52 protein-coding genes and 1 pseudogene (2 of these 53 cut by a window edge) are annotated in these 55,913 nt (G+C 70.4%); 33 read left to right on the top strand and 20 right to left on the bottom strand.

Annotated elements, in window-relative coordinates; all coding sequences use genetic code 11:
- Nucleotides 1–1,541, bottom strand: the 5' portion of a protein-coding gene (locus tag H0E82_RS02730) for a tetratricopeptide repeat protein (RefSeq protein ID WP_180543489.1). 157 nt of this gene lie to the left of the window's left edge; 1,541 of the gene's 1,698 nt are visible here — the first part of the coding sequence; it begins with the start codon at nt 1,539–1,541; the stop codon falls past the left edge of the window.
- Nucleotides 1,542–1,639: 98 nt separating this feature from the next.
- Between H0E82_RS02730 and hemA the strand changes: the two genes are divergently transcribed.
- The 4 genes from hemA (at nt 1,640) to ppk2 (ending at nt 5,723) form a co-directional block, all read left to right on the top strand.
- Nucleotides 1,640–2,944, top strand: coding sequence for a glutamyl-tRNA reductase (gene hemA / locus H0E82_RS02725; protein WP_180543487.1), 1,305 nt, complete (start codon nt 1,640–1,642; stop codon nt 2,942–2,944).
- Nucleotides 2,922–4,007, top strand: coding sequence for a peptide chain release factor 1 (gene prfA / locus H0E82_RS02720; protein WP_180543485.1), 1,086 nt, complete (start codon nt 2,922–2,924; stop codon nt 4,005–4,007). Before hemA ends, prfA begins: the two co-directional genes overlap by 23 nt.
- A 41-nt stretch (nt 4,008–4,048) precedes the next feature.
- Nucleotides 4,049–4,567 carry a molybdenum cofactor biosynthesis protein B gene (gene moaB / locus H0E82_RS02715; RefSeq protein WP_180543482.1) on the top strand — a complete coding sequence of 173 codons (519 nt, stop codon included), beginning with the start codon at nt 4,049–4,051 and terminating at the stop codon, nt 4,565–4,567.
- 355 nt (nt 4,568–4,922) lie between these two features.
- Entirely contained in the window at nt 4,923–5,723 is an 801-nt protein-coding gene (gene ppk2, locus H0E82_RS02710; RefSeq protein ID WP_180543480.1) for a polyphosphate kinase 2, read from the top strand.
- A gap of 288 nt (nt 5,724–6,011) precedes the next feature.
- On the opposite strand, the gene H0E82_RS02705 is transcribed toward ppk2, so the two are convergent.
- Together H0E82_RS02705 and H0E82_RS02700 are read right to left on the bottom strand one after the other, a co-directional pair.
- Nucleotides 6,012–6,566 carry a TlpA family protein disulfide reductase gene (locus tag H0E82_RS02705; RefSeq protein WP_180543478.1) on the bottom strand — a complete coding sequence of 185 codons (555 nt, stop codon included), beginning with the start codon at nt 6,564–6,566 and terminating at the stop codon, nt 6,012–6,014.
- Nucleotides 6,563–7,837: a YihY family inner membrane protein gene (locus H0E82_RS02700; protein WP_180543476.1), complete on the bottom strand. Its 1,275-nt coding sequence runs from the start codon at nt 7,835–7,837 to the stop codon at nt 6,563–6,565. Before H0E82_RS02700 ends, H0E82_RS02705 begins: the two co-directional genes overlap by 4 nt.
- Nucleotides 7,838–8,262: 425 nt before the next feature.
- Here H0E82_RS02700 and wrbA point away from each other — a divergent pair, with 425 nt between their 5' ends.
- The 3 genes from wrbA to H0E82_RS02685 all read left to right on the top strand — a co-directional run bounded on the left by wrbA (nt 8,263) and on the right by H0E82_RS02685 (nt 9,756).
- The gene (wrbA, locus tag H0E82_RS02695) at nt 8,263–8,856 is read left to right on the top strand and encodes an NAD(P)H:quinone oxidoreductase (protein ID WP_180543474.1); all 594 of its coding nucleotides are present in this window, start codon (nt 8,263–8,265) and stop codon (nt 8,854–8,856) included.
- The gene (locus H0E82_RS02690) at nt 8,853–9,200 is read left to right on the top strand and encodes a DUF2069 domain-containing protein (protein ID WP_180543472.1); all 348 of its coding nucleotides are present in this window, start codon (nt 8,853–8,855) and stop codon (nt 9,198–9,200) included. Before wrbA ends, H0E82_RS02690 begins: the two co-directional genes overlap by 4 nt.
- 67 nt (nt 9,201–9,267) lie before the next feature.
- On the top strand, nt 9,268–9,756 hold the full coding sequence (locus H0E82_RS02685; RefSeq protein WP_180543470.1) for an asparaginase domain-containing protein: 489 nt from the start codon (nt 9,268–9,270) through the stop codon (nt 9,754–9,756).
- Nucleotides 9,757–9,807: 51 nt separating this feature from the next.
- Here H0E82_RS02685 and H0E82_RS02680 read toward each other — a convergent pair whose 3' ends face one another.
- The 4 genes from H0E82_RS02680 to sufT all read right to left on the bottom strand — a co-directional run bounded on the left by H0E82_RS02680 (nt 9,808) and on the right by sufT (nt 15,593).
- The gene (locus tag H0E82_RS02680; RefSeq protein WP_180543468.1) at nt 9,808–11,871 is read right to left on the bottom strand and encodes a S8 family peptidase; all 2,064 of its coding nucleotides are present in this window, start codon (nt 11,869–11,871) and stop codon (nt 9,808–9,810) included.
- 281 nt (nt 11,872–12,152) lie between these two features.
- Nucleotides 12,153–12,575, bottom strand: a complete 423-nt coding sequence (locus H0E82_RS02675) for a hypothetical protein (protein ID WP_180543466.1) — start codon at nt 12,573–12,575, stop codon at nt 12,153–12,155.
- A 113-nt stretch (nt 12,576–12,688) separates the two neighbouring features.
- The gene (locus H0E82_RS02670) at nt 12,689–14,677 is read right to left on the bottom strand and encodes a PKD domain-containing protein (protein ID WP_180543465.1); all 1,989 of its coding nucleotides are present in this window, start codon (nt 14,675–14,677) and stop codon (nt 12,689–12,691) included.
- 364 nt (nt 14,678–15,041) lie between these two features.
- Nucleotides 15,042–15,593, bottom strand: a complete 552-nt coding sequence (gene sufT, locus H0E82_RS02665) for a putative Fe-S cluster assembly protein SufT (protein ID WP_180543453.1) — start codon at nt 15,591–15,593, stop codon at nt 15,042–15,044.
- Between the two features lie 98 nt (nt 15,594–15,691).
- Between sufT and H0E82_RS02660 the strand changes: the two genes are divergently transcribed.
- Nucleotides 15,692–16,105: a hypothetical protein gene (locus H0E82_RS02660; RefSeq protein WP_180543444.1), complete on the top strand. Its 414-nt coding sequence runs from the start codon at nt 15,692–15,694 to the stop codon at nt 16,103–16,105.
- A gap of 4 nt (nt 16,106–16,109) precedes the next feature.
- Here H0E82_RS02660 and H0E82_RS02655 read toward each other — a convergent pair whose 3' ends face one another.
- Nucleotides 16,110–17,522 (bottom strand): NAD(P)(+) transhydrogenase (Re/Si-specific) subunit beta, encoded by a 1,413-nt coding sequence (locus tag H0E82_RS02655; RefSeq protein WP_180543443.1) that lies wholly within the window; start codon nt 17,520–17,522, stop codon nt 16,110–16,112.
- On the bottom strand, nt 17,519–17,824 hold the full coding sequence (locus H0E82_RS02650) for an NAD(P) transhydrogenase subunit alpha part 2 (RefSeq protein ID WP_180543442.1): 306 nt from the start codon (nt 17,822–17,824) through the stop codon (nt 17,519–17,521). Before H0E82_RS02650 ends, H0E82_RS02655 begins: the two co-directional genes overlap by 4 nt.
- A 145-nt stretch (nt 17,825–17,969) precedes the next feature.
- Here H0E82_RS02650 and H0E82_RS02645 point away from each other — a divergent pair, with 145 nt between their 5' ends.
- From H0E82_RS02645 to H0E82_RS02635, 3 genes are read left to right on the top strand one after another with little or no spacing between them, the layout of a single operon-like run.
- Nucleotides 17,970–18,578 carry an RNA polymerase sigma factor gene (locus H0E82_RS02645; RefSeq protein WP_180543440.1) on the top strand — a complete coding sequence of 203 codons (609 nt, stop codon included), beginning with the start codon at nt 17,970–17,972 and terminating at the stop codon, nt 18,576–18,578.
- Nucleotides 18,579–18,616: 38 nt separating this feature from the next.
- The gene (locus tag H0E82_RS02640) at nt 18,617–18,961 is read left to right on the top strand and encodes a hypothetical protein (protein ID WP_180543438.1); all 345 of its coding nucleotides are present in this window, start codon (nt 18,617–18,619) and stop codon (nt 18,959–18,961) included.
- 2 nt (nt 18,962–18,963) lie between these two features.
- Complete coding sequence (locus H0E82_RS02635) at nt 18,964–19,398, top strand: DUF3106 domain-containing protein (RefSeq protein ID WP_180543436.1); 435 nt, start codon at nt 18,964–18,966, stop codon at nt 19,396–19,398.
- 5 nt (nt 19,399–19,403) lie between these two features.
- On the opposite strand, the gene H0E82_RS02630 is transcribed toward H0E82_RS02635, so the two are convergent.
- The 3 genes from H0E82_RS02630 to H0E82_RS02620 all read right to left on the bottom strand — a co-directional run bounded on the left by H0E82_RS02630 (nt 19,404) and on the right by H0E82_RS02620 (nt 25,152).
- Nucleotides 19,404–20,510 carry an NAD(P) transhydrogenase subunit alpha gene (locus H0E82_RS02630; protein WP_180543434.1) on the bottom strand — a complete coding sequence of 369 codons (1,107 nt, stop codon included), beginning with the start codon at nt 20,508–20,510 and terminating at the stop codon, nt 19,404–19,406.
- Nucleotides 20,511–20,571: 61 nt separating this feature from the next.
- A complete protein-coding gene (locus H0E82_RS02625; protein ID WP_180543433.1) occupies nt 20,572–22,725 on the bottom strand; it encodes a DUF1631 family protein in 2,154 nt (717 codons plus the stop codon).
- An 81-nt stretch (nt 22,726–22,806) separates the two neighbouring features.
- Nucleotides 22,807–25,152, bottom strand: coding sequence for a DUF1631 family protein (locus tag H0E82_RS02620; protein WP_180543431.1), 2,346 nt, complete (start codon nt 25,150–25,152; stop codon nt 22,807–22,809).
- A 74-nt stretch (nt 25,153–25,226) separates the two neighbouring features.
- Between H0E82_RS02620 and H0E82_RS02615 the strand changes: the two genes are divergently transcribed.
- The 3 genes from H0E82_RS02615 to H0E82_RS02605 are packed head-to-tail and all read left to right on the top strand — an operon-like array spanning nt 25,227 to nt 27,382.
- The gene (locus H0E82_RS02615) at nt 25,227–25,823 is read left to right on the top strand and encodes a nitroreductase family protein (protein ID WP_180543523.1); all 597 of its coding nucleotides are present in this window, start codon (nt 25,227–25,229) and stop codon (nt 25,821–25,823) included.
- Between the two features lie 37 nt (nt 25,824–25,860).
- Entirely contained in the window at nt 25,861–26,772 is a 912-nt protein-coding gene (locus tag H0E82_RS02610; protein WP_180543429.1) for a 5'-3' exonuclease, read from the top strand.
- Nucleotides 26,773–26,800: 28 nt separating this feature from the next.
- Entirely contained in the window at nt 26,801–27,382 is a 582-nt protein-coding gene (locus H0E82_RS02605; RefSeq protein ID WP_180543427.1) for an NUDIX hydrolase, read from the top strand.
- Between the two features lie 787 nt (nt 27,383–28,169).
- Here H0E82_RS02605 and H0E82_RS02600 read toward each other — a convergent pair.
- The 3 genes and pseudogenes from H0E82_RS02600 to prmC all read right to left on the bottom strand — a co-directional run.
- Nucleotides 28,170–28,379, bottom strand: a pseudogene (locus H0E82_RS02600) (alkylphosphonate utilization protein); the annotation flags it as partial.
- Nucleotides 28,380–28,487: 108 nt separating this feature from the next.
- Nucleotides 28,488–29,429, bottom strand: coding sequence for a prolyl aminopeptidase (pip, locus tag H0E82_RS02595; protein WP_180543423.1), 942 nt, complete (start codon nt 29,427–29,429; stop codon nt 28,488–28,490).
- Between the two features lie 46 nt (nt 29,430–29,475).
- Nucleotides 29,476–30,330, bottom strand: coding sequence for a peptide chain release factor N(5)-glutamine methyltransferase (prmC, locus tag H0E82_RS02590; protein ID WP_180543421.1), 855 nt, complete (start codon nt 30,328–30,330; stop codon nt 29,476–29,478).
- A 57-nt stretch (nt 30,331–30,387) separates the two neighbouring features.
- On the opposite strand from prmC, the gene H0E82_RS02585 reads away from it, so the two are divergent.
- From H0E82_RS02585 to H0E82_RS02570, 4 genes are all read left to right on the top strand, one after another.
- Entirely contained in the window at nt 30,388–31,248 is an 861-nt protein-coding gene (locus H0E82_RS02585) for an alpha/beta hydrolase (RefSeq protein ID WP_180543419.1), read from the top strand.
- A gap of 324 nt (nt 31,249–31,572) precedes the next feature.
- Nucleotides 31,573–32,136 carry an alkyl hydroperoxide reductase subunit C gene (gene ahpC, locus H0E82_RS02580; RefSeq protein WP_180543418.1) on the top strand — a complete coding sequence of 188 codons (564 nt, stop codon included), beginning with the start codon at nt 31,573–31,575 and terminating at the stop codon, nt 32,134–32,136.
- A 203-nt stretch (nt 32,137–32,339) separates the two neighbouring features.
- Nucleotides 32,340–33,920: an alkyl hydroperoxide reductase subunit F gene (ahpF, locus tag H0E82_RS02575; protein ID WP_180543417.1), complete on the top strand. Its 1,581-nt coding sequence runs from the start codon at nt 32,340–32,342 to the stop codon at nt 33,918–33,920.
- 85 nt (nt 33,921–34,005) lie between these two features.
- A complete protein-coding gene (locus H0E82_RS02570; RefSeq protein ID WP_180543416.1) occupies nt 34,006–34,923 on the top strand; it encodes a LysR substrate-binding domain-containing protein in 918 nt (305 codons plus the stop codon).
- Nucleotides 34,924–35,478: 555 nt separating this feature from the next.
- Here H0E82_RS02570 and msrA read toward each other — a convergent pair.
- The 3 genes from msrA to H0E82_RS02555 all read right to left on the bottom strand — a co-directional run bounded on the left by msrA (nt 35,479) and on the right by H0E82_RS02555 (nt 39,356).
- Entirely contained in the window at nt 35,479–36,129 is a 651-nt protein-coding gene (gene msrA / locus H0E82_RS02565) for a peptide-methionine (S)-S-oxide reductase MsrA (protein WP_180543415.1), read from the bottom strand.
- 86 nt (nt 36,130–36,215) lie between these two features.
- Nucleotides 36,216–37,136: a DMT family transporter gene (locus H0E82_RS02560; RefSeq protein WP_180543414.1), complete on the bottom strand. Its 921-nt coding sequence runs from the start codon at nt 37,134–37,136 to the stop codon at nt 36,216–36,218.
- A 57-nt stretch (nt 37,137–37,193) separates the two neighbouring features.
- Nucleotides 37,194–39,356 carry a GGDEF domain-containing protein gene (locus tag H0E82_RS02555; RefSeq protein WP_180543413.1) on the bottom strand — a complete coding sequence of 721 codons (2,163 nt, stop codon included), beginning with the start codon at nt 39,354–39,356 and terminating at the stop codon, nt 37,194–37,196.
- 263 nt (nt 39,357–39,619) lie between these two features.
- Between H0E82_RS02555 and H0E82_RS02550 the strand changes: the two genes are divergently transcribed.
- From H0E82_RS02550 to H0E82_RS02525, 6 genes are read left to right on the top strand one after another with little or no spacing between them, the layout of a single operon-like run.
- Entirely contained in the window at nt 39,620–41,383 is a 1,764-nt protein-coding gene (locus H0E82_RS02550; RefSeq protein ID WP_180543412.1) for a glutamine--tRNA ligase/YqeY domain fusion protein, read from the top strand.
- Entirely contained in the window at nt 41,380–41,763 is a 384-nt protein-coding gene (locus H0E82_RS02545) for a hypothetical protein (protein ID WP_180543411.1), read from the top strand. Before H0E82_RS02550 ends, H0E82_RS02545 begins: the two co-directional genes overlap by 4 nt.
- Nucleotides 41,764–41,788: 25 nt before the next feature.
- Nucleotides 41,789–42,349: a nucleoside deaminase gene (locus H0E82_RS02540; RefSeq protein WP_180543410.1), complete on the top strand. Its 561-nt coding sequence runs from the start codon at nt 41,789–41,791 to the stop codon at nt 42,347–42,349.
- A gap of 1 nt (nt 42,350) precedes the next feature.
- Nucleotides 42,351–43,454, top strand: coding sequence for a 23S rRNA (cytidine(2498)-2'-O)-methyltransferase RlmM (gene rlmM / locus H0E82_RS02535; RefSeq protein WP_180543409.1), 1,104 nt, complete (start codon nt 42,351–42,353; stop codon nt 43,452–43,454).
- Nucleotides 43,455–43,469: 15 nt separating this feature from the next.
- A complete protein-coding gene (locus H0E82_RS02530; RefSeq protein WP_180543408.1) occupies nt 43,470–43,811 on the top strand; it encodes a hypothetical protein in 342 nt (113 codons plus the stop codon).
- A 58-nt stretch (nt 43,812–43,869) separates the two neighbouring features.
- Complete coding sequence (locus tag H0E82_RS02525; protein ID WP_180543407.1) at nt 43,870–44,805, top strand: DUF808 domain-containing protein; 936 nt, start codon at nt 43,870–43,872, stop codon at nt 44,803–44,805.
- A gap of 7 nt (nt 44,806–44,812) precedes the next feature.
- Here the strand turns inward: H0E82_RS02525 and H0E82_RS02520 are convergent, their stop codons facing one another.
- Together H0E82_RS02520 and ubiH are read right to left on the bottom strand one after the other, a co-directional pair.
- On the bottom strand, nt 44,813–45,991 hold the full coding sequence (locus H0E82_RS02520; RefSeq protein WP_180543406.1) for an FAD-dependent oxidoreductase: 1,179 nt from the start codon (nt 45,989–45,991) through the stop codon (nt 44,813–44,815).
- Nucleotides 45,988–47,196, bottom strand: coding sequence for a 2-octaprenyl-6-methoxyphenyl hydroxylase (gene ubiH / locus H0E82_RS02515; RefSeq protein ID WP_180543405.1), 1,209 nt, complete (start codon nt 47,194–47,196; stop codon nt 45,988–45,990). Before ubiH ends, H0E82_RS02520 begins: the two co-directional genes overlap by 4 nt.
- Before the next feature lie 86 nt (nt 47,197–47,282).
- Between ubiH and H0E82_RS02510 the strand changes: the two genes are divergently transcribed.
- The 9 genes from H0E82_RS02510 to apaG form a co-directional block, all read left to right on the top strand.
- Nucleotides 47,283–47,870, top strand: coding sequence for a hypothetical protein (locus H0E82_RS02510; protein WP_180543404.1), 588 nt, complete (start codon nt 47,283–47,285; stop codon nt 47,868–47,870).
- A gap of 11 nt (nt 47,871–47,881) precedes the next feature.
- Complete coding sequence (locus H0E82_RS02505; protein WP_180543403.1) at nt 47,882–48,433, top strand: cob(I)yrinic acid a,c-diamide adenosyltransferase; 552 nt, start codon at nt 47,882–47,884, stop codon at nt 48,431–48,433.
- 42 nt (nt 48,434–48,475) lie between these two features.
- On the top strand, nt 48,476–49,387 hold the full coding sequence (locus H0E82_RS02500; protein ID WP_180543521.1) for a histone deacetylase family protein: 912 nt from the start codon (nt 48,476–48,478) through the stop codon (nt 49,385–49,387).
- Between the two features lie 157 nt (nt 49,388–49,544).
- Nucleotides 49,545–52,013, top strand: a complete 2,469-nt coding sequence (gene lptD, locus H0E82_RS02495) for an LPS assembly protein LptD (protein WP_328796941.1) — start codon at nt 49,545–49,547, stop codon at nt 52,011–52,013.
- A complete protein-coding gene (locus H0E82_RS02490) occupies nt 52,010–53,329 on the top strand; it encodes a peptidylprolyl isomerase (RefSeq protein ID WP_180543401.1) in 1,320 nt (439 codons plus the stop codon). Before lptD ends, H0E82_RS02490 begins: the two co-directional genes overlap by 4 nt.
- Before the next feature lie 157 nt (nt 53,330–53,486).
- Entirely contained in the window at nt 53,487–54,467 is a 981-nt protein-coding gene (pdxA, locus tag H0E82_RS02485; RefSeq protein ID WP_180543400.1) for a 4-hydroxythreonine-4-phosphate dehydrogenase PdxA, read from the top strand.
- Complete coding sequence (locus H0E82_RS02480) at nt 54,464–54,808, top strand: tRNA-binding protein (protein WP_328796940.1); 345 nt, start codon at nt 54,464–54,466, stop codon at nt 54,806–54,808. Before pdxA ends, H0E82_RS02480 begins: the two co-directional genes overlap by 4 nt.
- Before the next feature lie 25 nt (nt 54,809–54,833).
- Nucleotides 54,834–55,643, top strand: coding sequence for a 16S rRNA (adenine(1518)-N(6)/adenine(1519)-N(6))-dimethyltransferase RsmA (gene rsmA, locus H0E82_RS02475; RefSeq protein WP_180543399.1), 810 nt, complete (start codon nt 54,834–54,836; stop codon nt 55,641–55,643).
- A gap of 38 nt (nt 55,644–55,681) precedes the next feature.
- A protein-coding gene (apaG, locus tag H0E82_RS02470; protein ID WP_180543398.1) for a Co2+/Mg2+ efflux protein ApaG crosses the window boundary here: on the top strand, nt 55,682–55,913 show its 5' portion. It continues 152 nt past the right edge of the window; the window shows 232 of its 384 coding nt (coding positions 1–232); its start codon is at nt 55,682–55,684; its stop codon lies beyond the right edge, outside the window.

Below are 55,913 nucleotides of genomic sequence, written 5' to 3'. Positions count from 1 at the left end.
TAGGCCCGGCGCAGCTCCACCAGCGCTTCGGCGTGCCGGCCGAGGCGATAGAGCACCCAGCCGTAACTGTCGATGATCGCGGCATTGTCGGGCTCGGCGAGACGCGCACGGTCGATCAGTTCGAGGGCTTCGGTGTAGCGCTGGGTGCGATCGGCCAGGGTGTAGCCCAGCGCATTGAGGGCCGCCACGTTTTCCGGGTCCTGGACCAGGATCCGGCGCAGGTCGGCTTCGGCGCGGGCGATGTCGTCCCTGCGCTCCCACATCAACGCACGTGCATACAGGATGGCGGGATCGTCCGGCATCGCGCCGAGACCCAGGTTGTAGACGTCGAGCTCGGCCGGATCCTCGTCCTCGCGACGCAGTTCCGCCTCCAGCAGATAGGCGTCACGCCGCGTGTCCTCGTCGGCGGCATTGTCCGACTGCAGCGCGCGCAGACGCTGCCAGGCCTCGTCGCGCCGCTCCAGCTTGTGGAGCACGCGCGCGCCGCGCAGACGCGCCTGCAGGCGCTCGCCGCCGCCGGGCACGGTGTCGTACCAGTTCAACGCCTCGTCGAACTGCTCGAGGTACTCGGCCATCTGCCCCAGCAGCAGGCGCTGCGCGGGATTGGGCGCGATCGCCACCGCCCGGACCTCGTCGTACAACGCGGCGAGCGTCGCCTTGTCCTCGGCACGCGCCAGCAGTGAGGCGCGGACCACGTAGGTGCGCCCGTCCTGCGGTCCCTTGGCCAGGATGCGCTCGGCCTGGTGCAGGTCGCCCAGCGCCTCGTATTCGACCGCGATCGCCAGGCGCACGTCCGGACCGATCAGCGCCGCGTCCTCGCCCATCGCCTGCAACGCGGCGCGCGCGTCGTCGGGGCGCCCGGATTCGCGCAGCTGGCTGGCGCGGAGCAGGGCCACGCGCGGCTCGCCGGGAAAGCGGGCCACGATGGTGTCGAGAATGCGTTCGGTCAGATCGCTGCGGTCCAGGCGCTGGGCCAGGCCGCCGAAGGCCATCCACGCCTGCAGTACATCCGGAATGGCCCGGTCGGCGACCAGCCGCTCGAGCATGCGACCCGCCTGCTCCGGATTGCGCCCGCCGCCGGCGAGCACGGTGAAGGCGTGCCGCCAACCGGTCGCATCGGAGCTGCGCAGGAGTGCGTCGAGCTGACGCCGGGCGACGCGGTCGCGACCGCTGCGCAGGCTCAGCGTCGCTTCGGCGGCGCGCATCGGCAGGGATCCGGGCGCGCTGCGGCGCCACAGGTCGAGCGCCTGCGCCGCGCGACGGTCGTCGCCGGCCAACAGGGCGATGCGCGTGGCGCGCTCGGCCAGGCCGGCATCGCCGTCGGAATGCCGGGCCGCTGCCAGATACCAGTCGGCGGCCTCGTCCAGCCGCCCGGCCTGGACCGCGAATTCACCGGCCAGGGTCGCGCCGAGCACGTCCGCCTGCAGGGGATCGCCTGCAGGCGCGGTCCGCTGCGCGTCCGCCGCGCCGGCCACACCGGACAATGCCAGGAACAGCGCCGCGGGCAACGCCGCGGACCTCACCGAGTCGAAAACGGGCATCAGGAGCAACCGGGCCGTAAAATGGGCGCCTTCCCCGGAAAGCTTATCGCAAGCGCCTGAACGTCGATCGCGGGATCGGCCCCCGGCCCGCCAGCCCAATGAGCCTGTTCGCACTCGGCATCAACCACCAGACCGCGCCGGTCGCCCTGCGCGAGCGCGTCGCGTTCGCCGGCGAGGCCGTGGCCGCTGCGCTGGCGGAGCTGCGGAGGTTGCCGGGCGTGCGCGAGGTGGCGCTGTTGTCCACCTGCAACCGCACCGAGGTGTACGCCATCGCTGACGACGACGGCACGGCGCTGGCCGACTGGCTGGCCACCCACCCCGATCGCGACGCCGGCGCCGCCGGCGGCTCGCTGCATGCCTATCTCTACCGGCATCGCGACGAGGCGGCGGCCCGGCACCTGTTCCGCGTGGCGACCGGGCTGGATTCGCTGGTCCTGGGCGAGCCGCAGATCCTCGGCCAGGTGAAGCAGGCCTGGGCGACCGCGCGCGGCGCGGGCACGCTCGGCGGCGAGCTCGACCGCGTATTCCAGCACGCCTTCGTAACGGCCAAGCGGGCGCGCAGCGAGACCCGGATCGGGACCAGCCCGGTTTCGGTGGCCTCGCTCGCAGTGCGCCTGGCCCAGGAGTCGTTCGCCCGGCTGTCGGAATCGGCGGTGCTGCTGATCGGCGCCGGCGAGACCATCGAACTGGCCGCGCGTCACCTGGTCCAGGCCAAGGTCAAGCGCCTGCTCGTGGCCAACCGCACCTATGGCCATGCCCAGGATCTCGCGGCCCGGCACGGCGGCATCGCATTGCCGCTCGACGAACTCGACCGCCATCTCTTCCTCGCCGATGTCGTGCTTTCGGCCACCGCCAGCCGCGAGCCGCTGCTGACCCGCCCCCAGGTCTCGGCGGCGCTGGAAGCGCGCAAGCACCGGCCCATGCTGCTGATGGACCTGGCCGTGCCGCGCGACATCGCGGCGGACGTGGCCGAACTGCGCGACGTGTTTCTGTACACCGTCGACGATCTCGAACGCACGCTCGACGACAACCGGCGCGGGCGGCGCGAAGCGGCGGGCGATGCGGAGGCGATCATCGACCTGCAGGTCACGCGCTACGGCGAGGCGCGCGCCGCCAGCAGCCGCCTGGCGCCGGTGCGGCGCCTGCGCGCGCACGGCGAGGCCATCCGCGGGGACGCACTGGCCCGCGCGCGACAGCAGCTCGCCGCAGGCCGCTCGCCTGACGCCGTGCTCGAACAGCTCGCACACGGGTTGACCAACCGCCTCCTGCACCTGCCCACCGCGGCGCTGCGCGAAGCCGCCCTGCGCGGCGACGACGTCCTGGCGGACCGCCTGGACCAGCTGCTGCCGCCGCTGGACGACACTTCCCCTCTGGATGCCGATGCTGCCGACCCTGCGCCGTAAGCTCGAGGCGCTGGCCGAACGCCGCGAAGAACTCGAACGCCTGCTGTCCGATCCCGCCACCGTCGCCGACCAGGCGCGGTTCCGCGCCTTGTCGCGTGAATTCGCCCAGCTCGAGCCGCTCGCCTCGGCGCTGGCCGAAGAAGCTCGCACCCATGCCGACCTCGCCGCGGCGCGCGCGATGCTCGCCGAACCGGACATGCGTGAACTGGCCCAGGACGAGATCGCCGACGGCGAGGCCCGGCTGCAGGCGCTCGAGGCCAGGCTGCTCGCGCTGCTGGTGCCGCGCGACGCACGCGACGAAGGTGGCCTGTATCTCGAGATCCGCGCCGGCACCGGCGGCGACGAGGCGGCGATCTTCGCCGGCGATCTGTTCCGCATGTACAGCCGCTATGCCGAACGCCAGGGCTGGCGGATCGAGGTGGAGTCGGCGAGCCCGGGCGAGCACGGCGGATTCCGCGAGATCATCGCCGCCGTCGACGGTGCCGGTGCCTATGCGCGGCTGAAGTTCGAATCCGGCACGCACCGCGTACAGCGCGTGCCCGAGACCGAATCCCAGGGCCGCATCCACACGTCGGCGGCGACCGTGGCGATCATTCCGCTCGAGGACGATTCGGTCGAGATCGTGCTCAACCCCGCGGACCTGAAGGTCGACACCTTCCGCTCGTCGGGCGCCGGCGGGCAGCACGTCAACAAGACCGACTCGGCGATCCGCATCACCCACGTGCCCAGCGGCGTGGTCGTCGAATCGCAGACCGAGCGCAGCCAGCACGCCAACCGCGACAAGGCGATGAAGCGCCTGCGCGCGATGCTCGCCGAGGCCGAAGCCGAGCGCCGGGCAGCCGCCACGGCCGAGATCCGCAAGCTGCAGGTGGGCAGTGGCGATCGCAGCCAGCGGATCCGCACCTACAACTATCCGCAGGGGCGGATCACCGACCATCGCGTCGAAGGCCTCACCCTGTACGACCTGCCCAACGTGCTCGAAGGCAACCTCGACCCGCTGGTCGAGCGGCTGTCACTGGAGCACCAGGCCGACGTGCTGGCCGAGCTCACCGCAGGCAGCTGACGCCTACGCGGTCGCGCGGCGCGATGCGCTAGGCTGCGGCCATGACCGCACATCACGACTTCATTCCACTGCGCATCTGCGTGCTGACGGTGTCCGACAGCCGCAGTCCCGAGACCGACAGCTCCGGCGATTATCTCGTCGACGCGCTGGCTCTCGACGGCCATCGCGTCGCCGAGCGTGCCCTGTTGCCCGACGACCGGTATGCGATGCGCGCGCTCGTCTCCAGATGGATCGCCGATCCGGATGTCGACGGCATCCTGGTCACCGGGGGCACCGGCTTCACCGGCCGCGACTCGACCCCCGAGGCCCTCGTGCCGCTGCTGGACAAGCAGATGCCCGGCTTCGGCGAACTGTTCCGGGCGGTTTCCTTCGAGGAGATCGGCACCTCCGCGCTGCAGTCGCGCGCGTTCGCCGGTCTGGCCAATGCGACGTTCGTGTTCGCGTTGCCGGGCTCGACGTCGGCCTGCCGCACCGCATGGGAAAAGATCGTCCGCCAGCAGCTCGACGCGCGCACGAAGCCCTGCAATCTCGCCACCCTGCGTCCGCGGCTGAAAGAATGACGCCGGCTCTTGCGCATGCGCTCGGACGAGACGCAGACGCCTGCGGCCTTACGGGGGCCGCCCTGCCTGCGACGAGGCTCCGGTTCGGTGCGACGCATATGATTGCCCGGATGCGCGGCGGGCCAATCGTCGCGCCACGCGCTGACGCTCCGAGGCGCGCGTCCGACACGTTCGCGCCCCTGCTGCCCGCACGTCCGGCAGGGATCACGGTGCAGGCGCGCCGGGGGACCGGGAACGCGCCGACGGTCGCGTTGCGCGGCCTCGAACGGGGTGACCGCGGATTGCCGGTCCCGGCTGCGCAGAGTCCACGCGTCCTTGTGCGCACGGCCCGTCCCGCGTCGGGACGTCCGCGCTGATGGGCACGCTCGGCCGGAAAGCCTACGAGGCCGCGCTTGAGCCGATGCAGGTCGCGCTCGCCGAACTCGCACACTGGCTGCAGGTGAGCGGGCAACGGGTTCTGGTCATCGTCGAAGGCCGCGACACCGCCGGCAAGGGCGGCACCATCAAGGCCTTGTCGGAACACCTCAATCCGCGCCAGTGCCGGGTGACCGCCTTGCCCAAGCCGTCCGATCGCGAGCAGGGCCAGTGGTATTTCCAGCGTTACGTGGCGCATCTGCCGGCGGCGGGCGAGATCGCGCTGTTCGATCGCAGCTGGTACAACCGGGCCGGCGTCGAGCGGGTGATGGGGTATGCGACCGAACCCCAGGTCGCGGCTTTCCTGCGCGATGCTCCGGTGTTCGAACGGCAACTGGTCGACGACGGGATCCTGCTGTTCAAGTACTGGCTCGGCTGCGACCAGGCGCAGCAGGAGGCGCGGTTCGCCGAGCGGCTCGACGATCCGCTCAAGCGCTGGAAGCTCTCCCCGGTCGACATCGCCGCGCGCGACCGTTACGACGACTACACCCGTGCACGGGAGGCGATGCTCGCCGCCACCCACACCGCGTATGCACCCTGGACGCTTGTGGACTTCAACGACCAGCGACGCGGGCGCCTGACCCTGATCGCCGATCTGCTGCGACGCCTGCCCGATACCCGCATCGACACGCCGGCGCCCGCACTGCCGCCATTGGCCGGCCCGCTCTCGAGCGAATGCTATGCCGTCGTGCCGCCGCTGGCGCCGTTCGGGATCGCGGACGTGGACGATCCGCGACGCTGACGGCGCGCGGGTGGCTGTGCGCTCGCCCGAGAGGGTGACGCCTTCGACGTCGGGTGCGCGATGGGCGGAACCGCGTCCGACCGCGGCCACCCGGGCCCGAGGCAGCCTTCACCCGGTCATTAGTGGAGGCGCGCCCGCACATCCGGGTCGCCACCGACGAGAACCTCGACGCTGGCGTCGACACCGGTGCGCGCAGGCCGGCGAGCCCGGCACGGCCGCCTGCCCACGCGCCCCGCGCGCGATGCGACGCCTAACCGCGACCGGTGACGCGCGTGCCCGCGGCCACCATCACGCCCCGGTGGCCGGGCCGCCGGCGTTCGCGATCATGGCCTCAAGACCCTCGGCGGTCACTGGCCCGAGGATCTGCTCGGCCACGCGCCCGTCGGGCGCGATCAGATAGGTCATCGGCAGACCCTTGGGCGTTTCGAAATCCGCAGGCGGCGTGTAGGGATCGAGGATCGCGATCGGATAGACCACAGGACGCTCGGTGAGGAACGCCTGCATGGCGTCCGGCTCGATCTCCTCGTAGGCCAGGCCGACCACCTGGATGTGCTCGCGCATGGCGTCGAGTGCCGAGAGCTCGGGCATCTCCTTCAGGCACGGCGCGCACCACGTGGCCCAGAAGTTCACCACCACCCAGCGGCCGCGGTGGTCGGCGAGATCGAAGACGCCACCGTCGACGGTGGGCACGCGCAGCGCGGGCAGCGCGCGCGACGACGGCGTCGCGGCGGCGGCAGCCGGCGCCGCCGCGTCGGGCGCGCCCGCCTGCGCGGGCGCATCCTCGCGCTGGCAGGCGACAAGCGTCAGGAGCAGGACGAGGCAGGCGGCGGAACGGTGGATCATGCGGGTGTCTCCGGTGGGTCGTACAGGCTGGCGACGCGGCGCTTGAGCAGGTCGCGCAGCGGGATGCGCAGTTCGTCCACCGCCCCCGCCGCGGCAATTCCCAGGGCATCGTCGCGACACGGCAGGTGGGCTTCGGCGATCGGGATACGCAGGTGGCAGGCTTCGTAGAGCTCGGCCAGAGTCATGCCGTCGAGATCGCGGGCGAGCAGCCAGTCACCGGTCTCGGCGCGCCGCAGCAGCTGGATCTCGGCGAGCTCGGCGAGCATCTGCTGCACCAGGGTGTCGGTGAGCATCGGCTCGAGCGCCTGGATCTCATCGCTGTGCAGACCCTGGCCACGCGTGCGGGCCTCGGCGAAGCGGCCGAGCAGGCGCAGCAGGCCGTAGAGCTCGTAGCCGCGCGGCAGGCGCATGTGCGCCGGCTGGTAGCGGAACGCGGAAATCGACGAGGCGAACGACGCTCCCAGCAGGATCGAGACCCAGCTCAGGTAGACCCACAACAGGAAGATCGGCAGGAAAGCGATCTGTCCGTAAATGCGCTCGTAGGCATCGAAGCTGCCCAGGTACAGGCCGATCGCCCACTTGACCACCTCCGACAGCACCACCGCCAGCGCCGCGCCGGCCAAGGCGTGCCGCCACTGCACCGTGCGATGCGGCACCACGCGGTAGATGGTGGTGAAGGCTCCCAGCTCGATCAGCATCGGCGCCGCCCACAGCATCACCCCGCGCAGGAACTGTCCCGAGTCGGTGCTGAAGATCTCGAGCGCGAAGAAACGCGCCGAGACCGCCAGGCTGGCGGTGGCCACCAGCGCGCCGAGGGTCAGTACGGTCCAGTAGACGAGGAAGCGCGCCACCGTGGGACGCGCCGTCTTCACCCGCCAGATCCGGTTGAACGTGGTCTCCACGCTGAGCAGGGTCACCAGCACCGAGATCACCAGCGCGATCACGCCGATCGTCGTCAACTGGCCGGTGTTGGTCGACAGTTGCAGCAGCACCGCCTCCACCGCGCGCGCCGAGTCGGGCACGAAGTTGGAGAAGATGTAGTCGCTCAGCTGGTCCCGCCATTGCCCGAACGCCGGAAACACCGCGAGCACGCCGAAGACCACCATCGACAGGGGCACCAGCGCGAAGACGGTGGTGAACGCCAGTGCGCCGGCCGCCTCGAACAGGCGGTCGTCGAGGAACCGGCGCCACAGGAACTTCGCGAACGTCAACGCCCGTGCACGGTCCAGCGCGCGTTCGATCCAGCGTCCCATCGTGTCCAGCGGCTCCATCGGCGCAGCGTAGCAAAGCGGCGATGCCGGGCCGGCGCAGCGGCCCGCCTGCGGGTCGTGCGAGGCCGGGCAGACGAACCTCGCCGGCGGGCGCGTGTGCGTGCACCGTCCGCTCCCGTGGCGGGTCCGGCGGCAACCGTGCGCCACGCTTCGACAGGCGGAACACGCGCAGGTCCGCGAGGGCGGCGCGCAGTGCGATCGGTCCGGAACGTGGAGGGCCGGGGAGCGCTCGCCGGGGCGCAGTCCTCGGACCACACCGCGGCGAGATCGATGCGAGACGCAGCCGGACGTCGCCTTCCGCGCCGCGGCGCATGGGAACGCGGTGGATTCTGCAGGCAGACCGTCCGGCGAGCGGGCGTCGGCCCGGCGGACAGCACACGATGTCCCTGTCAGACTGCGGAGCCCCTCCGACGCCGGTGCCTGCCATGTCCGACATCCTGGTCCTGTACTACAGCCGCAACGGCTCGGTCGCGCGGCTGGCGCGGCAGATCGCGCGCGGCATCGGCGAGGTCGACGGGATGAGTGCCCGGCTGCGCACGGTGCCGCCGGTCGCCGCGGTGACGCAGACCGCGGCGCCGCCCGTACCGGAAGACGGCGCCCCCTACGTCGAGCGTGCAGACCTGGCCGAGTGCAGCGGCCTGCTGCTGGGCAGTCCCACGCGCTTCGGCAACATGGCCGCCCCGCTCAAGCACTTCCTCGACAGCCTGGGCGCCGAATGGGCCAGCGGCACCCTGGTCGGCAAGCCGGCCGGCGTGTTCACCTCGACCGCCAGCCAGCACGGCGGTCAGGAAGCGACGCTGCTCACCATGCTGGTGCCACTGCTGCACCACGGTTGCGTGATCGCCGGCATCCCGTATACCGAGCCGGCGCTGAGCACCACCCGCGGCGGTGGCACGCCCTACGGTGCGAGTCATGTCGCCGGACAGCAGGACGATCCCCAGCCCACCGAGGACGAGGCTGTGCTGGCGCGAGCCCTGGGCAAGCGGATCGCACAGCTGGCCGCGCGGCTGCATCCGTGAGGCCGTCCGCATCCCGGCGGGTCCTGGCCGCGTCGCTCGCGTTGATCGCGTTGCTCTATCTCGCATGGCACCGCGGAGACGCACACTTCGGCGCGGCGCTGCTGGTGTTCGTACTGCCGCCGCTGGTACTGCTGGCGGCTGTGCTGCGCGGTCTGCCGAGCGCACCGTTGTGGTCCGGCATCGCCGCGCTGTTCTGGTTCTCGCATGGCGTGATGTACGCCTGGTCGCATCCCGAGCTCGGCCTGTGGCCCTGGGGCGGCATCGCGCTGTCGCTCGCCGTGGTGTTCTCCGCAAGCCTGCCCGGCATGCGCGCGCGTTTCGGCGGCAGGCGCCCGCCGGCCTGATCGCAGCGGCCGCGGGCACGACGGCGCCGGTATCATGTCGACCCCCGCTGCCCCCAGGATCGTTTGCATGGACGAGCTGCTGATCGTCACCACCGGTGGCACGATCGACAAGATCTATTTCGACGACAAGTCGGACTACCAGGTCGGCGAGCCGCAGATCGGCCGCATGCTGGAGGAACTGGGTGTCGCGTTCCGGTTCCGTGTGATCCCGATCATCCGCAAGGATTCACTCCACATCACCGGCGACGATCGCGAGCTGATCCGCGCGACCATCGCCGCGCAGCCGGCGCGCCACGTGCTGCTGACCCACGGCACCGACTCGATGGTCGAGACCGCGCGCGTGCTGGCTTCGATCGGGGACAAGACCATCGTGCTGACCGGTGCGCTGAGCCCGGCCCGGTTTCGCGGTTCGGATGCGGAATTCAACATCGGCACCGCGGTCGGCGCCGTGCAGTCCAAGCCACCGGGGGTCTACGTGGCGATGAACGGACGGATCTGGGACCCACTCAAGGTGCGCAAGAACGTCGAGGCCAACCGCTTCGAGCCGCTGGCGTGACGGCGCGCGAGCGCGCGGGACCTCCCTGTCCCGCGCGAACACCGCTGCGCCTCAGTTGCCGCCGCTGAAGTTCCCGCGCAGGGTCGCCCCCGAATAGGCGCTGTAGCCGCGCACGGTGACGTGCCAGGTGCCCGGCTGCGGCGTGGCGAAACTGCAGGTTTCGTTGCTTCCGCTCAGGTACGGGCGGCAGTCGTAGACCGTCGTCGTCGGTGCCGAGCCCCGGCGGACGTAGAGATCCGCGTCGCCGGTACCACCCGACAGCGCGAACTGCAGGTTGGTGGCGCCGGAGGGCACGTTCATCGTGTATGTCCGCGAACTCCCGGCCGCACCCGACAGGGCACTCACCGGCACCCCGTTCTGCAATGTGGTGCCGCCGCCGCTGGGAGCCACGAAGCTGGCGACCAGCGACATCCCGGAATACGCGGCATAGCCACGCACCATGACGTGATAGGTCCCGGCCTGGGGCGCGGCGAAGCTGCAGGTCTCGGCATTGCCGCTCTGGTAGGGCCGGCAATCATAGGTGGCGGTCGTGGGCTGGGTGCCGAAGCGCACGTACAGGTCCGCATCGCCCGTTCCGCCCGAGGTGGCGATGGACAGGTTGGTGGCGCCCGCCGGTACGGTGACCGTCCACGTGCGTGTGCTGCCGGCAGCACCGGCAAGGCCGCCCACCGGAACGCCGTTCTGCAACTGGCCCGTGCCGGGGTCGGGATCGGGCGGAGTGCCGCCGCCGTTGCCTGCAGCGGCGTCCACCGCCGCCTTGGCGTTGATGATGCCGGCGCCGCAGCCACCCGAACACGCACCGGGCAGCGGCCGCGCCGTGCTCTTGAGGATCGACTCGACCTGGGCCGGGCTGAGCGGGGTCGGCGCCACCGACTGCATGAGTGCCACGACACCGGCCACGTGCGGCGCCGCCATCGAAGTGCCGTTGTACGAGGCGTAGCTCTCGGCGCCGGGCGTGGTGCTGCCGCTGTTGAGCGTCGAGACGATGCCCACGCCGGGCGCGGAGACGTCGATCCCGGTGCCGTAGTTGGAAAAACTCGCCCGCGCGCCGTTCTGGTCGGTCGCGGCGACCGCGATGACGTTGGCGCAGTTGGCCGGGGTGAAGCCCGAGACGTTGGCGTTGCTGTTGCCCGCGGCCACGACGACCGTGGTGCCACGCGACACCGCGCCGTTGATGGCGTTCTGGGTCGTCGCGCCACAACTGCCGCCGCCCCCCAGGCTGAGGTTGATGACCTCGGCGGGATTGGCATTCGCGGGCACCCCGGGCACCGATCCGCCCGAGGCCCAGATGATGCCGTCGGCGATGTCGGAGGTGTAGCCGCCGCCGCGCCCGAGCACGCGCACGTGCGAGACCTTTGCATTGAAGGCCGTGCCCGCCACGCCCGTGCCGTTGTTGGTCAGTGCGGCGACGGTGCCGGCGACGTGGGTGCCGTGCCAGCTGGACGGATCGCCGCCGTAGAAGTCGCCCGGATCGGCCGGGTCGGCATCGCGGCCATTGCCGTCGCCACCGACCGTGGCATCGCTGATCATGTCGTAGCCGGCGATGGTGTTCCCGTCGAGATCGCTGTGACTGGTGCTGCCGGTATCGAGCACGGCGACGACCACGCCTGCGCCGGTGGCCACATCCCAGGCCTGGTCGGCGCGGATGCCGCCGGTGGGATTGAAGAACCCCCATTGCTGGTTGTAGCGCGTGTCGTTGGGGGTCAGCGCGATCTGCAGCAGCCGGTCGACCTCGACGTATTCGACCGCGGGATCCGCGGCCAGCTGGCGCATCAGCGCTTCGGCTTCGACCCGGTCGAGCGGACGGCCACTGGTGACGACCTCGGCGCCGGTGCCGGTGCGACGCAGCGCGCGCAGCGCGAGACGGTCGCCTGAGGCGGCAGGCACCGCGCGGGCCGCTTTCTGCAGCGCCGTCTGCAGCGCCGCGGTATCGGTCCGCGCAGCGGCGCCGTCGCGGTACTTCACGATGAAACGTGCGTGCCGGTCGGCGGACTGCAAGCCGTCCAGATCGATCCGCTCGGCCGCGAACGCCGGTGCGACGGCGGCCGATGCGACGGCGGCAAGGATGGCCGAAGCCAGTGCGCGCCTGCGCGCGCGTGAGGTGAAGCTCGACATGCGGTGACTCCCCGAAGTGATGATGGGCGCGTCGCGCGCCCGCTGGTCCATCGATCGGCACCGCCCCCTCGGTCCCGCACGCCCGCCGCAGATGCGGCAGGCGTGGATCGACGCTAGTGGACGGCCGCGCGCCGCCGCAAGCGCCGCGCGTCGGCGCCGGCCGTCCAAATCACGCTACGGATCACAGATCCGCACATCGGCCGGCGATCCGAATGCGCCGCGCGGATGCGGCCGCCCCGCCCAGCCGATGCAACCGTGCGGGTACGCCGTCGTCGCGCGCCTCACCGGGCCGGCGGCTCGGGCACCGGACCGATGTGCATCATCCCGTCGAGTTCGGCGTACTCCACATCCGGATCGGCCGACAACTGCGCCAGCAGGGCGTCCACCGCCGCCGGATCCACCGGCGCCGAGGCACGCACCACGTCGGCGCCGATTCCCATGCGATGCAGCCACTGCAGCCGCACACCGCGATCGGCGGCGATCGCGTCCATCGCCGCATCGAGACGGGGCTGCACCGCGGCCGGATCCCGCCCTTCGGAGGTGCCCTCGCGGAACTTGACGATGAAGCGTTGCCCGGGGCGATCGCCCTGGTCCACGCCCTGCTGGTTCGCCATCGCACACCCCGCCGTCATCATCACCAGTGCCACTGCCAATACCGCCAGGCGGCATGCCCACTGCACCGGCGCGCCCCGCAATCGTCGCATCGTCGTTCTCCGCAGTCGTCGGCCTGCACTCCGTCAGCAGCGACCGATACCACTCGTCGTCGCCAGAAAGGCGACGCCCCGGCCGGATGGCCAGGACGCCGCTTGCGCTCCGGTCAGTTGTGGCGCGCCTGCACGGTCACGCCCGAAAACGCGGTCTCGCCGACCACCAGGATGTAGTACCGCCCCGCCTGGGGCGTGGCGATCCGGATCGTCTCGTTGTTGCCGGGACGTGCAGAGCGGAAGTCGTAGTCCGTCAATGTCGGCGCCTCGTCGAACGACACGTGCACGGTGACGTTGCCCGTACCGCCCGAGGTGAGGATGGTCAGCGGGCCGCTGCCGGCGCTGCCGATATCGAGCCGGTACAGGGCGGTGCTTCCTGCCGCGCCCGCGACGCCGCCCACGGGGGTCCGGTTGACCAGCTCGATGGCGTCGGGGCCGGTATCGCCCACCTCGACACTGCGGGTGACGGTATGGCTGCGGCCGGCCTCATCGGTCACCGTCAGCGACACCGTGTAGACGCCGGCCTCGGCGTAGGTATGGCTGGGGCTGGACGCGGTGGACGTGGCGCCGTCACCGAAGTCCCACTCGCGGCTCACGATCGGCCCGGCGCCTTCGCTCGAAGTGTCGGTGAAGCTCACCGTCAGCGTGCCGTCGTCGACGACGAAGTCGAAGCCCGCCGTCGGCGCACCCGGCTCGGCGGCGCCGTCCAGCGTGTCGACGAACTGGGCGCCCGTTCCGGCCGGGTCCAGCCAGTCACTCAATCGCGTCCCCGCGCTGCCGCCACCGGTCCACGAGGTGAAGAGCCGGCCGTACCAGTCGACGTGGTTGGCGCCGGTCGTGGTGCACGAGGCGTAACCGCCGTGCAGCTGGCCGACCACGCGCCCCTCGGGACTGTAGATCGGCGAGCCCGACGAGCCGCCCTCGGTGGTGCCGCGCTGGTTCCACTGGACCCACAGGTGGCTCGCGCCGCTGTTGCCGAGATACCCCTCGATGCGCAACGGGTTGTCCGAATGCGTGATGCGCTTTTCGGCCACGCGCGGATGATGGATGCCGGTGGCGCCGCTGGGGGCGATATCGCGACGGTCCCAGCCCGACCAGCTCAGGTTGAACGCCGGATCCGCCGGATCGTCGAGTTCCAGCAGGGTGAAGTCGGACGCGGCGTAGGTCGCGCGGACCACCGCGCCGGTCTGGTTCTGGGCCAGGCTGCCATCGCCGTTGGCCCCGCTCTGCGCGCTGCCGGGCGTGCGGCAGGTGGAGTTCTCGTAGTTCCAGTACACGACGATGCTGGCGGCCGCGTCCGCAGTGCCCATGCCGCAGTGGTGCGCGGTGAGGAAGTACATCCGGCGGTCGTTCGCCGTCGTGTTGAGCAGCGCGCCGCTGCAGTAGAACTGGCCGAATCGCGAGTACGCGCCGACCGACGGGATCTCGGCGCGAAAGTCGTCGCCGTCCGGACAGACCACGTCCACGTTGCAGCTGCCCGACACCCCCTTCGCCTCCATCAGCGCGCCTTCGCGCGCCAGCCGGCCGAAGCCGACGTAGTCGTGGTTGATGCTGGTCAGCCGCAGTTTGAGTTGGGACAGCTTCGCCCTGGGCACGACGGCCTCGATGACCGCACTGTCGCCGGGCACGATCGGCGTCCACAGCACGCCGGTGGCGGCGTTGTCGGCAGCGTCGAAGGCGCGGATCGCATCCGGGTTGGCGCTCTTGCCGAGGCCCGCCGGGTAGACGAGCAGGCGGCCGCCCTCGGGCATCCGGTACTCGGAGAACCCGAAATTCAGCGACAGCGCGTCCTTCGATTCCACCCGCAGGCGCCAGACCAGGTCGCCGGTGGGCAGCTCGTCCCAGTCGCCGGCGGTGTGCGGCGTCAGGTCGACCGCATGCGGTACCGCGAAGCGTACCGGTCGCTGGCCGAGCGCACGCGACTGGCGGGCGTCCTCGGTCCGCAGGCGCGCGGTGTCGACCGCCGGCATGCGCTTGAGATCCACGGTGTGTTCCGCAGGCAGGCGATGGGTGAATGCCGCGGGCCGGGCATCGCGCGGTGCGGCGAGCGCGACCCCCAGTGACAGCGTGCCGGCGGTGAGCCATGCAATCAACGTTCTCATCTGGTCTGACCCCTCTTGAAATGAACCGAAAAAACGGAGCACACCCTCCTGGTGTGCCCCGCCGGCGACGCGCGTGACGATCCGCACATCACCTGCCCCTTCGAACCCGTAAGGCCGCAGGTCCGTCTCCGGGCGGCCCTCTGCCGATCTCCGTCATGGACGCGGTGGCCCTGCCTGCCGGCATTCCGTCGTCCAACCGGATGACTGAATCACGGATTGACAAAACCAGCTGGAAACTGACGCTACGTGACAGCTCACCGACAAATCAATGGCGAATCTGTGAAATTCCCATAAAGAAACACCCCGTACGTCACAGAACGACGTACGGGGTGCATTCAGTTTCAGGCGCGGCGCAGGCTGCGGCTCAGTACATGCCGGTCTCGAGCCGGGCCGCTTCCGACATCATCGTCCGGTTCCAGGGCGGGTCGAACACCAGTTCCACGTCGGCTTCGGACACGGTGGGAATCATCTCGAGCTTGCTGCGCACATCATCGACCAGGATGTCACCCATGCCACAGCCGGGCGCGGTGAGGGTCATCTTGACCTCGAGCTTGCGCTCGCCGTCCTCGGCAGGCAGCACGACGGCCTCGTAGACCAGACCGAGATCGACCACGTTGATCGGAATCTCCGGGTCGAAGCAGGTGCGCAGCTGGTTCCACACCATCCGCTCCACGTCCGCGTCATCGGCACCGTCGGGCAGTTCCAGCGGCACGGGCGGTTCCTTGCCGATGGCATCGGCGTCCCGACCCGCGATGCGGAACAGGTTGCCTTCGACGAATACCGTATAGCTGCCGCCCAAGGCCTGGGTGATGTAACCGGCGCTGCCCGCGGGCAGGGTCACGCTGTCGCCCTGCGGGACGAGGACGGCGGCGCAATCGCGCTCGAATCGGACGGGTTCGCTGCTGCGGGAATACATGGCCTGATCGATGGTGGCGCGAAGCGGCCACGGCAAGGATGTCATTGTATCGCCGGCCGCCGGTATGCTGGCCGCCCGTTCATGCGATGCAGCCTTCCATGCCCCACTCCGCCCGCGCGCGACGCTGGCCGCTGGCGTCCGCCCTGCTGCTGCTCGGCAGCCTCGGCATCGCGGCGGCCTGGATCCTGCTGGCGGACGCTCGCAATGCCCAGAGCAGCTGGATGGCGGTGGTCGCCGCTGTCGATGCAGCCTGGCTGTTGCGCCTGGCGCGCATACGCCCGGGCGCGCTGCGTGCATTGGCCGGTACCGCGGCGACCGCACTTGCGATCCTGATCGCGAGTTTCGGGATCATCGCCGCCCAGCTCGCACGCCCCATGGGCATGCTGCCCTGGGAATCGGCGCTGAAGCTCGGTCCGCATCACGCCTGGACGCTGGCCGGGCTGGCCAACGGGCCCGTCGACATCGCCTGGCTAGTCGCCGGCGTGGTGATCGCGGCGGTGCTGTCGCGCTAGGCGGTCAGTGCGCGCCGTCGAGCGCCTTGAGCTCGGCGACCAGGGCGCCCGCCATCTCCGCGCCGTCACCGTAGAGCATCCGCGTGTTGGGTGCGTAGAAGAGCGCGTTCTCGATGCCGGCAAAGCCGGCGCCGGCGCCCCGCTTGATCACGATGGCGTGTCTGGACTCCACCACATCGAGGATCGGCATGCCGTAGATCGGGCTGGCCGGATCGGTTTTCGCGACCGGATTGACCACGTCGTTGGCGCCGATCACCAGGCTTACATCGGTCGTCGCGAACTCCGGATTGATGTCGTCCATGTCGACGATCAGGTCGTACGGCACCCCGGCCTCGGCGAGCAGCACGTTCATGTGCCCGGGCATGCGTCCGGCGACCGGGTGGATCGCGAAGCGGACCTTGACCCCGCGCTCGATCAACCGCTGACTCAGCTCCCAGATCTTGTGCTGGGCCTGGGCCACGGCCATACCGTAACCCGGCACGATCACGACGCGTTCGGCATAGGCCATCATCGCCGCGACATCGGCGGCCTCGGTCGATGTCTGTGCGCCTTCGATCGCCTGCACCGACCCGCTCGCGCCGAAGCTCGAGAACAGAACGCTGCGGATCGACCGGTTCATGGCCTTGGCCATCAGCCGCGTCAACAGCAGGCCCGCCGCGCCGACCATCGTGCCGGCAATGATCAGGGCCTCGTTGCCCAGCACGTAGCCCTCGAACGCGACCGCGATGCCGGTCAACGCGTTGTAGAGCGAGATCACCACCGGCATGTCCGCGCCCCCGATGGGCAGGGTCATCATCACCCCCACCAGCAGCGCGGCGGCGAAGAACGCGACGATCGCCGGGATGCCGAGCGCGTTCGCCACCCACGCGCCGAGCACGGCGGCGGCGGCGAATACCACGAGGTTCAACGCCTGCTGCCCCGGGAACACGTAACGCTTGTCCATGCGGCCGTCGAGCTTCGCCCACGCGATCACGGAACCCGACAGCGCGATGGCGCCGATCAGGGCACCCGCCACGGCCAGCGTTCGCACCAGGGGCTGAACCGGCATCACGAACGGCATCGTCGCGGCCAACGCGTTCCACCGAAGCAGTTCCACTGCACCGATCGCCGCGGCCGAGCCGCCGCCCAGGCCGTTGTACAGCGCCACCATCTGCGGCATGTCGGTGATCGCGACCCGCTTGCCCGAGATCCAGGCCAGCACCGTGCCCAGCGCGATGGCCAGCAGCATCAGGCCGACGTTGGCGAGGCCGGGCACGAAGAGCGTCGCGAAGGTCGCGATGAGCATGCCGGCGCCGGCCCACTGGATGCCCGAGCGTGCGGTACGCGGGGACGCCATGCGCTGCAACCCGAGCAGGAACAGCGTTGCAGCGACCAGGTAACTGACCTGCACCAGCAGCACCATCGTGTCGCGACTCATTTGCCGGCTCCGCGCGGGTGGGTGCCGCTCGGCCGGAACATCTCCAGCATCCGCTCGGTCACCACGTACCCGCCGGCCGCATTGCCAGCGCCCATCATCACGGCGATGAAGCCGATCGCCTTCTCCAGCGTGGTGTCGGCGTGCCCGAGGACCAGCATCGCGCCGATCAGGACGATCCCGTGGATGAAGTTCGAGCCGGACATCAACGGCGTATGCAGGATCACCGGCACCCTCGAGATGATCACGTGGCCGGCGATCGCCGCGAGCATGAAGATGTACAGCGCCACGACTCCATCGATCATCGCGATTCCCCGGCCGGCGTTCGCCGCATCATACCCCTGGCTGAACGGTGCGCCAGACGAGGATCGCCTTGCGGCGACCGCGTCAACCCCGCTGCAGCCCGGACGTTCTCCCGTGTGACCCGGCCGATGGCGCGACACCCCGTAGATGGATGGCAGTCTTCCCGTTCCTCAACCCCCGCTGCGCACCGGGCGCGATAGGGTTGTGCCCGTGACCGACCCGCCCTCCGAACCAGGCCGTCCGGCGCCGCCCGCGACCCTCGAAGCGTTCCTGGGCAGTGTCCAGCGACGCGCCTTCCGCTTCGCCGAACTCGGGCTGCACCATCGCGACGACGCGCTGGACGCCGTGCAGGACGCGATGACGCGGATGCTGGGCTATCGTGATCGGCCGCCGGCGGAATGGACGCCGCTGTTCTGGACGGTGCTGCGCAGTCGCATCATCGACGTGCAGCGACGGCGCACATTCCGCCTGAGCTGGCTGAGCGAGACACGCGCGCCCGATGGCGATGCGATCGACTGGGCCGACGACGGCCCCGATCCGGCACGCGAACACGATGGCCGCGAAGCCTGGCAGATGCTCGGCGATGCGGTGCGCGGCCTGCCGCGTCGCCAGCGCGAAGCGTTCACGTTGCGGGTGCTCGAGGAGTTCGATGTCGAGACCACCGCACGCATCATGGGCTGCAGCGCCGGCTCGGTGAAGACCCATCTGTTTCGCGCCCGTGAAGCGCTGCAGTTGCAACTCGAGGATTTCCGATGACCGCCCCTCACGACCGATCCCAGGCTTCTGGCGATGACGTGATCCGCGCCCTGTATACGCAGGCGCAGGATCACGTGTCGTCCGCGACCATCGCGCGCCTGCACCGTGCCCGCCATGCGGCGCTGTCCATGGCGCCGCGGCCACGCAGGTCCTGGGGTGTGCCGGCCGCCGCCGGCTTCGCCGCCCTGCTCGTTCTTGCGGCAGGGATGCAGCTGATGCAGGCCCCGCCCCGCGTGGCGCCGGATCCGGCTCCGTTGGCGGCCGGGCCGGCGCCTGCAGCCGTCGACGAGGCGGCGCTCGACGCGCTCGCCACCTACGACGAATCCCCCGATTTCTACCTGTGGTTGGCTGCCAATGAAGCCACCCTGCTTGCCGTGGAGTGACCATGTTCCGTATCCGCCTGTCCGCCTTGCTGCTCTCGGGCCTGCTGCTCGCAGGCGCTGCGTCCGCACAGACCGCGGTGTCGACACCGCCGGCCTGGGATCAGCTCACCCCGGCCCAGCGCGACCAGCTGCTGGCGCCGATGCGCGATCGCTGGGAGCACGCGGACCCGGCCGAGCGGCGGCGCATGCTCGATCACGCCGGCCGGTGGCAGGCGATGACGCCTGCACAGCGCGAGCATGCACGCCAGGGAATGCATCACTGGAAGCGCCTGTCGCCGGAGAAGCGGGAGGAAGCCCGCGCGCTGTACGGCAGGCTGCGGACGCTGCCCGAAGCCGAGCGCGCTGCACTGCGCGAGCGATGGCGGCAGATGACGCCGGAGCAGCGGCGCCAATGGGCCGAGGCCAATCCCCCTCCGCGGGAGCCGCCACCGCGCTGATCCGCTCAGCCGGCGTCGTCCACCCTGCGCTCTGGCCAGACGGTGCGCGCGAGCAGATCGTCCCGCCAGTCGAACGCCAGCATGCCATCCCGCAGCAGCAGCCCGAGAAAGTTGAACACGTTGCGTGCGTACATCTCGCTGGCGTGCGTGGCGCCCATGCTGGCCAAGGCCAGCGGGCCTGCAACGGTGACGCCCTGCAGTTCGATCGTGCTGCCGGGCACGGTGGCTTCGCAGTTGCCGCCGGTTTCGGCAGCCAGGTCGACGATCACGCTCCCGGGGCGCATGCCCGCCACCATCGACCGGGTCACCAGCAATGGCGCCCGACGCCCGGGCACGGCCGCGGTGCAGATCACGGCGTCCACGCCCTTGAGATGGTCGGCCAGACGCGTCTGTTGCAGCGCACGCTCCTCGTCGCTGAGGGCGCGCGCGTAACCGCCCTCGCCGACGGCGTGGACGCCCAGATCGAGAAAACGGCCGCCGAGCGATTCGATCTGCTCACGGGTTTCCGGCCGCACGTCGAAGCCCTCGACCTGGGCGCCGAGCCGGCGCGCGGTGGCGATCGCCTGCAGACCGGCCACACCGGCGCCGAGCACCAGCACTTTGGACGGACGGATGGTCCCCGCGGCTGTGGTCAGCATCGGAAAGAACCGGGGCGCCAGTTCCGCCGCGATCAGGGCCGCCTTGTAGCCGGCCATGCCGGCCTGCGAGCTCAAAACATCCATGGACTGGGCACGGGTCGTACGCGGCAGGCGCTCGAGCGGGAAGGCGATCAGGCCTGTGGCCACGATCGCGTCGCCTCGGGCCGCGTCGGACTCGGGCTGGAGCAGGCCGACGAGGACCGTGCCGTGCGCCAGCGCGCCCAGCCCGGCCGGCTCCGGGGCCTGTACGCACAGCACCACCGCGGCTCCGTCCCAGGCCTCGGCAGCCGTCTCGACCAGCTCGGCGCCGGCCTCGCTGTAGGCCGCGTCCAAGAAGAACGCCCGGGCACCGAGTCCGGCCTGCACGCGGACCCGCGCGCCGGCACCCACCAGTTTCCTGCACGTTTCAGGCGTCAGCGCCACCCGGCGCTCGCCCGCCGCGGTTTCGTGCGCCACTCCGATCGTGACCGTCATCGCCTGCTCCGCTGGAACCCCGCCTCATCCTAGGCGCTTCGGGACCCAGCACAAGTGCGGATCAGCTGCCGCTGCGCGCGCGCCTGGCCATCTCGTCGAGCGCGGCGGGGACCGGGCCTGCAAGCGGCCGGGGCTGAAGGCGGCCGTCGGCCGCCCGCGCGCGCAGCGCGATCGGCGACAGCAGCAGTTCCTTCGCGCCAGCGGCATTGACCAGCAGGCAGCCGCCAGTCAGTGCGCTGCGCCACGCGAGACGCAATACGCGGCCCGGCCCGGACGCGCCGGGCTGTACGAAGCGCTGCCCTTCCGCAAAGCCGGCAGCGGCCTCACGGTCGAGGTCCGACAGCGAGGAGGCGTCGCCGCCGTCCGGATCGCCATCGTCGGGCACATGCACCGAGCGCGGCGTCGGACTGGCGTGCTCGGCGACGAGACCGCTCAGCTGCGCGTCGGTGGCGGTCTCGTCCACGCCGCACTGCACGCAGCACTCGCGCAGCGCCGGAAGAATGCCGAGCAGGCGATCGGCGACCGCGCTGCCGCCGCTGCCCGCCGCCAGTGCGTCCACTTCGACCAGCGCATCCCCGAGCGATAGCACCTCGCGATACCGGTCCGAAGCGACCCCGTCGCGCAGCCAGGCCTGCACCAGGGCCTGGCGCCATTCGCCATCGAGGAAAGCAGCCACCGTGGGCAGCAACGGCCGGTCACGCAGACGGTCCGCCACATCGATCGCGGCCTGCCGCCGCGCGGCCTCCAGCCGTTCGCGACCGCGCAGGGCCTGCCAGGTCCGCCGCTCCACCGCTTCGGCGCGGCGGCGATGCTGGCCGAGCACCGCATCGATCTGGGCCAGCTGCGCCGGAAACACCCGTCCATCACCGTGCGCCCCGTCGATGACGGCCGCGGACGCGCGATCAGCCAGTACCAGCAGTTCCTTCGACTGCTCGTCCTGGTCGTCCGCGCCGTCCCACAGATCCACGAGCAGCGACAGCAGCTGCATCGACGGTGGCGTTGATGTCTCGAACAGCTGCGGATCCTCGAGTGCGAGGTGGAGATAGGGCAGGGTCAGTACGGCCAGGCGCTCCCGGCTCGCCGGAAGCAGCAGGTGGCGATCGGCCAGCAGGTCGAACAGGCCACCGACCAGCGAGATCGCGTCGTCCTGGTCCGGGTCGAACGCGACATCATGACGGTCGATGCCGAGGCCGCCGGCGACACGGTACAGACCCTCGCGCATGCGCACGGCGTGCGCCGCGCCAGGCATCGGCAGACTCCGCTCGGACTGGAGCAGCGACAGCGCGGCCTGGAATTCCTCGGGGCGGAAACTGCGCGACGCCGCATCGAGCTCGGCCCGCCGCGCATCCCGCAAGGTGCGCGCATGCCGGCGCAGCAGGTTGCCCCGCGGCGCATCCGCCATGCCGCTGCGTCCGGCGGTCACCGGTCCACCGGTCTGCCATCCGTGACGTGCCGGCGCCAGCGCATTGCCGTCTTCCCAGATCCGGGTCCGCGCGACCGATCCACCGTCCGGGGGCGCACCGAGCGAGGACGCGAGCAAGGAATGGTCGCCGTCGCCCGCCATGGCGTATCCCGCTTCGGCGAGCCGCGTGTTGCACCAGGCGTAGAGCGCGCCGAGGTGCGCGTCCAGCAGCGCCTCGTAGCGCCGCAACAGCGACGCACGCAGCCGGCGCGCACATGCCTGCGCGTCGAAGGCCGCCAGAAAGCAGTCGACCATGAACCGCGCCGCGAGCGGGTTCGACGGGCGTTGCCGGTAGCCCATCGACGCGGACACCGTATACAGACGCTGGTCGATGACCGAACGGACGCTTTCGAAGCGCCGGTCGAGCGCCTCGGACACCGGCTGCCCGATCAACTGGGCCTGCAACTGGTCTTCCGACAACAGCGAGAACTGGTCGAAACTGCGCGCAACCGGCGCCGCCGGCCACGCGGCGAACACTTCGGTGAGCGACTTCTGCCAGCGCTGCTCGTGCCGGATCAACTCGGAGCCGAGCACCGACACCCCGGCCAGGTCTTCGGCGATCGCATCGGCGATCCGCGCGTCCTGCACGTCGCCGAGCCGCTCCGCTTCAAGGCGGAGACGCTCGACCTTCAGCGTTTCGCCCAGCAACGGAAGCAGGCGCGCGGTCGCTTCACGACGAAGACTGTCGAGTACCTGCGCAGGCGTTTCCGCCCGACTGCCGTCACCGGTTCCCTGCATTGTGAAACCGGGCATGCACCCCTACTCCGCCCCGACCCGTCGATCGCGGGACAATAACGCAAGCGGTGTCGACGCGTCTCGACGACGCGTTCCGGTTCAGCCAGCAGCAGTGGCCATGGTGGCGTCGTTGGCCGCGTTGAGCTGCTGCCACAGATGCTTCATCGCCTCGTCGAACGGCGCATCGACGGCGCGTACGACGACCCGTCCCGCGCTGACCAGCGCGGCGAGTTCTTCGGGCGACACCACCATCTTGCGGATACCGCGGCGGTTGACGATGAGCAACCGCGCCGTCAATGGGCTGATCCAGGCCACGCGCGCAGCGGATTCACGCCCGTTCTCGTCGATCAGCCGCAGGCCCTGGCCGACACGCAGCTGGCGCATGCGGGCCGCGATGGTGGGCTCGAACGCCGGCGTGTCGCCGGTCACGAGGCGCAGGGTCGCATCCTGGGGCTCGTCTTCCATGTCGTCCGGCGTCTGCGGGGCGTGCACCGTACGCGAGGTATCGGGCATCGCGAGGGCGGCGATGATCCGGGCCACGGCATCGCGCGCGGCATTGGCATCCATGCCGCAGCTCGAATAGCACTCGGCGAGCGGCGCCTGCAGCGCGAGCAGCTCGTCGGCCACCGCGCTGCCGAGCGCGTGGGCGGCATCGGCGTCGACCTGGATCATTGCGTCGCCGACCCCGATCGCGGCGACGTGGCGGGGCGAATCCGGGCCGTCCCGCAACCAGGTCTGGGTCAGGTAATGACGCCAGTGGCGATCGAGAAAGAACGCGACCGCGGCCGTCAACGGGCGGTCCGTCAGACGCGAAGCCACGATGTCGTTCACGCTGCGCCGGGCCTGTTGCAGGCGCTCGCGTCCATGGATCGCCTCCGCCGCGCGTCGTTCCGCGACTTCCGCGCGTCGACGCTGCTGATCCAGACGCTCGCGCAGCTCGGATGCGGCCAGGCGGAAGACGGCCTGGTCGCTTTCGTACTCGTCGACCACGCGATCGACCACACGCCCGGCGTGATCGAGCAGATCCCGGTCCTGGGCCGTTTCGCCCGAATTCCCGTCGCAGGCCTCGGTCACCGCATCGAGCAGCTTGCGGGCCGGATGACCGCGCTGGTTGAACATCGAATCGTCGGTCAGCGCGACCTTCAGATAGGGCACCACCAACCGGCTGTAGATGTCGCGCGCCTGGGTGAGCAGGTCGTTGGCGTCGAACAGCGACTGGAACAGGATACCGATCAGATCGATCGCGTCCTCGTCCTCGCGCCTGAGCGGCGTCTGCTCCGGATCGACCCCGAGCTCGCGCAATCCGCGCAGCAGCTCGTCGCGGATCACGTCGCCCAGCTGGCGCCGGTCGTCTCCGATCAACACACGCGCATACGGCGACGGGTCGTCACCCTGCATCATCCGCGCCACGTTGAGCAGCTGCGACATGCTCAGGACGGGACCGCCGGTGCCGTCCGCCGAGCCCGGATCGTCGTCGTGCGCGCCGGCATCGCGGCGCTCGCGCCACTGGTGCAGCTGCTCGCGGACGAGGTCACGGTAACCGCGCTGTCCCGCGGTGGCCGGCGCGCCTCCCAGGGCGTCACCATGGGCCGCGAGGACATCCATCAGGCCGGAGGACAGCGGGCCGTACGCCGTACCGGCGGACGGGCGACTACTGCCGCTGCCCGCCTGCTCGGTATGTTCGACCACGCCGCCGTCGGGCGTCCAGGATTCGGCCCCGCGCCGCGGAACCGACGTCGCGCCCGCAGCCGGCGCGCGGGCCGCGCCGCGTTCTGCGCCCTGGCTCGCCGGTGCGCTGATGGCAGCGGCTTCCAGCGTCGCGTTGGCCTTGGCGTAGACCTCGGAAAGAATGGCCGGAAGCCGCTTGTCGAACTGGTGGAACACCATCGACCGCAGCCCCGGCGGCAGGTCGTCCGCCTGGAAGAGGCGCACGAAGGCCATGACCGGCACTTCCGGACGCAAGGGGTTGGCCCGGGGGCCCTCCAGCCCGAGTCGGGCAGCCAGGACGTCCAGACGCTCGTCCAGTGCCGCAAGCGGATGCAGGAACTGGTGATCCATCAGTTCGATGATCTGCTGGGCTGCGAGCTGGACTTCCAGCTCACCTTCCGACATCAGCGACAGGCCAGCGGCCGCCGGCGGCGGCGGACGGTCCGCGGCCCACTGATCGAACTCGGTCTCGATGGAGGTGCGGAACCGGGTCGCCAGCTCGAGCGCGCGGTGGCTCAGGTCGAGCACCGCCATCCGGTCTTCCTGCGCGGCCATGTAGTCGTGGCCGGCCAGTGCGGCAAGGCGCACCTGTTCCTCGATCGAACTCCAGAAGCCGGACAGCACGCCGCCGAGCGCAGTGACCGCGTCGCGGCGCAAGGTGTCCAGCACGCGGTCGACCGGGCGCGCCGTTCCCGCGCGCGGGGCTCGTCCTGCACCGATGTCGTCGTGAGGCATCATTTGGGAGTTCTGGGGGATTGGGGCACACTGCCCCGCACATAAGATTCCGCAAGCGTGGCGCCGCGTCTGTGACGATACTCGCAAATACTGAACACGACCCGTTCTCGACGCTCGACAGCCGACGATCGGTGCCCGCCCGGCAGCTCGATGCGCCCGGCCCGGACCACGCCACCCTGGTGCGCATGCTCGCATCGGCCTCGCGCGTGCCCGATCACGGCAAGCGGGTGCCGTTCCGCTTTCTCCGCATCGCCGGCGAGGCCCGTCACGCGCTCGGCGAGCGGCTCGCGGCACGGGCACTGGTCCGCGATCCGGACGCCGGTCCCGGCGCACTGGATAAGGAGCGACAGCGCTTCGCCCATGCCCCACTGGTGATCGCCGTGATCGCGGTCCTCGACCCCGCCGACGCCAAGATTCCGGACGTGGAGCGCCTGCTGACCGCCGGCAGCGTGTGTTTCGCGTTGTTGCAGGCCGCCCAGGCAGCGGGTTTCGGCGCCTGCTGGCTGTCCGGCTGGTCGGCCTACGACGCGGAGATCCTGCGGGTGCTGGGCCTGGGTGCGGACGAGAGAATCGCCGGCTTCATCCATATCGGCACGCCGCGCATGACCGCACCGGAACGCGATCGGCCCGACCCCGAGGCCCTCCTGAGCGACTGGCATCCCGACGCCGCATGAGCCGGCGGTCACGCGCGATTGCCGTCACAATGGCGCCATGACGCCTCTTTATCTCGTCGACGCCAGCCTCTATGTGTTCCGTGCCTGGCACTCGATGCCCGACGAGTTCCGCGACACCGAGGGCTGGCCGACCAATGCGGTGCATGGATTCGCCCGCTTCCTCGCGGAACTGATCGAACGCGAGCGGCCCCGGCACATCGCCATCGCCTTCGATGAGGCGCTCGACAGCTGCTTCCGGCACCGGCTCTACCCGGCCTACAAGGCCAACCGGGCACCGGCACCGGACGAGTTGCGGCGCCAGTTCGCGCACTGCAAGGCGCTGTGCCGGGTGCTGGGCCTGCCCGTCCTGGCGGATCACGAGTACGAAGCCGACGACCTGATCGGCAGCGCCGTGCGCGCAGGCCGCGCTCGCGGGCATCGCGCGGTCATCGTGTCCGCGGACAAGGACCTCTCGCAACTGCTGCAGGGCGAGGATGCGCAATGGGACTTCGCCAAGGGCGTGCGCTGGACGGCGGCGGGCGTGAAAGCGCGGCACGGCGTGGATGCCCACCAGCTGGCGGATTACCTGGCCCTGTGTGGTGATGCGGTCGACAACATTCCGGGCGTGCCCGGCATCGGCTGCAAGACCGCGGCCAGCCTCCTGCACCATTTCGGCAGCCTGGATGCGCTGCTCGAACGCAGCGACGAAATCAGGTTCCTGCGCTTTCGCGGTGCGGCCCAGGCAGGGGCCAGAGTGCGCCAGCACGCCGCGGACGCGCTTCTCTACCGGCAGTTGACCACGATCGCCTGCGATGCGCCGTTGGGCCCCGCCGAGGGCGGCTTTGCCCGAAGCGACGGGGATGGCGATGCCTTGCGCGCGCTGTGCGACACGCTGCGCTTCGGCCCGCTGACCCGGCGCCGTCTGCATGCCGCGGCCGGGCTCGAATACGCCCCGCCCGTGGACGTCTGAACACCTGGCCTCAGGGTAGGATCGCGGCATGACGAGCGATCCCACATCCGACGAGTTCGATCCCACATCCGACGAGTTCGAGGTTCTCTACCAGGGCGACTGGCTGCGCCTGGTGCGGCACGGCAAATGGGAAGCCTGCGAGCGTACCCATGGCGGCAACGGCATGGCGGTGCTGGTGATCGCGGTGACGCCTGAAGACGAGGTCCTGTTCGTCGAGCAGTACCGGGTGCCGCTGGGTGCCCGCACGATCGAGATGCCGGCTGGACTGGTGGGAGACGGTGGCAGCAGCGATTCCCTAGCCGACGCCGCTCGCCGCGAACTGATCGAGGAAACCGGATGGTCCGCCGGCCGCATCGATGTGCTGCTGACCGGCCCCACCACGGCGGGAATGAGCAACGAACGTGTGACGTTCGTGCGCGCGCGTGAGCTGACCCGGGTGGGCGCCGGGGGTGGCATCGACGATGAGGCGATCGTCGTCCACGCCGTTCCGCGGGCCACCGCGCCCGCGTGGTTGATGCGCAAGCATGCCGAGGGCTTCGAGCTCGATCTCAAGCTGTGGGCGGGTTTGTGGATGGTGGAGTTCAATCCGGACGGGTCGCCGGCGGACTGATCACCCAGATTCCCGCCGTCAGCCGGGCCACTGTCGCGACGGCGGCCGGCATCAACCGGTTCAATGGCGTGACCGTATCGTCCCAGTCGTCCTCGTAGAAAGCCGTCGGCCGGACGCCGGCTGCGAGCCACACTCCCCGGTCTGCGCCTGCAGTGGATGCCGAACTCGGCGGCATCGCCGCAGGGGTTCCTGTCGCGAGCGCCTCGCCCCCAGGCTGTTTGGCTCGGCATACGGCCGCCGGTGCGGAGCGACGCATTCTGCCGACCTGTTCGCCTCGTCGTGGTCGAGCAGGGCGGACGCAGGATTCACGAACCCGGCCAGCAGGCGTCCGCCCGGACGCAGCACGCGGACACATTCGCGTCTGCCACATCGACACCCGGCACCAACAGGTTCGACACCGGGCGGAAGACGGTGTCGAAGCCTCGCATCGGAAAGGACCGACAGGTCGGCCAAGTCGCCGCGCGTGCAGCGCGGCGCCGGCTCGTCGGGCTCGGCGGCGGCGCGATTCTTCACGAGCAGCTCATCCGACAGATCGGAACGGTGACGTCCCCCCGCGGCACAACCGGCGGCCGCTGCCGCCGCCCGACGCACGGCACGAGAGGTCGCGGCCCTCCAGCGGCCGAACCCGCCCCGCGACACCGGACGGTTCGGTGTCGGGTCATGGACCACTCACCGTGATGCGCGGCCGCGATGACGCCCGCGCCCACGGGTCCGACCTGGCGCTGCCTCCGCTCGACTCGCGACTCCACGCTGCCCGGTTGCGTCCGTGCACGTCCGTCGCGACGGTTCAGGCCTTCTTGACGAACTCGGTGCGCAGGACGAGGCCCTTGACCTTGTCGACGTTGCACTCGATCAGGTCGGGGTCGTCGGTCAGGCGGATGTTCTTCGCCAAGGTGCCGCGCTTGAGCGTGACGCTGGTGCCTTTGACCTTCAGGTCCTTGATCACCGTCACCGCGTCGCCGTCGGCGAGCCGGGTGCCGTTGCTGTCCTTGACCAGCAGTTCTTCGTCAGACATCGGGGGGTTCCTGGGCGCGACCCGCACCGGGTCACGCAACGTGGCGACGGACCGCTTCGGCGGGCCTGGAGGTGAGCGCTGCAGCGCGGGTCAGGCGAAGCGGTCGGTGGCGCGCACCAGCGCGTCGATGTTCTCGGCCTCGAATGCGGAATGGCCCGATGCAGGCGTGATGCTCAGCTCCGCCTTGGGCCAGACCTGGTGGAGGTCGAACGCGTTCTGGACGGGGCAGACCACGTCGTAGCGGCCGTGGACGATGACGCCGGGGATGTCGACGATGCGATAGGCATCGCGCAGCAGCTGGTCGTCGACCTCGAAGAAGCCGGCGTTGGTGAAGTAGTGGTTTTCGATCCGCGCGAACGCCAGCGCGAACTGCGCATCCGCGTGGCTGTCCGCGAAGGCCTCGTCGACGTGCAGGAAGCTGGTGGCGCCTTCCCAGACGCTCCAGGCACGGGCCGCGGCCAGGCGTACCGACTCGTCGTCGCTGGTGAGGCGGGCGTGGAAGGCGGCGATCAGGTCACCGCGCTCGGCCTCGGGAATGGCGCCGACGTACTGTTGCCAGGCCTCGGGAAACAGGCGCGATGCGCCTTCCTGGTAGAACCACTCCAGTTCCCAGCGGCGCAGCATGAAGATGCCGCGCAGCACCAGCTCGGTCACCCGGCGCGGATGACTCTGCGCATAGGCGAGTGCGAGCGTGGAGCCCCAGGAGCCGCCGAAGACCTGCCATTGCTCGATGCCGAGGTGCTCGCGCAGGGCCTCGATATCGGCCACCAGATGCCAGGTCGTGTTGTCGACCAGGTCGGCATGGGGCGTGGAACGGCCTGCGCCGCGCTGGTCGAAGAGCACGATGCGGTACTTCGCCGGGTCGTGGAAACAGCGCATCTTGGGGCTGCACCCGCCGCCGGGGCCGCCGTGCAGCAGCACCACCGGCTTGCCCTTCGGGTTGCCGCACTGCTCGTAGTGCAGCGTGTGGCGACTGTCGACGGCAAGGGTGCCGACGTCGAAGGGTTCGATGGCGGGATAGAGCTGTCGCATGGGCACGTCCGGAACTGCGCGGGGCGGCAGTTTACCAGCCGCCCTGTCACGCCCCGCCGGGCGCGGGCGGGCGTCGGCCGAGCGTGACCCGATCGCGCGCTTCCAGATCCCGCAGCGTGTCCACCTGGATGAGGCCCTGCGCCGCGAACAGGGCCCGCACGGCGGGGCCCTGGTCGAAGCCGTGTTCCACCAGGATCCAGCCTCCCGGATGGAGATGGTTGCTCGCGCCGGCGGCCAGCACGCGCAGGGCATCGAGGCCGTCGGGGCCCGAGACCAGCGCCGCAGGGGGCTCGTGCCGCAGGTCGCCACGGGACAGATGCGGATCTCCCGACGCGATGTAGGGGGGATTGCTCAGGAGCATGTCGAAGCGCAGTCCGGCGAGCGGTCCATACCAGTCGCCGAAGCGGAACTCGACGCGGTCGAGAGCGTGTCTCGCCGCGTTGCGCCGGGCGATCTCGAGCGCGGCCTCGCTCGCATCGGTGGCGACCACTGAAACGTCCGGGCGTTCTCCGGCGACCGCGAGCGCGATCGCGCCGCTGCCGGTCCCGAGATCGGCGGCTCGTGCCGGGCGCCGGGGTGGCAGTCGGGCCAGTGCCGCTTCGACCAGCAACTCGGTCTCGGGCCGTGGAATCAGCGTGGCCGGGGAGACGGCCAGCTCGAGGCGCCAGAAGGCGCGGCTCCCGATCAGATAGGCGACGGGCTCGCCGGCCGCGCGTCGGCTCACGAGCGCCTCGAACGTGGCGGTCTGCGCCTCGGAGAGCACGGCGTCGCCGTGCGCGTACAGCCAGCCCTGCGCACGTCCGCACACGTGCGCGAGCAGCCAGCGCGCATCCAGCGGATCGATGCGCATGGAGGCCGCGCGCAGCACTGCATCCAGGCGGGTCGGGTGGGTCGTATCCATCGTTCACATCCTAGCCGCGGGCCGCCGCGGCATGGTGGCCCGCCCGGAGTCCTCTGTATGCCCTCATTTCTTCGCCTCGCCGGCGCTGCCGCCCTCGCCCTGCTGGCGAGCGGATGCCAGAGCGTGTTCTTCGGTGTCGTCAACCGGGGCAGCGCGCAACCTGCGCAGAGTGTGGTCTACGACGCCGACCGCGCGCTTGCGCTCGACATCTATCGCCCGGCCGCCGCCTCCGGGCCGGCGCCGGTCGTGGTGTTCTTCTACGGCGGTGCCTGGCGCACCGGCACCCGCGCCCAGTACCGGTTCGTCGGCAGTCGCCTGGCCGAGCAAGGCGTGCTGGCGATCGTCGCGGACTATCGGACCTGGCCCGATGCCGCCTTTCCCGCCTTCATCGGCGACGCGGCACGCGCGGTACGCTGGACGCGCGATCACGCCGAGGGCTGGGGTGGCGACCCGCAGCGGCTCTATCTTGCCGGCCACTCGGCCGGCGCCCACATTGCCGCCCTGCTCGGCACCGACGCGCGCCACCTGGCCGCCGTGGACATGGCCCCGGGCGACCTTGCCGGCGTGATCGGGCTGGCGGGCCCGTACGAGTTCACGATCGGCGGTCGGCTGGTGCCGGTGTTCGGACCTCGCGAAGGCTGGCCGGGGGCGATGCCGCTGCGCTTCGTCGACGGCGACGAACCGCCGTTTCTGCTGATCCACGGGGACAACGACCGCACCGTGGATGTGGCCAACAGCGTGCGCATGGACGCCGCGCTCCGCGACGCAGGCGTGCAGAGCCGCTTGCGCATCCTTCCGGGCGCGAGCCACTTCGCCCCCGCCGCCGCGTTCTATTCGCCTGATCGGGCTCCTGATGTACTGCCGCAGGTACGTGCGTTCATCGGTCTGGAGACGCCCTCGGCGCCGGAAAAAAAATGAAGGCGGCCGAAGCCGCCTTCAAAAATTCCGTGGACGTGTGGGAGGGAAGTACGCGCACGGAATGGGGTCTGCGGCACCTGGAGCCGCACGGCAGTCCGATCACGGATCGTCCTGCCTTCGCGTCGACATTGCTGCAACGCAGCAATGTAATCAAGTGCGTCACTGGAACGCAGTCGACCCGAATATCGCACCAATCCTATAGATTGAACCTATTGATAGCATTTTTATTATCGATTTTACGAATCGATAGACAATCCCTAAGCTACAACCAGCCGATCCACCGGCGCTGCGGCTCGTCCGCGTCCCCCGTCACCAGGAGTTTTCATGTCGCTCATCAACACCGAAGTCCAGCCGTTCAAGGCCACCGCGTTCCAGAACGGCGAGTTCATCGAAGTCAGCAACGAAAGCCTCAAGGGCAAGTGGTCGGTGCTGATCTTCATGCCGGCCGCCTTCACCTTCAATTGCCCGACCGAGGTGGAAGACGCCGCCGACCACTACGCCGAGTTCCAGAAGATCGGCGCCGAGGTCTACATCGTCACCACCGACACGCACTTCTCGCACAAGGTCTGGCACGAGACCTCGCCGGCCGTGGGCAAGGCGCAGTTCCCGCTGGTCGGCGACCCGACCCACCGCCTGACCCGCGCCTTCGGCGTGCACATCGAGGAAGACGGCCTGGCGCTGCGTGGCACCTTCGTCATCAACCCCGAAGGCGTGATCAAGACCGTCGAGATCCACGACAACGCGATCGCCCGTGACGTCACCGAGACCCTGCGCAAGCTCAAGGCCGCGCAGTACGTCGCCGCCAATCCGAACGAGGTCTGCCCGGCCAAGTGGAAGGAAGGCGAGAAGACCCTCGCGCCGTCGCTGGACCTGGTCGGCAAGATCTGAGTTCGTCGCGCGGCCTCTCGCCGCGCTTGCGTCCATCCCCGCAGCCGCGGGGGTGGGCGTGCACCGGAGCCCGCGGGTCCACTCGCCAGCCGCCGCCCGCCCAGCGGTTTCGCGGGCTCCGGTGCACGTCCTCCCCTCCCCTCCACGTCACGATGCGGCCCCGCCGCGTTGCGTCGTCGTGTCGATCGCAACAGGAGTTCCCCATGCTGGCAGACGATCTCAAGACCCAACTGGCCACCTATCTCGAGCGCGTCGTGCGTCCGATCCACATCGTGGCGTCGCTCGACGGGAGCGCGAAGTCCGACGAGCTGCGCGGCCTGCTGGCCGACCTGCAGGCGCTGTGCGGCAAGATCACGGTCGATCTCGGCGGGGACGACACGCGGCGTCCGTCCTTCGCGCTGGGGTCGCCCGGCCACGACATTTTGGTGCGGTTCGCCGGTCTGCCGATGGGCCACGAATTCACGTCGCTGGTGCTGGCCCTGCTGCAGGTGGGGGGCCATCCGTCCAAGGCCGCGCGGGAGACGCTCGAGCAGGTCGCTGCACTGGATGGCGAGTACACCTTCGAAACCTATTATTCGCTGTCCTGCCAGAACTGCCCCGACGTGGTCCAGGCGCTGAATCTGGCCGCTGTGATCAACCCGCGCATCCGCCACACCGCGATCGACGGGGCACTGTTCCAGGACGAGGTCGAGGCACGGGAGATCCTGTCGGTCCCGACCGTGTTCCTCAACGGCCGGAAGTTCGACCAGGGCCGGATGACCCTGGAGCAGATCGTCGCCAAGCTCGACACCGGCGCCGCCGACCGCGCCACGAAGGCGATCGCCGCCAAGGCGCCGTTCGACGTGCTCGTGGTGGGCGGTGGTCCGGCCGGCGCGGCTGCCGCGATCTACGCGGCGCGCAAGGGCATCCGCACCGGCATCGCAGCCGAGCGCTTCGGCGGACAGGTGCTCGACACGATGGCGATCGAGAATTTCATTTCCGTCAAGGAGACCGAAGGCCCGAAGCTGGCGGCCGCGCTCGAGCAGCACGTCCGCGAGTACGAAGTCGACATCATGGATCTGCAGCGCGCGACCCGGCTGGTGCCGGCCGGCGCGGATGGCCTGGTGGAGATCGGGCTGGAGAATGGCGCCTCGCTGAGGTCGCGCACGGTGGTGCTGTCGACCGGCGCCCGATGGCGGCAGATGAACGTGCCGGGCGAGGACCAGTACCGCAACAAGGGTGTCGCCTACTGCCCCCACTGCGACGGTCCGCTGTTCAAGGGCAAGCGCGTGGCGGTGATCGGTGGCGGCAATTCCGGCGTCGAGGCGGCGATCGATCTGGCCGGCATCGTCGCTCATGTCACCCTGATCGAATTCGACGCCCAGCTGCGCGCCGACGAGGTGCTGCAGCGCAAGCTGCGCAGTCTCGGCAACGTGCGCGTGGTGACCAGTGCGCAGACCACCGAGGTGCTGGGCGACGGCAGCCGGGTCAATGGCCTCGTCTACCGGGACCGCACCGGCGGCGACAGCCATCGCGTCGAGCTCGAAGGCGTCTTCGTGCAGATCGGCCTGTTGCCCAACACCGAATGGCTCAAGGACGTGGTCGCCCTGTCGCCGCGCGGCGAGATCATCGTCGACGACCGTGGCCAGACCAGCCTGCCGGGCGTCTTCGCCGCCGGCGACGCCACCACGGTGCCGTACAAGCAGATCGTCATCGCGATGGGCGACGGATCGAAAGCGGCGCTCAGCGCATTCGACCACCTCATCCGCACGCCGGTCCAGGAGCGCCAGGCGGTCGCCGCCTGATGCGCGCGCGCGAGGTCCGGGTGGTCCACGCCCCGGCCGTCCGCCCGGCGTCGCGCGCGGTCGGCCACCCCGGCGGTCGCGCGCCATGAACCTGCGCGACCTGCGCTATCTGGTGGCACTGGCCGACCACCGGCATTTCGGCCGGGCGGCCGCGGCCTGCTTCGTCAGCCAGCCGACGCTGTCCACCCAGATCCGCAAGCTGGAAGACGAACTGGGGGTCACCCTGGTCGAGCGTTCGCCGCGCAAGATCATGCTCACTCCGACCGGACACCAGGTCGCCGAGCGCGCACGCCGCATCGTGGGCGACGTGGAGCAGATGCGCGAGGTCGCGCGCCGCAGCCAGGATCCCGAAGCCGGGGTGGTGCGACTGGGCATGTTCCCCACCCTCGGCCCGTATCTGTTGCCGCACGTGGTTCCGGTCATCCGGCAACGCTTTCCGCAGCTGGAACTGCTGCTGATCGAGGAGAAGAGCGATCTGCTGCTAGCCCGCCTGCGTGACGGCCGACTGGATGCCGCCCTGCTCGCACTGCCGGTACACGACGAACAGATGCACGCGGAACCCCTGTTCGAGGAGCCGTTCGTACTGGCGGTGCCGGGCGGGCACCCGCTTGCCGGGCGCTCGACGATCCATCTCGATGCGCTGGCCGACCAGCGCCTGCTGCTGCTCGAGGACGGCCACTGCCTGCGCGATCAGGCGCTCGACGTCTGCCATCTGGCCGGGGCTGCCGAGAAGTCGGGCTTCCAGGGCACGAGCCTGGAAACCCTGCGCCAGATGGTGGCGGCCAACGTCGGTTCGACCCTGCTGCCGATGCTGGCGGTGCAGCCACCGGTGCCGCCCTCGCCGGATGTCGCCCTGGTCGGATTCGAGGGCGAGCAACCGCCGAGCCGGCGCATCGCCATGGTCTGGCGCCGCAGCTCGGCGATGGCGGGATTCCTGCAGTCGCTGGCGAGGCTGTTCGCCGATCTGCCACCGCGGCTGCTGGTCCTGCCCGAGCAGCGCTGAGCGGCAGCATCGCGCGGTCCCTGCGGTCCCCGCACACCCGATGACCGACGGCCCGCGGCGCGCCGTCGTGCATCCGGCCTGGCGAGAGTTCCAACGTCTCGTCATCGACCAGCGGCCAGCGAAGCTAGGCGCGCATCGTCCATCCACCCGCCCGCATGACCGGGTCCGCCCCGAGCCATGCTCGATGCACCCGTCTACCGCCGGTGCATCTGAACTGCGGCACTGCGCGAGCGGAAGCGTGCGGAGGTCGTGTGGTCCGGCGACGCGGCCGGGGCTGGCGTCGACGTTGACGCCCGGTCGTCTGCATCGCCGAACGCGGCGGCTCCCGCAGCCGGTCGACCCGGCCTGTTCGAACGACATCGGCGCGGGGCATGCATCACCGTGCCCGCGCAGCCCGCTGATGCACCGCTCCTGCTGATCGTGACAGCCGATCGACCGCCCGACGTCCGGCTCGGCCGCTGTGCCTGCAGTCCTGTCGGCGCGCCCCGCTCCGCACCACCGGGCCGGGTCAGAGGCGGCGACGTTTCCGCGCCGCCATCGGCCGAATCCCGTGACTCAGAGCGCGAGCCCCACCTGGCATGCCACGCCGGTGCCGCCGAGGCCGCAGTACCCGCCCGGGTGCTTGTGCAGATATTGCTGGTGCTCGTCCTCGGCGTAATAGAACGCAGGCGCCTCGGCGCCCAGTTCGGTGGTCACCGGCGCGAAGCCCGCCGCCTTCAGGCGCGCGTCGTAGCCATCGCGGCTGCGCGTCGCCAGCGCGTACTGGGCAGGCGTGCTGCAGTACAGCGCCGAGCGGTACTGGCTGCCCACGTCGTTGCCCTGGCGCATGCCCTGGGTCGGATCGTGCCCTTCCCAGAAGGTCTGCAACACAGTTTCGAAGGCCAGTCGGGCGGGATCGAAGACCACGAGCACCACCTCGGCGTGGCCGGTCTGGCCCGAGCACACTTCGCGATAGGTCGGATTGGGCGTCGATCCGCCGGCATAACCGACCGCCGTCGTCACCACGCCGGGCAGCGACCAGAACGCACGTTCGGCGCCCCAGAAGCAGCCCATGCCGAGCTGCACGCGCTCGCAGCCGTCGAACGCGGCATCGAGCGGGCCACCGAACACGGCGTGGACGTTGTGCAGCGGCAGCGGCGTGTCACGCCCCGGCAGGGCATCCTGCGCCCCGGGCAGGCGCTGCTTCCAGGCTCCGATTCCCAACATGTCGCTCTCCTCGGTGCGTCGCGCACATGCGCACGCCAGCTCCCAAGCATGCGGGCGCGTTCGCCCGCTTCAAGCCGGCGCGCCTGTCAGGCGGCCGCGGCCGCGCGCGTGCGCGGCTTGAGGCTGGCGAGGAAGATCCCGGCCAAGGTCAGCCCGAGACCCATCCATTCCCGGGTCTGCGTGGGCCGCTGCAGCAGAGCCACGTCCAGCAGGAACGCGCAGACCGGCTGCACCAGCAGCAACAGACCGACCACGGCGACGCCGAGGCGTTGCATCGCACGCGAAATCAGGATCCAGCTCAGGCAATGGCCCAGTCCGGCCAGCACCAGCAGCCAGCCGAGCGAGGCCCAGCCCGGGATCGCGAAGGCAGCGCCCTCGACCCCAGCGGCCATGCCCAGCAACAGCGCGCTTCCCAGTGACGCGATCGCGAGAATCTGGGCGATCGGCGCTGCGCGCCGCGGGTCGTGGTCCTGCCCTGCGCGCTGCACATGTTTCAGGCCGACGTTGTACACCGCGTAGCAGAGCCCGGTCGCAAGCCCCAGCCACACGCCCCAGCGGTAATCGGCGGGCAGCCGGGCCCAGTCCGCACCCAGCATCGACCACAGACCGGCGAACGCCAGGGTGATGCCGGCGAGGAACCGCAGGCCGATCCGCTCGCCGAACAGCACGAGGCCGGCGAGCGCCATGAAGAACACCTGGGCGTTGGCCAGCAGCGTGGCCAGCCCGGGCCCGATGAGCAGGATGCTCCGGTGCCAGAGCCACAGGTCGGCCGCGAACGCCGCCGCGGGCACCAGCGCCCACAGCCACACCCGGCCAGGCAGCGGGCGCCAGTCGCGTCGCAACACCACCAGCAGCGTCAGCATGATGCCGGCGAACAGCATCCGGTAGAACGCCGAGATCGTGGGCGGCGTGTCGGCCCAGCGCACCATCAGGCCGTTGGTGCCGATCAGGGCCGCGCCGGCGAGCATCGACAGCAGCGCCGCGCGCTGGACGGGGCGTTCGGGCATGGCGGCCGTGCGTGGGGGGGGTGCGCAGCGTAGCAGCGGTCCGCCGCGTGGCGGCGCTCAGCTGAAGATCGCCGGCGCCACCTGCACGCAGTTGCGGCCCTGGCGCTTGGCTGCATAGAGCGCCTTGTCCGCACGCGCGATCGCGGCGGCCGGGTCGTCCTCGCCCTTCTGGCGGGTCGCGATGCCGATGCTGACCGTGAGCCGCACCCGCTGCCCCTCGTGACGCAGGTCGACGTTCTCCACCGCGGTGCGCATGCGTTCGCCGATCGCCCGCGCTTCCGCCCCGTCGTGCCCCGGCAGGACGGCGATGAATTCCTCGCCGCCGTAGCGCCCGAACATGTCCGCATCCGACAGCACGCTGCGCAGCGCGACCGACACCGCGCGCAGGCAGTCGTCGCCGCAGGCATGGCCGAAGCGGTCGTTGACCGACTTGAAGTGGTCCAGGTCGACGAACAGCACCGATACCGGCCGGCCGCTGCGCTCGGCCTCGGCGAAGGTGCGCTCCACCCACAGGTCGATCGTGCGTCGGTTCATCGTGCCGGTCAGGGCGTCCATTTCCGCCGAACGGCGCAGCTTCACCGCCGCCGCGGCCTGGTCCACCTGCAACTGCACGAGCCGCAACAGCTCGCCGATCACCGACATCTCCTCGGTGGTGAACCCGTCCCCGCCGGCGCGGCGCAGCAACAGGACCGCCCAGCCGGGCGCGCGGACCTGCAACGGCACGAGGGCCTCCATCGCCACGACCGGGCCGCCTGCCGACGCCTGCACCGGCTGCTGCAGGGCGATGCCCGCCGTCGCCTGACGGCGCAGGATCAGGCCGCGCCGCTGGATCTCGTGCTCGAAGGCCGGCAACGCGTCCGCAGGCTCGACCAGCAGATGGTCGCGGCCCTGGTAACCGCGCAGCACCGCGACGCAGGATTCGTGCGGCACCAGAGGCAGGAGGTAATCCATCAGCAGACGGAATCCCTGCCACGGGAGCTGGCCGGGGTCCACGCCGCTGAGCTGGGTCTGCAGGGCCGTGGTCAGGTTGGCACGCGCCATCTCGCGCTGCATCTTGCGCTCGGTATCGAGCCGCGCGAGCCGGTCGCGGTCGCGCTGGTCGCGGTAGTCGCTGATCCGGCTGATGAGTGCCAGGCCGAGGGCGAAAACGAAGACCACCAGGGCACCCTGGTAAGCGAAGTGCAGCAGGCTGGTCTCGCCGACCAGGCCGAGGCGCACCAGCGCCATCCACAGGCCGCCGGCGACCGCGATCGCGCCGGGAACCAGCACCCCCCCGGCGAGGCGCACGCCCCGCCGGCTCGCGTCGTAGAGCATGGCGACCGCGACCATGCCCGACACCGCCCAGCCGAGCGCGGTCACCGGCCAGGCGAGCGGCGCCAACGCCGGAATGTTGAGCAGGCACAGGGCCGCCAGCACGACCAGCGCGACGGCCACGCCGCGACTCGTGCGGGCCCAGCGGTGGCCACGCGGCATCGCGTAGGCCTCGATCAGCCACTGCATCGCCGCGGCGTAGAGCAGCGCGAGCGCCGCGACGCCCTGCAATCCCCAGAATCCGAACAGCCGGCCGGCTGGAAGCCCGTACAGATGGCCGTTGGCGGCCTGCAGCAGCAAGACCAGCGCGAAGACGACTCCGAAAAACCCGAGGAAGAGGCGATCGCGCGATGCGTAGGCCAGCGAGAGGGCCAGCGTGGCCAGGGCCAGCAGCGCGCCGTACAGGGCTGCCGACACCGCGACGCCGGACCGCTCGATCCGCCGCACCTCGCCTGCGCGCGCCAGCACCGGGGCCACCCGCGCCTGCATCACACCGTCGTAGCGCACGTCGAGCTCGATCGGTCCGTGCCAGTCGGAGGGCAGGACGAAGCCGTAGCCGTTGGGGAACATCCCCTCGTCGTCACCGACCTCGAAGAAGTCGCGGGTCTCGCTGCGCCAGCCGTCGTCGCGCACGAGGTGCAGCCCGGTGACGGGCTCGCGCGGGAACCACAGCGCCCAGCGCCCCTGGGTGGGTTCCGTCGGCGGCAGGTCGAAGCGCAAGCGCAGCAGGCGCGCGGCGGCACCGAAGCGGGCCTCGCCGGCGTCGCCGATCACTTCCACCGGCTGCAGCGCGCCCGGCCGCAGCTGGGTCGAGGCCATCAACATGGCGAACAGGCCCACGAGAAGGCCCAGACAGGCCGCCAGCGCCCAGCGGTGCCCGGGCATCGCTCCCGCCCGGTCTACCGCCATGGGCGACCCCTGCCCTGCGCGCAGCACATGGCTTCCAGCCCGCGCCGGCCGGCGCTCGAGCGCGCGTGTTCGCGCATCAATCCTTCCCCCTGAACGTGGTCCCAGGCCGTCACCCGTCGCGGCGTCCCGGCCTGCGTCACATAGTGAAGCAATCCGGCGTCACAGACGCGTTGACGACCCCGTCGCCGGGGCCGGACCGGTGCGCACATCGAGTCCGCTAAACTGCGTGATTCCGTCATCGCTGCATTCGAGTCCCGCATTCCATGTCCTCCTCCGGCTCCACCGATCCCGCCGCACCACCGTCCGACGCCGTTGCTCCGGCCCGCCAGGACTTCATCCGGCAGATCGTCCGCGAGGATCTGGCGGCCGGGAAACATGCCGCTGTCCGCACGCGCTTCCCGCCCGAGCCGAACGGTTACCTCCATATCGGCCACGCGAAGGCAATCTGTTTGGATTTCGGCATCGCGAGTGAATTCGGCGGCCAGTGCAACCTTCGCTTCGACGACACCAACCCGGAGAAGGAGGATCTCGAGTTCGTCCGCGCGATCGAGGACGACGTGCGCTGGCTCGGGTTCGACTGGGCCGAGCTGCGCCATGCCTCGGACTATTTCGAGGTCTATTACCTGGCCGCCGAGAAGCTGATCCGGCAGGGCGATGCCTTCGTCTGCGACCTGACCGCCGAGCAGGTGCGCGAGTACCGCGGCACCCTGGTCGAGCCGGGCCGCGACTCGCCGTTCCGTGATCGCGGCGTCGACGAGAACCTCGACCTGTTCCGGCGCATGCGCGCGGGCGAGTTCGCCGACGGCACGCGCACGCTGCGGGCCAAGATCGACATGGCCAGCGGCAACATGAACCTGCGCGACCCGGCGCTGTACCGGATCAAGCAGGTGCCGCACCAGAACACCGGCGACGCCTGGCCGATCTACCCGATGTACGACTTCGCCCACGCGCTGGGCGATTCCATCGAGGGCATCACCCATTCGCTGTGCACGCTGGAGTTCGAGGACCACCGGCCGCTGTACGACTGGGTCGTCGACCGCGTGGACCTGGCGGGCACTCCGAAGCTGCTGGCCCCGCTGACGGCGCGCGGCCTGCCGAACGTGGCCGCGAAGCCGCGCCAGATCGAGTTCTCGCGCCTCAACATCAACTACACGGTGATGAGCAAGCGCAAGCTCACCCAGCTGGTCGCCGAAGGCCTGGTCGACGGCTGGGACGATCCGCGCATGTACACGCTGCAGGGCCTGCGCCGCCGCGGCTACACAGCGGCCAGCCTGCGCCTGCTGGTCGACCGCGTAGGCATCAGCAAGCAGAACTCGGTGATCGACTTCTCGGTGCTCGAAGGCGCGCTGCGCGACGATCTCGACGCGCGCGCGCCGCGGCGCATGGCGGTGGTCGATCCGCTCAAGCTGGTGCTGACCAACCTGCCCGAGGGCCACGCCGAAACGCTGACCTTCTCCAACCATCCCAAGGACGAGGCCCAGGGCACGCGCGAGGTGCCGTTCTCGCGCCAGCTGTGGATCGAGCGCGAGGATTTCGCCGAAGTGCCGCCCAAGGGGTGGAAGCGTCTGATCCCGGGCGGCGAAGTGCGCCTGCGCGGCGCCGGCATCGTGCGCTGCGACGAGGTGATCAAGGACGAGGGCGGCGCGATCGTCGAGCTGCGCGGCACGCTCGATCCCGAGTCGCGCCCGGGGATGGACGGCGCCAACCGCAAGATCAAGGGCACGATCCACTGGGTCAGCGCCGCACATGCGGTCGAGGCCGAGGTCCGGCTCTTTGATCGCCTGTTCGTGGTCGAGAAGCCCGACGACGAATCCACCGGCAAGACCTACCGCGACCATCTGAATCCGGAGTCGAAGCGCAGCGTGACCGGCTATGTCGAGCCGGCCGCCGCGACGGCCGCGCCCGAGCAGGCGTTCCAGTTCGAGCGCCTGGGCTACTTCGTCGCAGACCGCCACGACCATGCCGCGGACCGGCCGGTGTTCAACCGCAGCGTGACCCTGCGCGACACATGGGCGGTGCGCGCATGAGCGCCATGCGGGCGTGGCTGCTCGTGCCGCTCGTGCTGTGGCTGGCGGGCTGCGCCGCGCCGCACGCGCCTGCAGCCCTTCCGACAGAGGCACCCGGCATCACGGTTCCACACGGGGCGCCGTCCGCCCTGGCCGGCACGCCGCTGTCGCCCGACACCCGCTGCACGCGGGATGCCGACTGCACGGTCAAGAACGTCGGCAACTGCTGCGGCGCGTATCCGGCGTGCGTGAACACCGCCGCGGTCGTCGATCCCGAGGCGGTCGCGGCCGACTGCGCACGACGCGGCATCGCCTCGGTATGCGGCTTCCAGGACGTCACGGCCTGTCGCTGTGTCGCCAACCGCTGCGAAGCGGCGCCGATGGCTCCGCTCGAGCGCTGAGGCGTTCTTCTTCAAAGGCTGTTCGATGCTCCATGCACAGGTCCACCTCACGCTGCCCGCCTGGGTCCACCAGCACGTCGACGCTGCGCGCGTCTATCCGGGCGACGCCGCCAAGGTAGCGCTGGCGATCGAGCTGTCGCGACTCAACATCGAGGCGCAGAGCGGCGGCCCGTTCGGTGCGGCGGTGTTCGACGGTGGCGACCGCATCGTCTCCGTCGGCGTCAACCGGGTGATGTCGCACAGCTGCTCGGTGGCGCACGCCGAGACCATGGCCTACATGCTGGCCCAGCAACGGCTGCAGACGCCGCGGCTCAACGAGCGCATCGGTCCGGTGACGCTGGCGACGTCCTCGCAGCCGTGCTGCATGTGCTACGGCGCCACCGTCTGGGCCGGTATCGACCGGCTGTTGATCGGCGCGCGCTCGGAGGATGTCGAAGCGCTGACGCCGTTCGACGAGGGCCCGCTGCCCGCCGACTGGATCGGCGCATTGAATGCGCGCGGTATCGAGGTGATCCGCGACCTACTGCGCGACGACGCCCGCGCGGTGCTGCGGACCTACGGCGAGACCGACGGAGCGAAATACTGACATGGCCGACATCGAGCCGACGCCGCTCTCGGACGCGACCCGCGCGCCGCCCTCCGCCAGCGGACTGCTGTGCTATTGCCGTCCGGGCTTCGAGGCGGATCTCGCTGCCGAGCTCACCGAGCGGGCGGCCGGCGTACACGTGGCCGGGTACGCGCAGACGCGGCGCAACGACGGCTATGTGCTGTTCCATTCCGACAACGGCCCGTCGCTGACCCATGAACTGCCGTTCCGCGAGCTGATCTTCGCCCGCCAGAAGCTGATGCTGCTCGCCGAGCTGCGCGACCTGGATCCCACCGACCGGATCACCCCGATCTTCGAGGTGCTGGCCGGCCGCGGCCGCCATGGCGAGCTGATGGTCGAACATCCCGACTCGGACGAGGGCAAGCAGCTCGCCGGCCTGGCACGCAGCTTCGGCAATGCCCTGCGCCCGGCACTGCGCAAGCGCGGGTTCCTGAGCCAGAAGGACGAGACGCGGTTCCCCCGGCTGCACGTGTTCTTCGTTTCCGGCACGCATGCGTTTCTGGCCCAGTCGGTGGTGGGCGACAGCGCGCCGTGGCCGATGGGCATACCGCGCCTGCGCACACACGCCGATGCGCCTTCGCGCTCGGCGCTCAAGCTCGAGGAGGCCTTCATGGTCCTGCTGACCGAGCGTGAGCGCAGCGCGCGCATCAAACCGGGCATGCGGGCCGTCGATCTCGGCGCCGCCCCCGGGGGCTGGACCTGGGTGCTGACCCGCGAACACATGCGCGTGGTTGCGGTCGACAACGGCCCGATGCAGCCCGGGCTCCTCGACACCGGCCTGGTCGACCATCACCGGGTCGACGGCTTCCGCTACCAGCCCGTGGGTGCGGTCGACTGGCTGGTCTGCGACATGGTCGAACAGCCCCGGCGCGTGGCCGAGCGCATGGCGACCTGGTTTCGCGAGGGCTGGTGCCGGCACGCGATCTTTAACCTCAAGCTGCCCATGAAGAAACGCTGGCAGGAGACCCTGCAGGCGCTGGACCTGTTCGCCAACACCGCCGGCGAGCACCCGGACCTGGTGATCCGCGCGCGCCAGCTCTATCACGACCGCGAAGAGATCACGGTCTACGCCAGCATCGAATAAGCCGGAGCACGCACCATGGCCGCAGCTTGGATCACCGTCGTCGCCCCGTACCTGCCCGAGATCGTGCGTCTGGCGCGGCCGATCTTCACCCGCACGCCGCCCCCGCTGGTGGACCTCGGCCAGCAGCGGCGCAACGACGTGGTGGATGCGCAGATCGTGGAGCTGCAGGACGCGGCCAGCCAGAACGCGGATTCCATCGGCAAGCTCGCCGCGGACATGCAGAAGACCATCGAGGCCCTGCATCTGGCGGCTGCGCGGGCGGAGGCTCGACTGGTCCGGGCCCAGGCCCTGGCGCTGGTCGCCGCCACGGTCGCGGTACTGGCCTTCGGGCTCGCCGCCTGGGCGCTCGTGCGCTGACACGCAAGCCGCATCCGCGCTGCATACTGCGCGCGCCCTCCCTCCCGGATCCACCCGCATGGCGTCCAGCCTGCTGACCCTGCTCGACGATATCGCCACCGTGCTCGACGACGTGGCGGTGATGACCAAACTGGCCGCGCGCAATTCCGCCGGCGTCCTCGGCGACGACCTGGCGCTCAATGCGCAACAGGTCACCGGCGTCAAGGCCGACCGGGAGCTGCCGGTGGTCTGGGCGGTGGCGAAAGGCTCGGCGCGCAACAAGGCCATTCTCGTACCGGCGGCCCTGACGATCAGTGCCTGGCTGCCCTGGCTGGTGACCCCGCTGCTGATGGCCGGCGGCCTGTTCCTCTGTTACGAGGGCTTCGAGAAGGTCCTGCACAAGCTCGTGCACCGGGCCGAGGACGATGCCGCCAAGCCCGGCCGCACCGCGGCGCTGGCCGGCGCGGAGGTCGATCCGGTGGCCTTCGAGCGCGACAAGATCCGCGGTGCCGTGCGCACCGACCTGATCCTGTCGGCGGAGATCATCGCGATCACCCTCGGCACCGTGGCGGGTGCGGCGTTCACCACCCAGCTCGGTGTGCTGGTCGGGATCTCGGCCCTGATGACCATCGGCGTGTACGGGTTCGTGGCCGGGATCGTGAAACTCGACGACGCGGGCCTGGCCCTGAGCCGGGCGGCATCCGGATTCGCGCGTGCCGCCGGACGGGGCATCCTCCGCGCCGCGCCGTGGCTCATGAAGGGTCTGGCCATCGCCGGCACGGCGGCGATGTTTCTGGTCGGCGGCGGCATCATCACCCATGGCATCCACGATCTCGCGACCTGGATCACGCGCACCGCCAACGGACTCGGCGGCCTGCCGACGGTCGGCAGCGTGCTTGGTGCGATCACGCCGACCCTGATCAATGCCGCGGTCGGCATCCTCGCCGGCGGACTGGCCGTCGGCGCGGTCGCGCTCGTCAGACGTCTGCGCGGACAGGCCGCGCCCGCCCACTGAGTCGCGATCAGCCGCCGGCTGCCCGCTGCCACAGCAGGCGGTTCAACGGCGGCACCCGCCCCGCGATGCCCAGCAGGTGGCTGCGCAGCAGCACCGGCAGCACCGAGTCGTTGGAATAGACGTCGTTGATCAGCTCGAACGCATGCGCCGCGATCGTATTCTCGCTGCGACGGGCACGTGCCCAGCGCGCCAGGGCCTGTGGTGCGTCCCAGCGGGCCCCGCGGTCCAGGGCATCGCCGAGCACGGCCGTGAGGCTGGCGACGTCACGCAGACCGAGGTTCACGCCCTGCCCGGCAAGTGGATGCACCACATGGGCCGCATCTCCGAGCACGAGTACACGGCCGGCACGCTGGGTGGCCGCGAGCTGGCGGCGCAGCGGGAACGCGGCGCGGACCGATATCGGCGCCAGTGCGCCCAGACGCCCGCCCGAGGCACGGGTCAGCGCGTCGGCGAATGCGGCCTCGTCGAGTGAGAGCAAGCGCTCCGCCTCTGCCGTCGGCACGGACCAGACGATCGAGCTGAGGCCGTCGGCGCAGGGCAGCAAGGCCAGCGGTCCACCGGGCAGGAAGCGCTGCCACGCGGTGTCTTCGTGCGACCGCTCGCTGCGGATGTAGCCGACCACGCCGCTCTGCCCGTAATCGCGGGCCCGGGTGTCGATCCCCGCCAGACGCCGCGCCGCGGAGTCCGCGCCATCGGCGGCGACCAGCAGCGTCGTGTCGATCCGGGTGCCGTCCTCGAGGCGAACGGAGATCCGCGCATCGCCCTCGTCGACCGCCTCGAGGGCGCCCGGGCAGCGGACGTCCACGCCCGCGGCCTGCAGGCGCGACCACAGCCGGTCCACTAGCAAGCCGTGCTCGACAATCCAGCCGAGCTCGCGCTTCGCCAGCGCGTCGGCGTCGAAGCGCAGCGCGCTGCCGCCGCCGGCATCCCACACCTCCATCCGGCGATACGCGTGGGCGCGGGTCGCTTCGACGCCCGCCCAGACCCCGATCGTCCCGAACAGGCGCGCGTTGTCGTGGGCCAGGGCATAGACCCGGAGATCGGGCGATGCCGGCGTCCACGGCGCCGGCGCGCGCGGCTCCACCAGCACCACGTCGAACCCACGACCGGCGAGGGCCAGCGCGCAGGCCGCGCCGACCACGCCGCCCCCGGCGATCACCACGTCGCGCGGACCCCGCCGGCTCATGCCCCCCCCGCCCGGCACAGTGCCGGCACCTGCCCGCGATAGCCCATCGCCCCGCTGGCGAGCGCTGCGCGCAAGCCCGCGTCGCGTTCCAGTACCAGCAGACCCAGGCTGCGCAGCGGACGCAGCAGCAGGGACGGATTGGACGTGAGCCGGGCCAGGCCGTCGGAAAACCCGAGGGTGGCCGCCCGGTCCTCGCGGCGCCGCGCGGCATAGGCCTCCAGCAGGCCAGGCGCGCCGGGATCCGGCTGCCCGGTCACGAGTTCGGCCAGCGTCAATGCGTCGCGAAGTCCCAGGTTGAAGCCCTGGGCGCCGACGGGATGCAGCGTCTGCGCGGCATTGCCCACCAGCGCCGCGCGCGGCGCGGTCAGCCGCGAGGCCACCACACGGCGCAATGCGTAGCGGCTGCGCGGTCCGACGTCGACGAACCGGCCGGCGCGCCACCCGAACGTGTCCTGCACGCGTGCCAGGAAGGCCGCGTCGTCCAGCGCCGCCACCGCGCCGGCGTCGTCCGCGTCCACGCCGTGAACCAGGCCGTAGTGGCGATCCCCGCGGGGCAGCAGGGCCGTCGGTCCGCTGGCGGTCAGACGCTCGTAGGCCACGCCGTCGGGCGGCCGCGCGGTGCGCAGCCGGGCCACGAACAGCGCCTGACGATAATCGTGCACGGCGGCATCGATACCCAAAGCGGCACGGGTCTGCGAATCGCTGCCGTCCGCCGCGACCACCAAAGCGGCGGCGATCCGCTGCGGCCCGTCGGCGCCCTCGAGGTGGAGCAGCGGCCGCCCGGCCTCATCGCGTGCCAGCGTCGTCAGCCGGGCGGGACGGTAGCGGGCGACATGACGCGCCTCCGCCAGCCTCGCGTCCAGCGCGAGGCCGAAATCGCGCGCCACCACCACCTGGCCGAACTGCGCGCGGTCGTAGTCCTGCGCGTCCAGGCACACCCGACCGAAATCACCGGCGCGGCTGACGTGGATCCGGCGGATCGGTCCCGGCGGCGTTGCGAGCTTCTGCAGCACGCCCAGCGCGGTGAGCGCGTTGACGCTGGCTTCGGCGAAACTGAGATTGCGCTGGTCGAACACGGCCGGCATCGCCCCGTCCGGTGTCGCCTCCACGAGCGCGGCGTCGATACCGGCCCGGTCGAGCGCGATCGCGAGGCTCGCACCGACCAGGCCGCCGCCCACGATCGCCACCTGGTGTACATGGTCCATGTGCCGATGATAAGCGCTCCGGCGCACGCCCCCGGCGCCTCCGCTAGAATGCCCGGCGTGATCCGCCCGAATGTCCCGGAGTTGCAATGAATCCCGTCGCCCGACGCGCCACGATCCTCGCATTGCTCGCCGTGTTGCTGGCGGGCACGCGGCTGCACCACTTCGGCGCGGTGCCCGACGCCTCGTGGGCGGTGTTCTTCATCGGCGGCTTCTATCTCTCGACATGGTCGCGCTGGGCGTTTCCGGCGCTGATGGTGCTGGCGGTGGCGGTGGACTGGGCCGTGATCACCGGCCAGGGGCTCTCGTTCTGGAGTCACTACTGCGTCTCGCCGGCGTACTGGTGCCTGGTGCCCGCCTACTTCGCGATGTGGGCGGGCGGGCTGTGGCTGCGCCGCCGAGCCGCCGGTCCGGGGCTGGTGCAGGCGCTGAGGCTCGCCGCCGCGCTGGTGGGGTCGGTGGCCCTGTGCCACCTGCTCGCGCAGGGCAGCTTCTACTGGATCAGCAGCAGCGTCGTCGAGCCGACCCTTGCCGGCTGGTGGAAGAACTACAGCGACTGGTTGCTGCCCTACATGCGGGTCGCCGCGATGTACGTCGGTGCCGCCGCCATGCTGCACGTCCTGTTGACCCGCGTCCTGCCGCAGCCCGCCGCGCCGCGTGCGGTCCACGCGGACTGAGCCGGCGCGCGATGGGCAACCGCCTTTCGAAGATCTACACCCGCACCGGCGACGACGGTTCGACCGGGCTCGGCGACGGCACCCGCGTCGCCAAGGAGTCCGCCCGGGTCACCGCCTACGGCACCGTCGATGAGGCCAATTCGTGTATCGGTCTGCTGCTGGCGGCCGAGGTTCCGGGCGACGTCCGCGACCTGCTCACGACCATCCAGCACCAGCTCTTCGATCTGGGCGGTGAACTGTGCATCCCCGGCCACGCCGCGATCGAGGACGCCGACGTGACGGCACTGGAAGCGCATCTCGACCGCTACAACGACGACCTGCCTCCGCTGAAGGATTTCATCCTGCCCGGGGGCGGCGAGGCCGCCGCGCGCTGCCACGTCGCGCGCACCGTCGTGCGGCGGGCCGAGCGCGACGCGGTGGCGCTGTCGCGCTCGGAGCCGGTGCGCCCCGAGGCGGTGCGCTATCTCAACCGGCTGTCGGACCTGCTGTTCGTGCTGGCCCGGGTGCTGGCCCGTGCCGGGGGACACGACGACGTCCTGTGGCGCCACGAGCGCCGGCGCTGAACGATGCACCATCCGGTCGGCTTCGGGGGTGATACACGGCGGGTGCCGGTGTTCTCGCACGCCAGCGGCCTCGATCACGACACCGGACCGGGTCATGCAGAGCGGCCGGAACGTCTGGCCGCGGTGATCGAAGCACTGCGTGCGGCCGATCCACAGCTCGACCTGCGTCAGGCGCCGGCCGCCACCCGCGGCCAGCTGCTGCGCGTGCACGACGAGACGCTGCTGGCGACCGTCCTCGAGTCGCGGCCCACAGGCCGGATCCCGCTGGATGCGGACACCGTGCTCTCTCCCGGCTCGGCCCAGGCTGCGCTGCACGCGGCGGGCGCCGGCATCGCCGCGGTGGAACTGGTGTTCGCGGGCGAGGCACGGCGCGCCTTCTGCGCCGTGCGACCGCCCGGCCACCACGCCACCCGCGACATCGCGATGGGCTTCTGCCTGTTCAACAGCATCGCGGTGGCCGCGGCGCACGCGCTCGACCGCTTCGGTCTGACCCGGGTCTCGATCATCGATTTCGACGTCCACCACGGCAACGGCACCCAGGCGATCTTCGAGGCCGAGCCGCGCGTGCAGTACGTGAGCTCGCACCAGCTTCCGCTGTATCCGGATACGGGCCAGCGCCACGAGCGCGGCGTCGGCAACATCGTCAATCTGCCGCTGCCGCCGAGGACCGACGGGGCACGGTTCCGCGCGGCGTGGGGCGAGCGCCTGCTGCCCGAGATCGACGCGTTCGCCCCCCAGCTCGTGCTGGTCTCGGCCGGTTTCGATGCGCATCGGCTGGACCCGCTGGCGCAGCTCGAACTCGACGCCACCGACTTCGCCTGGTTGACCCGGGAACTCGTCGCGCTGGCCGATCGCCATGCCGAGGGCCGCCTGGTGTCGATGCTCGAGGGCGGTTACGACCTCGACGCCCTGCGTGCCTGCAGCGTGGCCCATCTGCAGGCCCTGTCGGACTGACCGCCGCGGCTGGGGGCGCCGATTCGCCGCGCCCGTCGCCGACGCGCGCGGCGATCGTCCCTGCAGCTCATGTGTGAACGCGGCCTGCTGCCGCTGCATTGCCGCTGCACGGGCGATCCGGCATGCTGGCGCACGTTTTTCGCTGAACGGATCCACCGTGCGCCCTGCCCTACGCCTGCTGCCCCTTCCGTTCTGCATCGCCCTTTCCCTGACTGCCCAGGCCGACGACGTGCTTCGGCCCAACTACTGGGCGCTGTGTCCGATCGAGGATGCCGTGCCGGCCTTCGCCGACGCCCAGGCACCGGTGGGCTCGGTGGAGGACCGCGAGAGGCAGCCGACCAACATCGACGGCAACCAGTTCGAAGGCCTGTCGGGTGTGGACAGCGACTTCACCGGCAACGTCAGCGGGGATGTGACCCTGCGCCGCGGCGACCAGTTCCTCGGTACGGACGACCTGCAGTTCTCGCAGGAAGACGGGACGTTCGTCGCCAACGGGAACGTGCGTTACCAGGACTCCGGAATGCGGGTGATCGCCGACCGCCTGGAGGGCGACTCGATCGCCGAGGCCTACCGGATGGACAACGTCCGCTACCAGCTCACCGCGCGTCGCGGCAACGGTGGCGCCGAGGAGATCCGGATGACCGGCGCGCAGGGCGCGCTGATCGGCTCGACCTACTCCACCTGTCCGCCCAGCGACCGTTGGTGGGAATTGCGCGCGAACCGGATCGACGTCGACACCGAAATGGGCATGGGCACGGCGCGCAGCGCCACCCTGCGCGTGGGCAAGGTGCCGGTGCTCTACGTGCCGTGGTTCCGCTTTCCGGTGGACGAGCGCCGCATCTCGGGCCTGCTTTATCCGCGCATCTCCCAATCCGGGCGAAACGGCTTCGACTATACCCAGCCGATCTATCTCAACCTGGCGCCGAACTACGACCTGACCCTGGAGCCACGCTTCATGAGCCGGCGCGGCGTGCAGCTCGGCAGCGAGTTCCGCTTCATGACCGGCTCGACCCGCGGCGAGTTCGACGCGGCCTTCCTGCCCTCGGACAAGCTCGCCAGCCGCGAGCGTGAGCTGGAGGCCGAACAGGTGCCGATCGTCGAGAACCGGCGCAAGGACGACCGCGCCTTCCTCAGCTTCAACGGCTCGGCCGACCTCAACCGCCGCTGGCAGGGCCGCGCGAGCCTGACCTGGATGAGCGATCCGCGTTACCTGGAGGATTCGAGCAACAACATCGACGGCATCTCCGCGGTCAGTGCGCTGAGCCAGGTGGGCGTGTTCGGTCAGGGCACGTCGGGCGACCTGGGCTTCTGGAACGCCGGCGTGCTCGGCGACTACCAGCTCCTCACCGATTACACGCTGCCCGAGGCGGTCCTGCCCTACAACCGGCTGCCGCATGCGTTCTTCAGCTGGCAGCGGCCGTACGGCCGCTGGATCAATGCGGGCATCGACTCGACCGCCACCCGGTTCGCGCACGTCGACGACGTGGCGCGGCCGGGCGGTACCCGGGTCGACCTGAAGCCTTACGTCTCCCTGCCGCTGGAAGGACCGAGCTGGTTCATCCGGCCCACCGTGGCATGGCGTCACACCTCGTACGCACTCGACCGCGTGCTGGCCGACCGCATCGCCGACCAGCGCGCGCGCGCCGAGCTGGGCATCCCGGGCAATCAGCCGGTGCCGGCCGAAACGCTCGCTCTCTATCGCGACAGCGGACCGAGCCGCAGCCAGCCGATCACCTCGATCGATGCCGGCCTGTTCTTCGACCGCAACAGCCGGTTCCGCGGCGAGGACTATCTGCATACGCTCGAGCCGCGCGTGTACTACCTGCACTCGCCCTACCGCGAGCAGAGCGCATTGCCACTGTTCGACACCAGTCCGCTGACCTTCGGCTGGGGCCAGCTGTTCCGCGACAACCGCTACTCGGGCGCCGACCGCCAAGCAGACGCCAACCAGATCACGCTGGCGATGAGCACGCGGCTGATCCGCGAGTCCGACGGCATGGAGAAACTCTCCGCAAGCCTCGGCCAGATCGTCTATCTGGACGACTCGCGGGTGACGGTCCCGGGCGAGGCCCAGGTCGAGCAGGGCCGCTCGGCATGGGTCGCGGATTCCACCTATGCCATCAACGACCGCTGGACCGTCAGCGCGGGCTATCAGTGGGACCCGAAGTTCCGCCGCGAAGACCTGATGTCACTGCGCACCCGCTACCTCATTGGCGACGAGGGGATCGTCAACTTCGCCTACCGCCGCCGTGGCGACCTGATCGAGCAGGCGGATTTCTCGTTCCTGTATCCGATCAGCCCGGCCTGGAGCGTCATCGGCCGCTACTACTACTCGTTCACCGAGAACCGCCTGCTCGAAGCCATCGCCGGCGTGCAGTGGGACAGCTGCTGCCTGGCCGCGCGCGTGGTCGGCCGGCGCTACCTGCGCAACCGCCAGGGCGAGCTGAACAACGCGATCATGTTCGAACTTGAACTGAAGGGTCTCGGCTCGGCGGGACCCAATACGGAAGACCGTTTGCGCCGTGCTATTCTCGGTTATTACCGCGATGACCTCTATCTCGTGCCGCCGTCCGAGCTGCGCAACAGCGACGACGTGGAAACCCTCACTCCCGGCCTGAGCCAATGAAGACACTGATCCGTTCCCTCGCGGCGGCCGCCGTGCTGTTCGCCGCTACCGCCCAGGCGCAGGACCTGCAGCCGCTCGACCGCATCGCTGCGGTCGTCGACGAGGACGTGATCCTCGCGAGCGAGCTCGAGCGCGCCGTCGCCAACATCCGCGGCCAGTACGCGACGCGCCAGGACCAGCTGCCGCCGCAGCAGATCCTCGAGCGGCAGGTGCTCGAACGCCTGATCACCCTGCGCCTGCAGACCGCCCGCGCCCAGCAGACCGGCGTGCGCATCAGCGACGAGGAGGTCGACCAGGCCATCGGCGCGATCGCGCAGCAGAACAACTTCACGATGGACCAGCTGCGCCAGCAGCTCGCCGGCGACGGCATGTCCTTCGACGATTTCCGGGCATCGCTGCGCGACGAGCTGATGATCCAGCGCATGCGCCAGCGGTTCGCGCAGAGCCGCATTTCGGTCAGCGACTCGGAAGTGGATGCGGCGCTGTCCGCCCAGGCCACCGGTGCGCAGTACCGGCTGGCGCACATTCTCGTCGCGCTGCCGGAAGGGGCGACCCCGGAGCAGATCCAGATCGGCCAGCAGAAGATCGACGGCATCAAGGGCCTGCTCGACCGCGGCGAAATGGAGTTCTCGGCCGCCGCCGTTCGCTACTCCGACAGCCCCAATGCGCTGGAAGGCGGCGATCTGGGCTGGCGTCGCACCGACGAGATCCCGGCTGCCTTCGCCACCGCCGTGACCTCGCTGCAGCCCGGCCAGGTGCTCGGCCCCATCCGCGGCCCCAGCGGCTTCCAGCTGCTGCAGCTGGTGGACACGCGCGACGCGGCGCAGTCGGCCGGGGCGACGGTGACCGAGTTCCAGGCACGACACATCCTGATCCGCGCCCCCGCGGGCGACGACGCCGCGGCCCGCGCCCGGGCCGACACGTTGCGCGCGCGCATCGTCGGAGGGGCGGATTTCGCGGAGATCGCCCGCGAGAACTCGGAAGACACCAGCACGCGTGGGACGGGTGGCGACCTCGGCTGGTTCACGCAGGACGAGTTCGGCCCGGACTTCGGCAGCCAGGTCGCGGCGCTGGACAACGGCGGCGTGTCCGCCCCGTTCCGGACCCAGGCCGGCTGGCACATCGTCCAGCGGATGGCCACGCGGCAGTCGTCGGGCAACGACAGCAACCGGCGCGCGCAGGCGCGCGAGGCGATCGGCCAGCGCAAGCTGGAAGACGAGTGGGACCGCTACGTGCGCGAGCTGCGCGGCGAGGCCTACGTCAGCATCCGCATCGGCCCCAATCCCGATCCCGAGGTCGCGGGCAGCGGCGGATGAATCCTGCGACCGTCACGCCGGATCGCATGACGGTCCGCGCGTCCTGGCGGCCGTCCCGCGGAGTTCTCCTCGAGCCGACGCGCGGCCGCGGTGCGTGCCGGACCGGCACCTCGCAGCCGCATCTCCGGGCACTGTCCGGCACTGTGGGACGCCAGCCGTGAGCCGTCCGCGCCTGGCCCTGGTGCCCGGTGAGCCGGCCGGCGTGGGACCGGAGCTGTGCGTTCGCGCGGCCTGGCATCCGGTCGAGGCCGATCTGGTGGTCATCGGCGATCGCCCTACCCTGCAGCGTGCTGCGGATGCCATCGGCCGCACGCTGCGGTTCGCCGATGCCCAGGCCGGGCCGGTGCCGGTTGGAACGCTGCGCCTGCTGCATCGCCCGCATCCCCAGGCGACCCGCTTCGGCACGCCCGCGTCGGCCAATGCACGCAGCGTGGTCGACGCCCTGCTGGAGGCCGCTGCCGGCTGCCGCGCGGGCGGGTTCGACGGCATGGTCACCGGGCCGGTGCACAAGGCCGCGATCAATGACGGCGGCGTGCCCTACACCGGAACCACCGAACTGCTGGCCGAGGACGCGGGTTGCGACGTGGTGATGATGCTCGCCAACCCGACCCTGCGCGTGGCCCTGGCCACCACCCATCTGCCGTTGCGTGCGGTGCCGGATGCGGTCACCCCCGTGCTGCTGGACCGCGTGCTGCGGATCCTCGATACGGCCCTGCGCCGCGACTTCGGGCTCGCGGCGCCGCGGATCGCGGTGCTCGGGCTCAATCCGCATGCGGGCGAAGCCGGCCACCTCGGCCGCGAGGAGCTCGACACGATGGGCCCTGTACTTGAGCGTCTGCGTGCCGAGGGCCTGCAGCTGCTCGGGCCGCTGCCCGCCGACACCGCGTTCCTGCCGGCACGCTTGGCCGAGGCGGACGCCGTGCTCGCGATGTACCACGACCAGGGGCTGCCCGTGCTGAAGTTCAGCGGCTTCGAGTCGGCGGTGAACCTCACCCTCGGCCTGCCCTACCCGCGTGTGGCGGTCGATCACGGCACGGCGCTGGAGCTGGCCGGTCGCGGCCTCGCCGATCCGTCGAGCCTGTTCGCCGCGATCGACCAGTGCGCGGCGCTGGCCTGCCAACGGCGTGGCCTGCCGTGAGTACGCCGCCGCTGGAATGGAGCGAGTTCATGCGCGTGGACCTTCGGGTCGGCCGGGTCGTCGCGGCCGAGCCGTTCGCGGCCGCGCGCCGGCCGGCCCTCGTACTGCACGTGGACTTCGGGCCCGACATCGGACTGCGCAAGTCCAGCGCGCAGATCACCGGGCATTACACGCCCGAAGCGCTGATCGGCCGTCTGGTGGTGGGCGTGGTGAATTTTCCACCCAAACAGATCGGTCCACTGATGTCCGAATGCCTGATCACCGGTTTCCACGACGCAGACGGCGCGGTGCGCCTGTGCGTGCCCGATGGCGACGTCGCGCCTGGCACCCGGCTGCTGTGAGCCACCTTCCGACGCCGGGCCGACGATGAGCCGATACACCCCACATTCCGAAGCGTTCACGGGTCCTGCGAAGAAATCCCTGGGCCAGAACTTTCTGCACGAGCGCGGCGTCGTGGACCGCATCGTGCTTGCGATCGCTCCCCGTCCGGGCGACCGCATCGTCGAGATCGGGCCGGGCCAGGGCGCGATGACGTTCCCGCTGCTCGAGCGCCACGGGGCGTTGACCGCGATCGAGTTCGACCGCGATCTGCTCGCGCCGCTGGCGGCGCAGGCCAGTGCCTACGGGAATCTGACCCTGGTGCACGCCAATGTGCTCGATGTCGATCTCGGTGGGCTGGCCGTCGGTGCGCCGATCCGCTTGGTCGGCAATCTTCCCTACAACCTGTCCTCGCCGATCCTCTTCCATGCGCTCGCGCACGCGGCCTCGATCGTCGACATGCATTTCATGCTGCAGAAGGAAGTGGTCGAGCGCATGGCCGCCGGGCCCGGGAGCAAGGTCTACGGTCGCCTGAGCGTCATGCTGCAGGCCTACTGCGACGTCACCGCGCTCTTCACCGTCGGGCCGGGTGCGTTTCGGCCGCCGCCGAAGGTGGATTCGGCCGTCGTCCGCCTGCGCCCGCGGCCCACGGACACGATCATGATCGACGACCACGCGCGCTTCGCCGCCATCGTGCGCGCGGCATTCGGTCAACGGCGCAAGACCCTGCGCAACGCGCTCGGTGCGCTGATGGATGCAGGGGAGATCGCATCCGCCGGCGTGGATCCGCAGACGCGCGCCGAACAGCTGTCGGTCGCGGATTTCGTGCGCCTGGGCAATCTGTCGCCGGCAACGTAGTCGTAGCATTCATGCCATCCGGCTACACTGGCCGGGCAATGAACGAGACCGCCGACTACACACTGGAAATCCAGATCGCGACGCGTTTCCTCGACGAGGAATCCAGGCCCGACGACGATCGCTACGTCTTCGCCTACACGATCCGCATCCGCAACGTCGGCCGTCTGCCCGCGCAACTGGTCTCGCGCCATTGGATCATCACCGATGCCAACGGCCGCATCGAGGAGGTGCGTGGGGAAGGCGTCGTGGGCGAACAGCCGCGCCTCGAGC

It is taken from the genome of Luteimonas deserti, assembly GCF_013425765.1.
Taxonomy (GTDB): domain Bacteria; phylum Pseudomonadota; class Gammaproteobacteria; order Xanthomonadales; family Xanthomonadaceae; genus Luteimonas; species Luteimonas deserti.
Note: the sequence above shows the minus strand (reverse complement) of the source record. Positions and strands in the feature narration are given on the sequence as shown.

Excerpts from the sequence above, each read along its gene's own strand:
- H0E82_RS02660 (WP_180543444.1), top strand. The coding sequence starts at position 15,692 with ATGCCCCACTCCGCCCGCGCGCGACGCTGGCCGCTGGCGTCCGCCCTG.
- H0E82_RS02605 (WP_180543427.1), top strand. The coding sequence starts at position 26,801 with ATGACGAGCGATCCCACATCCGACGAGTTCGATCCCACATCCGACGAG.
- H0E82_RS02655 (WP_180543443.1), bottom strand. The coding sequence starts at position 17,522 with ATGAGTCGCGACACGATGGTGCTGCTGGTGCAGGTCAGTTACCTGGTC.
- H0E82_RS02635 (WP_180543436.1), top strand. The coding sequence starts at position 18,964 with ATGTTCCGTATCCGCCTGTCCGCCTTGCTGCTCTCGGGCCTGCTGCTC.
- H0E82_RS02550 (WP_180543412.1), top strand. The coding sequence starts at position 39,620 with ATGTCCTCCTCCGGCTCCACCGATCCCGCCGCACCACCGTCCGACGCC.
- H0E82_RS02670 (WP_180543465.1), bottom strand. The coding sequence starts at position 14,677 with ATGAGAACGTTGATTGCATGGCTCACCGCCGGCACGCTGTCACTGGGG.
- wrbA (WP_180543474.1), top strand. The coding sequence starts at position 8,263 with ATGTCCGACATCCTGGTCCTGTACTACAGCCGCAACGGCTCGGTCGCG.
- H0E82_RS02545 (WP_180543411.1), top strand. The coding sequence starts at position 41,380 with ATGAGCGCCATGCGGGCGTGGCTGCTCGTGCCGCTCGTGCTGTGGCTG.
- sufT (WP_180543453.1), bottom strand. The coding sequence starts at position 15,593 with ATGTATTCCCGCAGCAGCGAACCCGTCCGATTCGAGCGCGATTGCGCC.
- prmC (WP_180543421.1), bottom strand. The coding sequence starts at position 30,330 with ATGGATACGACCCACCCGACCCGCCTGGATGCAGTGCTGCGCGCGGCC.
- H0E82_RS02540 (WP_180543410.1), top strand. The coding sequence starts at position 41,789 with ATGCTCCATGCACAGGTCCACCTCACGCTGCCCGCCTGGGTCCACCAG.
- H0E82_RS02530 (WP_180543408.1), top strand. The coding sequence starts at position 43,470 with ATGGCCGCAGCTTGGATCACCGTCGTCGCCCCGTACCTGCCCGAGATC.
- H0E82_RS02675 (WP_180543466.1), bottom strand. The coding sequence starts at position 12,575 with ATGCGACGATTGCGGGGCGCGCCGGTGCAGTGGGCATGCCGCCTGGCG.
- ppk2 (WP_180543480.1), top strand. The coding sequence starts at position 4,923 with ATGGGCACGCTCGGCCGGAAAGCCTACGAGGCCGCGCTTGAGCCGATG.
- H0E82_RS02650 (WP_180543442.1), bottom strand. The coding sequence starts at position 17,824 with ATGATCGATGGAGTCGTGGCGCTGTACATCTTCATGCTCGCGGCGATC.
- H0E82_RS02560 (WP_180543414.1), bottom strand. The coding sequence starts at position 37,136 with ATGCCCGAACGCCCCGTCCAGCGCGCGGCGCTGCTGTCGATGCTCGCC.
- ahpC (WP_180543418.1), top strand. The coding sequence starts at position 31,573 with ATGTCGCTCATCAACACCGAAGTCCAGCCGTTCAAGGCCACCGCGTTC.
- rsmA (WP_180543399.1), top strand. The coding sequence starts at position 54,834 with ATGAGCCGATACACCCCACATTCCGAAGCGTTCACGGGTCCTGCGAAG.
- H0E82_RS02555 (WP_180543413.1), bottom strand. The coding sequence starts at position 39,356 with ATGGCGGTAGACCGGGCGGGAGCGATGCCCGGGCACCGCTGGGCGCTG.
- H0E82_RS02680 (WP_180543468.1), bottom strand. The coding sequence starts at position 11,871 with ATGTCGAGCTTCACCTCACGCGCGCGCAGGCGCGCACTGGCTTCGGCC.
- H0E82_RS02510 (WP_180543404.1), top strand. The coding sequence starts at position 47,283 with ATGAATCCCGTCGCCCGACGCGCCACGATCCTCGCATTGCTCGCCGTG.
- ubiH (WP_180543405.1), bottom strand. The coding sequence starts at position 47,196 with ATGGACCATGTACACCAGGTGGCGATCGTGGGCGGCGGCCTGGTCGGT.
- moaB (WP_180543482.1), top strand. The coding sequence starts at position 4,049 with ATGACCGCACATCACGACTTCATTCCACTGCGCATCTGCGTGCTGACG.
- H0E82_RS02685 (WP_180543470.1), top strand. The coding sequence starts at position 9,268 with ATGGACGAGCTGCTGATCGTCACCACCGGTGGCACGATCGACAAGATC.
- H0E82_RS02585 (WP_180543419.1), top strand. The coding sequence starts at position 30,388 with ATGCCCTCATTTCTTCGCCTCGCCGGCGCTGCCGCCCTCGCCCTGCTG.
- H0E82_RS02520 (WP_180543406.1), bottom strand. The coding sequence starts at position 45,991 with ATGAGCCGGCGGGGTCCGCGCGACGTGGTGATCGCCGGGGGCGGCGTG.
- H0E82_RS02490 (WP_180543401.1), top strand. The coding sequence starts at position 52,010 with ATGAAGACACTGATCCGTTCCCTCGCGGCGGCCGCCGTGCTGTTCGCC.
- pip (WP_180543423.1), bottom strand. The coding sequence starts at position 29,429 with ATGCGACAGCTCTATCCCGCCATCGAACCCTTCGACGTCGGCACCCTT.
- hemA (WP_180543487.1), top strand. The coding sequence starts at position 1,640 with ATGAGCCTGTTCGCACTCGGCATCAACCACCAGACCGCGCCGGTCGCC.
- H0E82_RS02630 (WP_180543434.1), bottom strand. The coding sequence starts at position 20,510 with ATGACGGTCACGATCGGAGTGGCGCACGAAACCGCGGCGGGCGAGCGC.
- H0E82_RS02505 (WP_180543403.1), top strand. The coding sequence starts at position 47,882 with ATGGGCAACCGCCTTTCGAAGATCTACACCCGCACCGGCGACGACGGT.
- H0E82_RS02700 (WP_180543476.1), bottom strand. The coding sequence starts at position 7,837 with ATGGAGCCGCTGGACACGATGGGACGCTGGATCGAACGCGCGCTGGAC.
- H0E82_RS02625 (WP_180543433.1), bottom strand. The coding sequence starts at position 22,725 with ATGCCCGGTTTCACAATGCAGGGAACCGGTGACGGCAGTCGGGCGGAA.
- H0E82_RS02525 (WP_180543407.1), top strand. The coding sequence starts at position 43,870 with ATGGCGTCCAGCCTGCTGACCCTGCTCGACGATATCGCCACCGTGCTC.
- msrA (WP_180543415.1), bottom strand. The coding sequence starts at position 36,129 with ATGTTGGGAATCGGAGCCTGGAAGCAGCGCCTGCCCGGGGCGCAGGAT.
- H0E82_RS02570 (WP_180543416.1), top strand. The coding sequence starts at position 34,006 with ATGAACCTGCGCGACCTGCGCTATCTGGTGGCACTGGCCGACCACCGG.
- H0E82_RS02645 (WP_180543440.1), top strand. The coding sequence starts at position 17,970 with ATGGATGGCAGTCTTCCCGTTCCTCAACCCCCGCTGCGCACCGGGCGC.
- H0E82_RS02705 (WP_180543478.1), bottom strand. The coding sequence starts at position 6,566 with ATGATCCACCGTTCCGCCGCCTGCCTCGTCCTGCTCCTGACGCTTGTC.
- rlmM (WP_180543409.1), top strand. The coding sequence starts at position 42,351 with ATGGCCGACATCGAGCCGACGCCGCTCTCGGACGCGACCCGCGCGCCG.
- prfA (WP_180543485.1), top strand. The coding sequence starts at position 2,922 with ATGCTGCCGACCCTGCGCCGTAAGCTCGAGGCGCTGGCCGAACGCCGC.
- H0E82_RS02620 (WP_180543431.1), bottom strand. The coding sequence starts at position 25,152 with ATGATGCCTCACGACGACATCGGTGCAGGACGAGCCCCGCGCGCGGGA.
- ahpF (WP_180543417.1), top strand. The coding sequence starts at position 32,340 with ATGCTGGCAGACGATCTCAAGACCCAACTGGCCACCTATCTCGAGCGC.
- H0E82_RS02610 (WP_180543429.1), top strand. The coding sequence starts at position 25,861 with ATGACGCCTCTTTATCTCGTCGACGCCAGCCTCTATGTGTTCCGTGCC.